Source organism: Methylobacterium hispanicum, assembly GCF_022179285.1.
GTDB classification, from domain to species: domain Bacteria; phylum Pseudomonadota; class Alphaproteobacteria; order Rhizobiales; family Beijerinckiaceae; genus Methylobacterium; species Methylobacterium hispanicum.
Map to the genome: position 1 here is coordinate 1 of NZ_BPQO01000010.1, position 53,695 is coordinate 53,695.

The following is a 53,695-nucleotide window of genomic DNA, read 5'->3' on the forward strand; positions in this document are numbered from 1 at the left end:
CGTCGAGCTGGGTGCGCGAGCGGATGCCCAGGATGTGCACGCCGCGCAGCGCCGCGTGCAGCGCCTCGCGGTCGAGCGCCTTCGGCAGACGCACCAGGTTCGTGTAGCCCGCACCCTCCATCAGCGCGACCGCGCTGTCGTTGATCCCCTCCAACAGCAGGACGCGGATGTCGGCACGGGAGCGGGGCGGGGAAGAGGTCATGTGCGGTGCGCCGGTTCGGATGCTGCGGCGCACAGATGCGATTTCACCGCCGCGGGTCAAGCGTCGCGGGCCGGCCCACGATCGGGGTGGCCTCGCACCGATCCGGGACTTGCGCGGAGGCCCGGGGTCGAACACTCTACGCGGGTCCGGGACCGGAGAACATCCGATGCGCACATCGCGCCGCGCGCGTTCGACACGCGATGACCGGCCCGGGAGCGCCCCGGCGAGCCGGGGCAGCGCGGGGCCGGAATCGGGGCAGCGCCCCCTGCCGGAATGCCTGACCCGCTTTCTCGACATGCCGACGCCCGGCCGGCCGATGCCGGCCGCGACGCCGCCGCGGGCCGTATCGCGCCGGCCGGCCAACCGGGCACTGCGCGGCGCGCTCGTCTGGGCGCTGCTCTACAACCTGATCGGGCTCACGTTCATCGCCCTGCTCTGGCAGGCGATGCCCTGAGCCCGGTCCCGCGGGTCAGCGCGCCTCGCTGACCCGCCGGGTCGCGCGCTGCTCCTGCTTGTAGGCCGTGATGGCCGAGGAGCAGGCGGGCGTGAGCTTCTTCATGTTGGCCTTGAAGCAGGCCTCCACCTCCGGGCCGCCGGGGGCGTGCTCGCTGCAATACTCCATGTAGTCGCCGGTGCAGGCGCGCTTGAGCGCGTCGCGGGCCGGGGATTGCTGCGCGAGCGCCGCGGCCGGGACGAGGCTGAGGCCGATGGCGAGGAACGCCGCCTTGCTCGGGGTCATGGGAAGTCCTGTCGTTTCCGGTGCCGCCGGACGGGCCGGGCGGCGAGGCGGCAGGGCGCATGATCCCGAAGGATGGCGTCAGCGTGACGAGGAGGCGGCGACCGGAAGATCCGCGGCGCGCGCCCGTCCTCAGCCCGCGCCGTAGCCGCCCTTCGCGTTGTCCGGCGCGCGGCTCGGGGAATGGTCGTCGTAGCCGCCCGTCTCGGGCCCCGGGTCGGGGGCGGGGGCCGGATGGCCGGGCGCGTGCGGGCCGGCCTCGCCGGCCTCCACGATGCGGCGCTCTCCGGGGGAGAGACGCTGGTTCAGGTCGGGCGCGGGGCGCGCGGTCCCGGGCGCGGTGCGGGGGTCGTCGGGCTGGGACATGTGGCGGATGCTCCCGTGGTCTGAAGGAGCAAGGCGGTCCGGTCCGCCCGGGTTCCGCGGTGGGACCGGGGCGCCCGGGCCGGCGGGGGCCGATCCTGAACCGAAGGGCGGGCGGCCCTTCAGCCACGGTTCAACCGGAACCGCCTAGCTTGAGCGGCCTTCGGAGCGGCCGGCGCGCAGCCCGGGCCCGGCGAAGGCGTGCAGAGGCTCGTCCGCATCGTGTGCGCCCCCGTCCGCAGCGGCCTCGACGCCGCGATCCAGATCCCGGGCCACCCGGTGGGCCGCTTGGAAGTCCACTTGGCGGACCATCCGGCCGGCCAAGTGGGCTACGCCCCGTCGAGCCCGTCGCGGCGGATCCCGCCGCTCTTCCTGCACAGCATCCGACCGGCCCTCGAAGGCGCCTTCGGGACCGAGGACGCGGTCCATGCCCCGGGCGCGATCGCCGCGCTGGTGGCCCGGCTCCACGCCGGCCCGCTCGGGCCGGCCCCGGCGGAATCCGGCCCGCTCGGGCCGGCCCCGGCGGAATCCGGCCCGCTCGGGCCGGCCCCGGCAGAACCTGGCCCGCTCGGGCCGGCACCGGCGGAATCCGGCCCGGCCCTCGCGGAGGCCTGAGCCGCGCTGCGACACGCGGACCCGCCGACGCGGGGGATCGGAGATCCGCACGGAGACAGGCGCGTCCGAACCCTGCCACATCGTCCCATCGCGCGGCGGGATGGACTGGGATACACCCGGCGCCCGATGCCTCGAAGGCCCGGCCCGCGCCGCTGGCCGGCATCGCCCGCACGATGGCACACTCGCCGTCCGCACCGGACCGCCCCAGGCCGGAAGGAGGTGGCGCCTCATGGACAAGCCGGACGCCGACACAGTGCAGACGATCGACCGCACTCGCCGCCTGATCGCCGAGATGCGTCAGGTCATCGAGGACGCCCGCCTCTCCGTGCTCGCCGCGCGGGACCTGCTGAAGCAGTTCCCCGGCCCGGACGGGCTCGGCCCAGCGGCCGCCCCGGCCGAGGAGCCCGCCGACGGCCCTCCGGACGATGTGACGGTGCGTCTCGTTGACATCCTTCTCGAAGCGCACAGTCTCGCCGCCCTGGACGAGGACGCGGACACGCGGGCCCTGCTCGAGACGGCGCTCCTGCGGGTCGGGCAGCGGCTCGCACGTCGGGCGGGTCCGCGGGCGGCGGGACTGGTTCTCCAGTAGGCGGCGGGCTAGAGCAGCATCTTCGGACGGGCCGTGTGTCCGGAAGCCATCGCAGCGGCGAGACGTCATGGCCAAGAACACACCGAAGGACAGAGCCGCGGCCGCAGCCGCCCTCACCCGGATCGCCAACTTCCTGGACGTTCCGATCGCGGCCTTCTACGAGGCCGCGCCGGAGGCGGACGGCGCCGCGCCGATCGATCCCGCCCGGCACGCCGAGATCCGCGAGCTGATCCGGCAGTTCCTGCGGGTGCACGACCCGAAGGCGCGGGGACGCTGCCTCGCCTACGTGCGGCGCGCCGCCGATGAGGCCGGTTGCGCGCCGGCTCCCGCGCCGGCCGCCGCGCGGGATTCCACCCCCGGCCTCGAAGGCTCGTGAAGCGTTAACCTTCGGGGTGGAGAACGGGGCGGATGCCCGAAGTCCGGCCCCGTTCGGAGACGATCGTTTGACCGCACGCCCGAGGCTGCTCGCCGCGGCCGCACTGCTCGCCGCGCTCGCACTCGTCTTCGGGCGCAGCCCCCCGGAGCCGCGGGACCCGTGCGAGGCCCATCGCCAGGCCTATCCGTGCGCCCTGTTCGCGCCGACCGCCGCGGCCCCCGTCCGGAACCCGGTGCCGGGCGCGATCGACCCGGCGGCGGACGGCACGTCCTAGAGCATTGCCCCGGATACGGGATCCGGGCCGAGGCTCCAGCCTCTTGATCCTGCATCCTCTTTTTCCGAAAGCCGGAAGCCACCGTTCGGGACGATGTTCGAGAGCAGGCCGGCAGGGCGCGCTACCGGCGCGGCGCGACGGCGGCGTGCCCGAGCGGCGCCGCCGGGAAGCCCTTCGCCCCGATCAGGCGATCAGGTCGCGGTGGGCGGGGCTGCGGTGCAGCCAGGCCCTGGCATAGCCGCAGAGGGGCACGATCCTCACCCCGTCCGCCCGCGCCTGCTCGGCCACCGCGCGCATCAGCCGCCCGGCCGTGCCGGTCCCCCGCAGGGCAGGGGGTGCGTAGACATGGGCGATGACGAGCTCCCGTGGCCCGCGGCGGTAGTCGGCGTAGGCGGTCAGCCCCTGCTCGGTCAGCTCGAAGCGGCTCAGCGCGCGGTTGTCGTGCATCGGATCCCTCCGGAGCGGGCTCGCGGCCCGCCCCGGCCAACGCCGTAGGCGGCCGGGACGGTCCCGCTCGCCGGGGCGGGCCCGACCGCTATCTGAGGACGCACCCGAACGCTCCATCCGGGACAATCCACGCGGGAGGATTCATGAGCGCGCCGCCGGACGACAATCTCGACCACTACGCGCTGGGCTTCTACGCCCTCGGCAAGGGCGTGGCCCGGGCCGATTGCCCCTACGCCGCCGGAACACGGGCGGAAGCCGACTGGCACGCCGGCTACGACGCCGCCGCGCGCGGCGATTCGGAGCCGGCACCCGAGGAACGGCCCAGCGCGCAATCGCCCATGTGATTGGCGGACCGGCCCGGCCCGTGCTTCTGACGCTTCCCGCGCCGGCAACGGCCGCGGGGGACGGTAAAGAGGGAGCCCGGATGCACTGGCCTGCCGCCTACGCCGCCTACAACGTGTTCCGCCGTCGCCAGTACCCGGCCCTGCGCTGCGCCGTGCGCCAGGACCGGCCGGTGCCGGGCTTCATCCACGGGGTGATCTGGGAGTACGGCGGCACGGTGATGGAGGAGCGCCCTCCGGAGGGCTTCCAGCCGGACGCCGCGCAGGCCGCGACCGAGAGCGCGGGCTACTATCTGTTCCGGGCTCCCGGCGGGCGGGCCTGAGCCGGATGCGCCCGGGTCGCGCGCCCGGGGCGCCCTCAGAAGGCCGCAGCGAGATGCGTGCGGACCGCCTCGCCCACGGAGGCGACGGTCTGGGCCACCGGGTAATCCGAGAGGTAGACGCGGCAGCCGACGAGGAGCAGCGCCAGCGCCCAGAACGCACCCGCGACCGCCCGGTGGCCGGCGCCGTCACGCGGCGCCGCGGCGGCGTGCGGGGAATCCAGCTTCTCCCCGAACGGGTCGAAGCTGACGTCGTCCGTCGGGCTCGCAGGGATCGACATGTCAGGGGTTCCGCGCATGACAGCTGATGTCGCGCGCGTGGCGGGCCGGATCAAGGAACGGGATTTTCGAAGATTCGCCGCCCCGGAGAACGCCCTGCTCCGCGCGCCCCGCGCCGGGGAAGATTCTGCCGCGGGCCCCGAGCCGGCCCCGTTCCCGGGATCCGAGGTCCGTCTGGCGGGCACCCCCGGGCCGTGCCAGAGGGCGCGGATGCCGACCTTCGCCGCCTACGCCGCCGCCGCGCTCGCCGAGATCGCGGGTTGCTTCGCCTTCTGGGCTTGGCTCCGGCTCGGCCGCTCGGTCCTCTGGCTCGGGCCGGGCATGCTCAGCCTCGCGCTGTTCGCCTGGCTGCTGACCCGGGTGGAGGCCGATGCGGCGGGGCGCGCCTACGCGGCCTATGGCGGCGTCTACATCGCGGCCTCGATCCTCTGGCTCTGGCTCGCCGAGGGACGCCGGCCGGACCGCTTCGATCTCGCGGGCGCAGCCCTGTGCCTCGTCGGCACCCTGGTGATCCTGCTGGGACCGCGGGAGCGCTGACGGCGGGGGATCGAAGGCCTGTGCGCCGGGCGGGCCTGCATCATATTGCAGATCCGTCACGCACGCGGAGCCGGCCATGTTCATCCTGCTGTCGATCTGTCTCCTCGCGCAGCCGAGCACCTGCAAGGAGGACAAGATCGACCTGTCCTTCGAGGCGCGCAGCCCCTTCGTCTGCCTGCGCAACGCCCAGAGCGCGCTGGCGACGTGGCAGGAGAGCCATCCCGAGTGGCACGTCGCGCGCTGGCGCTGCGTCGCCCGCGGGAGCCAGCCGAAGGACCTGTAGGCCCCGCCGCGACCGGGAGCCGCGGGGGCGTCGGCGCGTTCTCCGGGAACGACGTCGCGAGGGGCGTCGCAGCCGCCCGACCAGACCGCCGCGAGACCCGCCCATATGGACAAGGACCGCCTCGAGCCCGCCGCCTTCGCGGCGCCCGCCGTGCTGCTCTCCGGCACGGTGAACCAGGAGATGTACCGGTCCTTCCGGAGCCAGCTCGACGCGGCGAGGGAGCGCGACCTCGTCGTGGTGGAGCTCTCCACGCTCGGCGGCGACCCGGAGGTCGCCCGCATGATGGGCGAGGACATCCGCTTCCACAGCACGCTCGCGCCGAGCCGCCGCCACGTCTTCCTGGGCAAGGCGGCGATCTACTCGGCCGGCACCACCTTCATGAGCTTCTTCGCGCGGCCGAACCGCTACCTCACCCGCGGCACGCGGCTGATGGTGCACGAGCGCAAGCTCGACAAGCAGGTGAAGCTCAACGGCCCGCTCACCACCTGCGTCGCCGCCGTGAAGGCGGCGCTCCACGAGATCGAGACCTCGATCGCGATCCAGAACGAGGGCTTCGCCAACCTCGTCGAGGGCTCGCGGGTGAGCCTGGACGAGGTGCTGCGGCGCGCGCCGGAGAACTGGTACATCGAGGCCGCGGAGGCGCAGGAACTCGGGCTGATCGAGGCGGTGCTGTAGGCAGCTGGAGCATCGTCCTGGATACGGGATCCGGGCCGACGCTCCAGCCTCTCGATGCTGCATCCTCTTTCCCGAAAGCCGGAAGCCGGCTTTCGGGACGATGCTTCAGACAGCCGCCTCGCCGGGGGAGGGCTCGGCCGCGGCGGCCCCGGCCTCGGGCGGCGCGCCCGTCACCGGGACCGCCTCCACCAGGGTCGCCACGAGGTCAAGGAGGGCGCGCCGCTCCGGCGCGGCGGGGTCACCGTCGAGGAAGCGGGCGAGCCCGATCCGCTCAGGCGCCCCGCCGTCCTCGCGCAGGACGAAGACGTCCCGGTTCTCGCGGGCCAGCGACCAGCGCGCCCCCTCCGAACTCGTGTGCAGCAGGCGTCGTGCGCTCATGACTCGTCCCCCTCAGTAGCCCCGCCAGAGCCCCGGCGTCGCGATCTCCAGGAGATGCCCGTCGGGATCGCGGAAATACAGGCTCTGCCCGCCGCGCGGCCAGCGGGTGCGCCCCTCGACCGCGATGCCGGCCTCGGCGAGGTGGTCCTCCCATTCGGCCAGCGCCTCGGCGCCGACCGCGAAGGCGACGTGCTGCGGTCCCGAACCGTCGTGGGGCGGGATGGTGCCGCCCGGCGTCTCGATCGGCTCCAGCGAGCCGCCGCGCGGGAACAGCAGCAGCACGCCGCGGCCGGCGACGTCGTAGGCCCGCATCCGGTGATCCGCGTGGATGCAGGGCAGGCCCATGGCGCCGCGGTAGAAGGCGTCGGCGCGCGCGAGATCCTCGACGTACAGGACCGTCTCCAGAACACCGTCGAGCGCGGGCATGCGGGCACCTCCGCCGGGTCAACGCGGCAGGGGGCGAAGCGTCGCGCGCGGATGGTCCCGGATTCCAAAGGTCGAGACCTTTGGCGGGTGCAGGGCAGAGCCCTGCTGTCGATCCCTGGCCCCCGCCCAAGGGCCTGAAGGCCCTTGGGGATCCCGATACCCTCAGCCCGCGCGGCGGCGCGCCGCCACCACCCGGCTCAGCACGTGCGAGAGCTGCTCGACCGAGTAGGGCTTGTGCAGCAGCTCGAAGCCGTGCGTGCCCTCCTGGGCCAGCACGTGGCTGTAGCCGGAGGTCAGCACCACCGGCACCGCCGGCCAGCGCCGCCGGATCTCGCCCGCGAGATCGACCCCGTCTCGGCCCGGCATCACCACGTCGGAGAAGACCACGTCGAAGCGGCCGGAGGCCCGCTCCAGCTCGGCCACCGCCGCGTCGGCGTCGCGGACCCAGACCGTGCCGTAGCCGAGTTCGGCCAGCGTCTGCGTGGCGAAGCTGCCGACCTCGGCGTTGTCCTCCACCACCAGCACGCAGGTGCCGTGGCCGCGGCTCGGCCCAGGCTCCTGCGCGCCCGTCCGGGGCGCCGAGGCGGGTGCCTCGGCCCGCGGCAGGTAGAGCGTGAAGGTGGTGCCGCGCCCGAGCGCGCTGTCGACCGTGACCTCGCCGCCGGACTGCTTGGCGAAGCCGAAGACCTGGGAGAGGCCGAGCCCCGTGCCCTGGCCGACGCCCTTCGTGGTGAAGAAGGGCTCGAAGATGCGCGCCAGCACCTCCGGCGCGATGCCGGTGCCGGTGTCGCTCACCGAGACCGCCACGAAGCGGCCCCGCACCGGCATCTGGCCGCGCGAGGCCGGCACGGATTCGGTGGCCGCGACCTCGATCGTCAGCGTGCCCTCGCCCTCCATGGCGTCGCGGGCGTTGACCGCGATGTTGACGAGCGCGGTGTCGAACTGGCTCGGGTCGGCGTGGACGTAGCAGGGCAGGTCGGGCAGGCGCACGCCCACGCGGATGCGCGCGCCCGTCAGCGTGCCCACCATGTCGCCGATGGCCGCGACGCTCGCGCCCGCGTCGAAGGTCTCGGGCTGGAGCGCCTGCCGCCGCGCGAAGGCGAGGAGCTGGCCGGTGAGCTTGGCGGCCCGGTCCACGGTGTCGGAGATCGCCAGCACGTAGCGGGCGCGGCGCTCCTCGGGCAGCTCGCGCCGCTTCAGGAGGTCCGTGGACGACTTGATGACGGTGAGCAGGTTGTTGAAGTCGTGCGCCACGCCCCCCGTGAGCTGGCCCACCGCCTCCATCTTCTGCGACTGGCGCAGGGCGTCCTCGATCCGCTCGCGCTCCGCGATCTCGGCGGTGAGCCGGGCGTTGGCGGCGGCGAGCTCGTCGAGGCGCCCGCGCTGCTCGGTGAGGTCGGTCAGCACCCCGCAGAGGAGGGGCGCGCCGCCGTCGCGCTCCAGCCTGGCGAGCGAGAGGTGGACGGGGTGCTGGGCGCCCTCCGCGTCCCGAAAGCCGATCTCGGCCCGGGCCGGGGCCTCGGCCGCCCCGGCGAGGAGCGCGTCGAGGGCGCCTGCGTCCTGGGGCAGGACGAAGCGGCGCAGCGGCTGTCCGATCAGCCGCTCCTGGCGCAGGCCCAGCATCGCGGCGAGGCGGCGGTTGCCGTAGAGCAGCGTGCCCTCGGCCGAGAGCGTGAAGGCGCCCTCCTGGATCTGCTCGATCAGCACCCGGTAGGGCCGGTCGGCGTTCTCCAGGGTGTAGACGAGGCGCTCGCCGTCGGGCCCCTCGACCACGACCGCGTCGAAATCGCCCCGGCGGATCGCCGCGAGCGTGTCCTCGCTCTCCTCCAGCCGCGCCTCGAGCTCCGCGATGCGGGCGCGGGCGGCGGCGAGTTCAGCGCTCATCGGCACGTCCCCGGGCCTCCGCGGGCGCTCCCTCGGCCGCGTCGAGCCCGAGTCCGTGCAGGATGCGGCGCGCGTCCGTGAGGTCGCCGGCCACGCGGCGCGTCGGGCCGGGGCTCACCCGCACCAGGGTCGGGGCGGCGACCACCCGGTCGGCCTCGGCGAGCTGGGGCTGCTGGTAGAGATCGACGACCTCCAGCTCGTAGGCCGGCAGGTGCGCGTCGCGCAGGTGCCGGACCGCCTCGACGGTCCGGCTCGAGCGCGGCGAGGTGCCGGCGATGAACAGGCGCAGCAGGGGCCGGCCGTCCGCGGGCAGGGGGCCGAGGACGCGGCTCAAGGCGCGTCCTTCGGGCGGATGTCGAGCCCGACCAGCACCTTCTCGGTGTTCGAGAGGTCGCCGATGATGCGCTTGAGCGGGGAGGGCAGGCGACGCACCAGCGTCGGGATCGCCAGGATCTGGTCGCCGGCCGCGAGCTTCGGGTTCTTCATCAGGTCGATGACCTCGATGTCGTAGCGGCCGGCGAGGTGCTCCTCGCAGAAGCGCCGCAGGTTCGCCGTCGCGGCGAGCGACTTGGCGGTCTGCCCGGCCACGTAGAGGCGCAGGTGGTAGTGGTTGGGGTCGAGGTCAGCCTCGGCGCCCTCGTCGGGGGCCTGCCCCTTCTCCAAGCCCTTGTCGTCGCTCATCGGATCGGCTCCTCAGCTCGCCGCGCCGCGCCGGGCCGCGCGCTCGCGCCGCTCGGCCTCCAGCCGCCCCTCGCGCGCCTCGGTCTCGCCGAGGAGCACGCTCTCCTCCTCCTCGGCCGCCTCGAGCCCGGCGCGCAGCTCGGCGATCTGGCGCTCGATCGCGTCGCGGCGGCGGGCGATCTCGCGGCGGCGGCGCTCGGCCTCCTGCCGGAGCCGCAGCGCCTCGGCCCGCTCCTCGGCCTCCCGGACGAGGCGGGCGGTGCCGGTGAGCACGCCCGCCGGCCCGATATAGGCCTCGACGAGCTGGATGCCCGCCGACGACATCCGGAACTCGCGCACCTGATGCGAGTGGCTCATGCCCCGGGCCTTGATGACGTAGAGCGTGCGGGTGCGCTCGCCGTTGGCCTCGACGTTGAGGAGCTTGACCCAGGCGTCCATCAGCGAGGAGACGCCGAACTCGTCCTGGGCGTCGAACCCGCCCTCGGTGCGCAGGCTGGTGAAGACGGCCGTGATGCCGCGGCTCTTCAGGAGATCGACCATGCGCAGCAGCGTGGCCTGCAGCTCGCTCGCGGGGCCGCGCAGCGCCGAGAGCGGGTCGATCACCACGAGGCTCGGGGCGAACAGGTCGATGTCCCTGTGCATGCGGGCGAGGTGCGTCTCCAGCCCGTAGAGGCTCGGCCGTGCCGCCTCGAAGCGCAGCAGGCCCGAATCCACGTGGGCCTGCAGGTCGAGGCCGATCGAGCGGGCGTTGCGGGCGATCTGGTGCCCGCTCTCCTCGAACACGAAGGCCATGCAGCGCTCGCCCCGGGCGCAGGCCGCCGCGATCATGCTCGACGCGATCATGGTCTTGCCGGTGCCGGCCTCGCCCGAGATCAGGATGCCGGAGCCGCGGTGGAAGCCGCCGGGCGCCAGCATCGCGTCGAGGCCCGGGACGCCGGACGAGATCACGCCCTCGGTCACGCCGTAGTCGAGATCCGCCGAGGTGACGGGCAGGACGCTGATGCCCTCGGCGTCGATCAGGAACGGGTACTCGTTGGTGCCGTGGGCCGAGCCGCGGTACTTCACCACGCGCAGGCGCCGCGTGGTGATCTGGTCCTCGACCCGGTTGTCGAGCAGCACCACGCAGTCGGAGACGTACTCCTCCAGCCCCTGGCGGGTGAGCTGGCCGCCGCCGCGCTCGCCCGTGATGATCGCGGTCAAGCCCCGGTCCTTGATCCAGCCGAACAGGCGGCGGAGTTCCGCGCGCAGCACCGTCTCGTCCGTGAAGGCGGCGAACAGCGTCTCGATCGTGTCGAGCACCACGCGCTTGGCGCCGATCGAATCGACCGCGAAGCCGATGCGGATGAACAGCCCCTCCAGGTCGTAGGCGCCGGTCTCCTCGATCTCGCTGCGCTCGACGCGGACGTGATCGACCGCGAGCCGGCCCTCGGCCACGAGCCCGTCGATGTCGTAGCCGAGCGAGGCGACGTTGGCGGCGATGTCCTCGGCGCGCTCCTCGAAGCTCACGAAGACGCCGGGCTCGCCGTGGAGCATCGCGCCGTTGACCAGGAAGGTGGTGGCGAACAGCGTCTTGCCGCAGCCGGCCGCGCCGCAGACGAGCGTCGGTCGCCCGGCGGGAAGGCCCCCGAAGGTGATCTCGTCGAATCCTGTGATGCCGGTCCGGACCTTGTCCAGCTCCGGCCTGCGATCGCGCTCCACTGCTCGCCTATCCCCGGTTGCAACCGCCCGGTCCGGCCGTACTGCATGGGCGGAGCCGCAGCAATACAAGGTGGCGTCAGCGCCCGCGCAGGACCCCGGCGAGGAGTGCGGGGGTGGCCCGCGCCAGGAGGCGGGCCCCGCGCAAGGTCTCGGCGGCCTCGCCGGGCGCCCCCCGGATCGCGGCCAGCGCGAGCCGCATCGGCACCTGGGCCAGGAAGGCGGTGGCCAGCAGCGCCAGCGCCGTGGCCCGGCCGTGATGCTTGGCGGCGTACTGCACCCCGGCGCGCAGGATGTAGAACAGGCGGTGCGCCCGGGCCTGCCGGGTCGTGCCCTGGCCGGCGTGTCCGATCACCGCGCCGGCCACGTGCCGGACGGCGTATCCGGCCGCGCGGGCGCGCCGGCAGAGATCGACGTCCTCGTAGTAGACGAAGAAGCGCTCGTCGAAGCCGCCGAGGCCCGCGAACAGGGGGCGCCGGATCATCAGGAAGGCGCCCATCACCTGATCGACGGCGCGGTCCTCGGCGTGGTCCCACGCGGTCATGAAGTGGCTCGGCACGAGGCCGAGCCGGTCGAGGGCGAGCGCCTGTCCCAGCAGGCTCGCGGCGGTCGGCGCCCGGGCGCAGCTGCGCTCGACCGTGCCGTCGTCGGCGATCTGGCGGGCGCCGACGATGCCGGTGCCGGGTTCGGCCAGGAGGGCCGCGCGGGCCGTGAGCAGGGCCGGGCCCTCGACCCGGGTGTCGGGGTTGAGGAACAGGATCGCCTCGGCGTCCCCGGCCGCCGCGCCGATGTTGCAGGCCCGCGCGAAGCCGAGGTTTTCGGTGCTGCGGATGACCCGCAGCGCGAATCTCCCTCCCCCCTCTGCGGGGGAGGGTGGCCCCCGAAGGGGGTCGGGAGAGGGGAGCGACGCTGAAAGGAAGGGCTGCGAACCTCCCGACGGGCTCGCCTCTTCCGGAAGCCGGCTTCCCCTCTCCCGACCCTTGCTCACGCAAGGGCCATCCTCCCCCGCAGAGGGGGGAGGGAGAGCTTCGGGGCCGAACGCTTCCAGCGCCTCGGCCGACCCGTCCGTCGAGGCGTTGTCGACCACCACCACCCGCAGGTCGAGCGCCCCCGCGGCGCGCGCGAGGCTCGCGACGCAGGCCTCGACCAGCGCGCCGCCGTTCCAGTTGACGATCACGACGTCGAGGGCAGGGATCACGGCAGGTCCCGGGGCGGTCCGAGGCGGCCCATGAGGCCGTCGCGCAGGGCGGCGAGGAGGCGGGAGAGCACGCGGGGGCGATAGCCCGCGTCGCGCCAGTAAAGGAGCACCTGCACCGGCAGGTAGAGGCCCTGGCGCAGCTTCCAGCCCGCGGGCAGGTGGGGCAGGCGCAGGCCGTAGGCGCTGTTGCGCAGGTAGGTCGCCATGCGGAACAGGGGCTGGCGCGGCATGGCGAGGCCGAAGGGCCCCCGGATCGTGCCGCTGCCGACATGGTGGGCGAGCCCGGCCTCCGGGGCCATCCAGCAGCTGTACCCGCGCGCCCAGGCGCGGAAGCACCATTCGAGATCGACCGCATCGATGAAGTAGTCGGCCCGGAACGGGCCGATGCGGGCGAAGGCCGCCAGATCGACGAGGGAGCCGGAGGTCGCCAGGAAATCCACCGGCACCAGGCCGTCACGGGGGGCCTTGCCGGCGTGGACCGGGTAGGCCGGCGCCTTGTGGCCGGCGCCTGCGAGCGGGCGCGGCCCGATCACGGCGGGCGGCGGGCTCGCGCCGTCGAGCCGATCCGCCGCGGCCAGCAGCGCGCGCAGCATCTCGCCCTGCGGGCCGGCATCCTGGTCGAGCAGGAGGATGCGGCGCGCGCCGAGCCCGGTCGCGGTCTCCGCGAGGGCGTTCAGCGCCGCGGCGATGCCGAGGTTGCGGCCGGCCGAGAGCAGCCGGATGCCGGCGCGCTCCAGGGCCTCGGCCGCGCCGGCCGGCAGGCCGCCGTTGTCGAAGGCCAGGACCGGCCCGGGACTCGCCGCGGCGAGGCGGCAGACCGCCTCCACCTGCGCGGGACTCGGCCGGAACAGCGTGAGGCCGACGGCGACGCTCGCGGGATCGCTGCCGGACACCGTCTCCCTCCGCTCCCGCCCGAACCGAGGCGCGTCAGTGGCCCCCCGGGCGGTCGCGGTCAACCGGTCCGGCCGTTCTGACCGGTCACGCGATCAGACGGCCCGCGCCGAACAGGAAGCCGAACACCACCATGATGAACACGATCAGCCCCGCGATGATCGCGATGGTCTGGAAGGACTGGCGCTTGGCCCGCTCGGAATAGGCGAGGGCGCGGGGGGCGGCGGGATCCTGGGGCGTGTCGGGCATGGGCGGCGTCCGTTCGGGGAAGGGCACGGCACGTCAAAGCGGCAGGACGCGATCGGCTCCCACGTCGCGCGTGCCGGGGCGCACGATGCGGGACGCGGGCCTGCCCGGGCGAGCGCGTCCTCGGGGTGGCACGCGAAGCTCTCCCTCCTCCCTCTGCGGGGGAGGGAGAACGCGCGGGCCGGCTCCGAGAGGTGCGAACGTGGCAGCCCGCACGGGCAGAGAGCCCATCGCGGCTCGCCCCAACACCTCCGAAACGACCCATCACAAGATGTATCACGCGATCTCGTACTGGATCGGCTTGAAGGCGTAGTTGTTCGATTGCAGCGCCGAGCAGGCGGTGAGCCCGACGATCAGGTCCTCGCGCGCCTCGAAGGTCACGTGGTCGCCCGCCCGGCTCAGGGGGGGGCGGACCTCCAGCGCGCCGCTCGCGCCGTCCACCGCCACGTTCATGAAGACGTTGAAGGCCACGGGGATCCGGTCCGGCCCGATACCGTAGGGCGCCAGCGCGTGCGCGAGGTTGCCGAAGCAGCCCCGGTGGGGCTCGGTGTCGCCGTAGATGATCCGGAAGGTGTCGGCCGAGCAGGGGGTGAGCAGGAAGTCGTGCCGCCCGACCGTGTCGGCCACGATCTCCAGGAGCACGTTCGAGCGGTTCGAGTAGAGCTTGTCGCCGGTCGTCAGGAAGATGCGGCTGGCATAGTCCAGCGTGCGGCCCGACGAGATCACCTCGTCGATGTCGTCGCGCCGGAAGGCGAGGAGGTCGGCCACCTGCTCGCCCTGCGGGTCGATCACGGTGAGGCGCTGGCCCCGGTCGAGGGTGAAGGCGGTGCCGGAGCGCGGTGGGATCTCGTGGCGCATGGGGAGGGTTGGTCTCAGGGTTCGTCTGCGGACGGGGTCGGGCCGGGGCGGCCTCCCCGGCTTGGCAACGCGGCAGGCGGCCGAGCGTCACCGGCCCCATGCCGGCGGGGATGCGGGTCGGCGGAGGAGATCGGTGTCGCGCACCGGGCCCGCACGAAACGGATCCCGCGCGATGTCCCCGGGCGCGACAATGGGAGGCTTTGCGTCCTGCCGGGCACGGGGCTATCTGGCAATCGCAGAACAAGAGACAGCCGAATCAGCGCGGTCCCCGAGGGCGATCCTCGGGACGATCGGCGCGGTCGAGCATGTCAGGGTAACGCGCGGCGCGGGGCACGGAATCTTGCGTGTCCCCGGCGTTGCGCTAGGGAGGGGGCGCCCGCGCGGCCGAGGCCCGTTCGTGGCCAGAGCCCTTCTGTACGAGGCCGTCGCCTGACATGACACCGGATCACGCCATAGCCTCCTCGACACCGCTGGAGCGCGATGCGCGCCTCGCCATGAGCGACCACAAGGTCGCCCCCGGCGAGATCGCCATCGGCGTCGTGATCGGGCGGGCGGCCGAGTATTTCGACTTCTTCGTCTACGGCATCGCCTCGGTGCTGGTCTTCCCGAAGGTGTTCTTCCCCTTCGCGTCGCCGCTCCAGGGCACGCTGTACAGCTTCGTCGTCTTCGCCCTCGCCTTCATCGCCCGGCCGCTCGGCTCGGTGATCTTCATGGCGATCGACCGGCGCCACGGCCGCGGGGTCAAGCTGACCATCGCGCTGTTCCTGCTCGGCGGCTCGACCATGCTGATCAGCTTCCTGCCGGGCTACGACCACATCGGCGCCTCGGCGATCTGGCTGCTCGCGGCGCTCCGCATCGGCCAGGGGCTGGCGCTCGGCGGCGCCTGGGACGGGCTGGCCTCGCTGCTCGCCCTCAACGCGCCCGTGGAGCGGCGCGGCTGGTACGCGATGATGCCCCAGCTCGGCGCACCGATCGGCTTCATGCTGGCGAGCCTGCTCTTCGCCTTCTTCACGATGAACCTCAGCGAGGCGGACTTCATCGACTGGGGCTGGCGCTACCCGTTCTTCTGCGCCTTCACCATCAACGTGGTGGCGCTGTTCGCCCGGCTGCGGCTCGTGGCCACCGCCGAGTTCACCAGCCTGATCGAGCGGGGCCGGCTCGAACCCACCCGCTTCTTCCCCCTGCTCAAGGCCCACGGCGACGACGTGCTGATCGGCGCCCTGGTGCCGCTGGCGAGCTTCGCGCTCTTCCACCTCGTCACCATCTTCCCGATCTCGTGGATCACCCTGTTCACCCAGCGCTCGGCGGGCGAGTTCCTGCTCGTGCAGTTCGGCGGCGCGATCCTGTTCGCGGGCGCGATCGTGTTCTCGGGGCTGATGGCCGACCAGATCGGCCGGCGCATGCACCTCATCGTCTCGGCCGGGCTGATCGCCGCCTTCGCGGTCGCCAGCACCGTCGCGCCGCTGGTGATCGAGGAGAACGTCGTCGGCCAGACCGTCTACGTGCTGGCGGGGTTCTCGCTGCTCGGCCTCGCCTACGGGCAGGCGACCGGCGCGGTCAGCTCCCGGCTCGGCGCCCGCTACCGCTACACCGGCGCCGCGCTGATGGCCGATCTCGGCTGGCTGCTCGGAGCCGGGTTCGCGCCCCTCGTGGCGCTCGGCCTCTCGGCCAAGTTCGGGCTCGCCTGCGTCGGCCTCTACCTGCTCTCGGGCGCCGTCGCGACGCTCGTCGCGCTCAGCATCAACCGCTCCGAGATCCGGCAGATGTAGCCGGGCCGACGGGCCCGACCGCCACGGGGCGGCGCGGAGCGCGCCGCCGACACCGACATGCGGCGCTCTCCGCGCCGCCCAGACAATCGAGCGGCGCGTCGCGCGCCGCGCCTGACGCCTCCCGGGGCCATCTCGCCGCCCAGCGGCAAGGGGACACGATGTTGATCGCCGCGGCCAAATCCGCCCTCTCCACGCGCGCCGGAACCGGGCGCCTCAAGCGCCTCGCGCGCGCCGCCGCCCTGCTGCCGCTGCTGGCGGCGACCGCCGGTTGCAACATGGTGGTGATGCATCCCTCCGGCGACGTGGCGATGCAGCAGCGCAACCTCGTCCTGGCCTCCACGGGCCTGATGCTGCTGATCATCGTGCCGGTGATCCTGCTGACGCTGCTCTTCGCCTGGCGCTACCGGGCCAGCAACACGTCCGCCACCTACGACCCCGACTGGCACCACTCGACACAGCTCGAGGTGGTGATCTGGGCCGCGCCCCTGGTGATCATCATCGCGCTCGGCGCGCTCACCTGGATCAGCACCCACACGCTCGATCCCTACCGCCCGCTCTCGCGCATCGAGCCCGGCCGCCCGGTCGCGGCCGAGACGAAGCCGCTCGAGGTCCAGGTGGTGGCGCTCGACTGGAAGTGGCTGTTCTTCTACCCCGAATACGGGATCGCCACGGTGAACGAGCTGGCCGCGCCCGTCGACCGGCCGATCAACTTCCGGCTCACCGCGGCCTCGGTGATGAACACCTTCTACGTCCCCGCGCTGGCCGGCATGGTCTACGCGATGCCCGGGATGGAGATGAAGCTGCACGCGGTGATCAACAAGCCGGGCACCTATCACGGCCAGTCGGCCCACTACAGCGGCAGCGGCTTCTCGCGCATGACCTTCAACTTCCTCGGCCAGGAGCCGAAGGCGTTCGAGGCCTGGGTCGCCAAGGCGAAGGCCGAGGGCAAGGACCTCAGCCGCGACGCCTACCTCCAGCTGGAGAAGCCGAGCGAGCGCGAGCCGATCCAGTACTTCGCCTCGGTTTCCGACAACCTCTACAGCCAGATCCTCAACATGTGCGCCCTGCCCGGCAAGATGTGCATGAGCGAGATGATGAAGATCGACGCCCGCGGCGGCGCGGGCGTGCACAGCCGCGAGAACCGCGAGAAGCTGCGCTACGACAACCGCCACGTCGAGCAGGGCGACGAGGCGCCGGGCGCCACCGGGCCGGCCTCGGGCCGCCCGCCGCGCTCCGAGCCGGAGCCCGGCACCAAGCCCTCCTCGGGCCACGACGACCAGGGGACCCCGGCCCCCGCACAGCTCAACAACCGTTAAGGCCGGCGGTCAGCCGACGCATCGCCAGAGAGCCGATCACATGTTCTCCAACGTCGATCTCCAGAAGCTCGTCTTCGGACGCTTCACCCTCGCGGACATCCCGTACCACGAGCCGATCCTCATCGTGACCTTCGCGGGCGTCGCGCTCGGCGGCCTCGCCGTGCTCGGAACCATCACCTACTACCGCTTCTGGGGCGCCCTCTGGCGCGACTGGGTGACGAGCGTCGATCACAAGAAGATCGGCATCATGTACGTCATCCTGGCCTTCGTGATGCTGCTGCGGGGCTTCGCCGACGCGCTGCTGATGCGCGCCCAGCAATCGATCGCCTTCGGCTCGCAGGAAGGCTTCCTGCCGCCCCACCACTACGACCAGATCTTCACGGCGCACGGCGTGATCATGATCTTCTTCGTGGCGATGCCCTTCGTCACGGGCCTGATGAACTACGTCGTGCCCTTGCAGATCGGCGCCCGCGACGTGTCGTTCCCCTTCCTGAACAACTTCTCGTTCTGGATGACGACGGCCGGCGCGATCATCATCATGCTCTCGCTCTTCATCGGCGAGTTCTCGCGCGCCACCTGGCTCGGCTACCCGCCACTGTCGGGCGCCGACATGAGCCCCGGCGTCGGGGTCGATTACTGGATCTGGGGCCTGCAGATCGCGGGCATCGGCACGCTGCTCTCAGGCATCAACCTCGTCGCGACCATCGTGAAGATGCGCGCGCCCGGCATGACCATGATGAAGCTGCCGGTCTTCGTCTGGACCTCGCTCTGCACCAACGTGCTGATCGTGGCCGCCTTCCCGATCCTCACGGCCGTTCTCGCGCTGCTGTCGCTCGACCGCTACGTCGGCACGCACTTCTTCACGAACGACCTGGGCGGCAGCCCGATGATGTACTTCAACCTGATCTGGATCTGGGGCCACCCGGAGGTCTACATCCTGATCCTGCCGGCCTTCGGCATCTTCTCGGAGGTGACCTCGACCTTCTGCGGCAAGCGCCTCTTCGGCTACGCCTCGATGGTCTACGCCACGGTCGTGATCACGATCCTCTCCTACCTCGTCTGGCTGCACCACTTCTTCACCATGGGGTCGGGCGCCAACGTGAACTCGTTCTTCGGCATCACGACGATGATCATCTCGATCCCGACGGGTGCGAAGATCTTCAACTGGCTGTTCACCATGTACCGCGGGCGCATCCGCTTCGAGGTGCCGATGCTCTGGACGGTCGGCTTCATGGTGACCTTCGTCATCGGCGGCATGACCGGCGTGCTGCTCGCCGTGCCGCCGGCCGACTTCGTGCTGCACAACTCGCTGTTCCTGATCGCGCACTTCCACAACGTGATCATCGGCGGCGTGCTGTTCGGCATGATGGCCGGCGTGACCTACTGGTTCCCGAAGGCCTTCGGCTTCAAGCTCGACCCGTTCTGGGGCAAGATGAGCTTCTGGTTCTGGCTGGTCGGCTTCTACGTCGCCTTCATGCCGCTCTACGTGCTGGGGCTCATGGGCGTGACGCGCCGGATGCAGCACTTCGACGACCCGTCGCTGCAGATCTGGTTCGTCGTGGCGGCGGGCGGCGCGGCACTGATCGGCTGCGGTATCCTCTCGACGATCATCCAGTTCGTCGTCTCGATCCGCAACCGCGAGGCCCTGCGCGACACGACCGGCGACCCGTGGGGCGGCCGCACGCTCGAGTGGGCGACCTCCTCGCCGCCGCCGGACTACAACTTCGCCTTCACGCCGGTCGTGCACGACCTCGACGCCTGGTACGACATGAAGAACCGCGGCTACGCGCGCCCGCTCCACGGCTTCAAGCCGATCCACATGCCGAAGAACACCGGCACGGGCGCGATCATCGGCGGTCTCAGCGTCGTCTTCGGCTTCGCCATGATCTGGTACATCTGGTGGCTGGCGGCACTGTCGGCGCTGGCGATCTTCGTCGTCTCGGTCGCCCACACCTTCAACTACAACCGCGACTTCTACATCCCGGCCGACACGGTCGCCCGGACCGAGTCGCAGCGGACCGCCGCGCTGGCGGGGCAGGCCTGAGCCCATGATGCACACGGACACCGCCCCCCCCGGCACCGCGCCGGTCTTCCACCACGAGGAGGAGCACCACCCCGAGACCAGCACCCTCCTGGGGTTCTGGATCTACCTGATGAGCGACTGCCTCATCTTCGCGGTGCTGTTCGCCACCTACGGCGTCCTCGGCCGCAACTACGCGGCCGGGCCCTCGCCGAAGGATCTGTTCGACCTGCCGCTGGTGGCGTTGAACACCTCGATGCTGCTGTTCTCGTCCATCACCTACGGCTTCGCCATGCTGGCGATGGACAAGGGCCGCACGGCGGCGACGCAAGCTTGGCTCGCGGTCACGGGCCTGTTCGGCGCGGCCTTCCTCGCCATCGAGCTCTACGAGTTCGCGCACCTGATCCACGAGGGCGCGGGGCCCGGCCGCTCGGCCTTCCTGTCGTCCTTCTTCACGCTGGTCGGCACCCACGGCCTGCACGTCACCTTCGGGTTGATCTGGCTGGTCGTGCTCATGGTCCAGGTCGCCCAGCGCGGCCTGATCCCGGAGAACACCCGCCGGCTGATGTGCCTGTCGATGTTCTGGCACTTCCTCGACGTGATCTGGATCGGCGTCTTCACCTTCGTGTACCTGATGGGAGTCCTGCAATGAGCGCCGAGGCGGCCCACCACGATCACGGGCACGGTCACGAGGGCGGCGGCGCGAGCCACGGCTCGTTCGGCGGCTACGTCACCGGCTTCGTGCTCTCGGTGATCCTCACCGCGATCCCGTTCTGGCTGGTCATGGCGCGCCCGCTGGAGAGCGGGCTCTGGACCGGCATCATCATCATGGCCTTCGCGGCGATGCAGATCGTGGTCCACATGGTCTACTTCCTGCACATGAACACGAAGTCGGAGGGCGGCTGGACGGTGCTCGCGCTGATCTTCACCGTGACGCTCGTCGTGATCACCCTCACCGGCTCGCTCTGGGTGATGCACCACATGAACGCCAACATGATGCCGATGTCCGTCGAACAGCTGCGCCACCAGCCCTGAGCGGGCGGCCGTGATCTCGACCGGCGCGCGGGCCGCCGGCCCGGCGGTCCGCGCGCGCCCCCGGCTCGCCGGGCTGATCGTCATCAACATCCTGGCGATCCTGCTCTGCGGGGGGCTCCTGGCGCTCGGCACCTGGCAGGTCCACCGCCGCGCCTGGAAGCTCGACCTGATCGCGCGGGTCGAGGCCAACGCCCACGGCGATCCCGTCCCGGCCCCCGGGCCCGGCGCATGGGCGGCCCTGTCGGAGCGCGACGCCTACCGGCGCGTGCGGCTCGCCGGCACCTGGCTCGACGCGCCCGACACCCTGGTCCAGGCGGTCACCGACCTCGGCGGCGGCTTCTGGGTGCTCACGCCGCTGCGGACCGATGCGGGCTTCGTGGTTCTGGTGAACCGTGGCTTCGTGCCGGGCGACCGGCGCGCGGCCACGGCGCGCGCGGGCGTCGCCGGCACGCGCGCGGCGCTGACAGGCCTGCTGCGCCTCGACGAGCCGGGCGGCGCGTTCCTGCGCACGAACGATCCGGGGGCGGACACGTGGTACTCCCGCGACGTCGCGGCGATCGCGCGGGCGCGCGGCCTGACCGGAGCCGTCGCCCCCTATTTCGTCGATGCGGAGCGGCCGCCGGGCCGCGATCCGGACGGGGACCTGCCGGTCGCGGGCCTCACGGTGATCCGCTTCCACAACAACCACCTGATCTACGCGATCACGTGGTTCACCCTCGCCCTGATGGTCGCGGGCGGCGCGCTCTACCTCGACCGCGACGCGTGGCGCCGCGGCCGGGCGGGCTAGAGCCGTTCCCGATCGCGCTGCGATCGGGAAGGGCTCGAACTTTCTGTCTTGACGCGCTCTCTCGCGCCGAACCGGCTTCCACTTTCCCGCATCATGCTCCAGCGCCAAGTCCCGGATTCCAAAGGTCGAGACCTTTGGCGGGTGCAGGGCAGAGCCCTGCATCTGGCTCCGCCGTCCCGGGACCCCGCCGCACAGCGCCCTCGGGCGCCGAAAGGGCCTCGGCCCATGGGGATCCCATGACCTGACCTAGCGGGCCCCGGCCTCGTCGGTCAGCGCGGCGAGCAGGATGGGCCTGAGCCGGGCACCCGGATCCGCGTCGGCCCGGCGCTCCGCCCGGATCGCGGACCAGAGCAGGGCCGCCTGGTTCCGCGCCGCCTCGCGCGCGTGCCGCTCCGCGGCCCAGCGCGCCTCACGATCGTTCCGCCGCTCCATGACGGCACCTCCCGTTCGGGCCGGGCGGTTCGTGCCGCGGCGCCGTTGAGCGCCTCGGATAAGTCCTCGCGCCCGGAAGGTCCAGCCTGAAGGTTGGGCAGAACTGGACAGAGGCCGGCGAATGTCCGGCGACATCGACCTTTCCTGAGCCGATATCAGAAGACCCGCCGCCCGACCTTGCCGGGCGGCGGGTCTTCCCAGTCCGGATGCGCGCGACGCGCTCAGGCGGCGTCGCGGCGGGCGGCCTGCGGGGCGGGGCGGCCCAGCCCGATCTCCTTGGCGAGGGCCGAGCGCTGCGCTGCGTAGCCCGGCGCCACCATCGGGTAGTCGGCCGGCAGGCCGTAGCGCTGGCGGTAGGCCTGCGGCGTCAGCCCGTGCTTGGTCAGGTGGCGCTTCAGCGTCTTGTAGGAGCGCCCGTCGATGAAGCTGACGATGCCGCCCTCGGTGATCGACTTGCGGATCTGCGCCGCGCTCGGCTGCTCCACGGGCTCCTCGGGCGCGGCGGAGGCCGTCGCCCCCCCGCTGAGGTTGACCAGGGCCGCGTGGACGTTGCCGATCAGCGCGGGCAGCTCGGCAGCCGGCACGGGATTGTTCGAGACGTAGGCCGCGACGATGTCGCCGGCAAAGGTGATGATGTCGGGGCCTAGCTCAAGCGTTTCTTCTGTCATCTCTGATCCGTTCCGGTTCTCCGCAGCCATGAAGATTGCCCTCCCGATTCGGAGATCAAGGGTTTGGCCATGAAGTCTCGCGCAAGCCGCCTCGGCCATGCATGCATGTTCCGGGCGCGCACGCGCAGGAATGTCGCATACCGGGCGGGCGTGTCACGCGGAAATCCCGTAAAAACTGCTGCGGGTCCCACAAAACAACATAGATTAGTCTGGGCGTCGCCGAGCGCTCCGTGTCCGCCGGGAGCGCCGGCCCACGCCCGGCCGACGTTCCGCGGAGCCGCCCACGAGGCAGGCTGCCGCAGCGACCGTTCGCACGCTGGCCGCCCGCCCCCCCGGCGCCTTATCCGGCAGGCATGGATCTCAGCGTGCTCGTCCTCATGGCCTCGGCCCTCACCTTCTCGGGTTTCGTCGTGCTGCTCGGCTGGCGCTGAGGCGGGCCCGACCTCGGGCCGCCGCGGCCTTCAGTCCGCCACCAGGGCGAGGTAGGCCGCGACGGTCACGACGGAGAGCACCGTGGAGACCAGCACCGTGTCGGCTGTGAGCGCGGCCTCGCGGCGGTAGAACTCCGCCAGCATGAACGGGCCCGTGCCGGTGGGCAGCGCCGCCATCAGCACCGCGGTGTGGAGCGCGAGCGGCGGCAGATCGAACACGAAGCGTCCGAGCCCGTAGGCGAGGAGCGGGTGGGCGACGAGCTTCAGCCCGGCGAGCCACATGATCGTGTGCCGGCTCCGCGCGCCCCGCTCCGCTCCGCGCCGCTCGGCCAGGAACAGCCCGAGGGCCACCAGCGCGCAGGGGGAGGCCGCCCCGCCGAGCAGCTTCAGGAAGGCCTCGACGGGCGCCGGCACGCCGAGCCCGAGCAGCGGCACCAGCGCCCCGCAGAAGGGCGCGACCAGGAGCGGGTTGCGCAGCAGCGCCAGCGCCACCGTGCGGACGACCGGACCGCGGCGCCCGCCGCCCCGGTCCTCGCCCTGGAGCCCCGCCTCGATCAGCACGATCGCGCCCGCGAAGACGACGCAGACCGTGAGGATCACCGCGACGGTGGTGGGCCCGAGCGAGCCGGGACCGAGCGCGGCGAGCGCCAGCGGGAAGCCCATGTAGCCGGTGTTCGGGTAGCTGGCGTTGAGACCGTCGATCGCCGCATCGGCCAGCGGCCGCCCGCGGCGCCGGGCGCGCCACGCGGTCAGGCCGAGGAGGGCGCCGCTGCTCAGGCCGAAGGTGGCGAGGAAACCCGGCTGCCAGATCTCCGGGCCGACGCTGCGGGCCATCACGTCGAAGAGCAGGGCCGGCAGCGCGAGCCAGACCACGAAGCGGTTGAGCTCGGCCGTGGCGCCGGGACCGAGCAGGCCGGTCCGCCGCGCCAGCCAGCCGGCGAGGATCAGCGCGAAGATCGGCAGCACGACCGCGAGCGTCGTGAGCATGGCGGGCCTCTCGTCGGTTGAGGGGAGGGGGGAACGCGCGCGGCGCCCTCACGCGGGCGGGAGCCCGCGTCGCCCGCGGGCGGTTGCCCCGGGAGCGGCCGCGCGCGGCCTGGAACGAGGAGCGATGCGATGACCCGCCCCGACGACACCCGACCCGAGACCGATCCCGGCGAGGCCCCGGCGGGGGCGCGCGCCTACGGGGACCGGCCCGTCAGCGCGGAACCGCAGGGCGGGCGCGCGCCGGGCGCGACGGAGCCCGCCGACATGGGTCGCCCCGCGGGATCCGGGACGGCGGACCGCGACCCGGGCGGGCGCGCGCGCCCCGGCCCGGACGGCGGCGACCGCGGCGGCTGAGCGGGCCTGCGCGGCGTCCAGTCCGGCCGCGGATCGCGCGAGCCGGTGCGGGACAGGAAAAAGCCCGCCCGGCCGGAGCCGAGCGGGCTGAAGGCAGGGCCCGTGAGCCCCTGGGAGGAGCCCACACGATAGCCGGGCCGTGGGCCCGCACAATCGCGCGGCACGCGGGCCTGGTATACCAGCAGCGCGTGGTCAAGCTCGCGCCCCCGGGCGCTGCTCAGACGACGCCCGCGGTCAGCAGGTCGTGGACGTGGATGAGGCCGACCGGGCGGCCCGCCTCGACCACGAAGACCGCGGTGATGCGCTTGCGGTTCATCAGTTCCAGCGCCGAGCCCGCGAGGCTGTCGGGCTCGATGGTGACGGGGCGGGCCGTCATCACCTGCTCGACCGGCGTGGCCAGCAGCGCCGGGCCCATGTGGCGGCGCAGGTCGCCGTCCGTGACGATGCCGACGATCGCGCCCGCCTCGTCGAGGACGCCCGCGCAGCCGAAGCGGTGCTCGGCGATGCGCACCAGCACCTCCGACATCGGCGTGCCGCGCGGCACCACGGGCATCGCCGCGCCCGCGTGCATGAGCTGGCGCACGGTCTTGAGGCGGGCGGCCAGCGTCCCGCCCGGATGCAGGATCTTGAAGCGCGACGAGGTGAAGCCGCGCTGGCGCAGCAGCGCCACCGCGAGCGCGTCGCCGAGCGCGAGCTGGATCAGGCTGGAGGAGGTCGGCGCGAGGTCGTGCGGGCAGGATTCGCGCACCCGCGGCAGGGCCAGCACCACGTCGGCGGCCCGGCCGAGCGAGCTGTCGGCCCGCGAGGTGACGGCGATGAGCGGGATCGAGAAACGGCGCGAGAAGTTGGTGAGGTCGCCGAGTTCCGCCGTCTCGCCCGACCACGAGAGCGCCAGGATCGTGTCCTGGGGCGTGATCATGCCGAGGTCGCCGTGGCTCGCCTCGGTCGGGTGCACGAAGAAGGCCGGGGTGCCGGTGGACGCGAGCGTCGCGGCGATCTTGCGGCCGATATGCCCGCTCTTGCCGACGCCGCAGACGATCACCCGTCCCTCGGTCTCGAAGAGCCGCTCGACGGCCGCCGCGAAGGCCGGCCCGAGCGCGCCGCCGAGCGCGCCGCCGAGCGCCCGCATCGCGCCCATGCCGATCTCGATGCTCTGCAGGCCCGCCGCGCAGATCTCCGCCGCGGGGCCACCGACCACAGCCGGATCGAGCTCGACGACGGATCCTTGCGCGCGCGCCACCATGTCCGGATCTCGCTGCCGGGAAGGGATGCGGCGGCGCGGGCAGAGCGCGCGACCGGTGCCGCCCCCCCGTTAGCGTGGCCAAATACGGCTGTTTGATGGTTCGCCCGAGCCCCGGCCCCGGCCGCGCCGCGAGCGCGCGGCGAGCGGCGGACCCACGATTTGCATGCTGATTACTATGCAACCGATGATTGCATACTCCGGAGACACTCGGCCAATACGTTCCGTCCTCCCGCGACGGAGGGAAATAGCCGCCTTCTGCTAAACAATGGCGACGCTTTAACTATTCTTTATTGCAGCCCTGGGAAGGTGGATCCAACCACCAGACGGACCGGCAAAGGCCATGCGATCCGCAGCGCGCGCTCCTACCCGCCCCTGCCCCCCGGCCGCCGTCCCGACCGGTACGGGGCCTGAGGCGAACATGGCGGATTTCTCGCATGACGACGCGATGTACCGCCTGCTGGTGCAGGGGGTGACGGACTACGCGATCTACATGCTCGCGCCCGACGGCACCGTGGTGAACTGGAACGCGGGCGCGGCGCGCGCCAAGGGCTACACGGCCGAGGAGATCGTCGGGCGGAACTTCGCCTGCTTCTACGCGCCGGAGGACCGGACGAGCGGCCTGCCCGAGCGGGGCCTCGCCACCGCCCGCGAGACCGGTCGCTTCGAGGCGGAGGGCTGGCGCCTGCGCAAGGACGGCACCCGTTTCTGGGCCCACGTGGTGATCGACGCGATCCGCGACGGCGGCGCGCTGGTGGGCTTTGCCAAGATCACCCGCGACCGCACCGAGCAACGCGCCGCCGCGGTGATGCTGAAGGCAGCCTCGGACAACCTCGACCTCGCCCTCTCGAACATGATGGACGGGCTCTGCCTGATCGGGCCGGACGGGCGGCTCGTCCTCGCCAACGCGCGGCTCGGCGACATCCTGGGGCTGGAGGCCGGCGCGCTCGCGCCGGGCCGGCGCCTGGTGCCGGTGCTGCGCCGCGTGCTCGGCTCCACGGCGGCCGACCTGTTCGCCCGGACCCATCTGCGCCCGGCCTCCGGCGTGCGCGAGCCCGTGATCTCGGAATGCGTGCGCGGCAGCAACGCCCTGTCGATCCGTACGCGCGCGCTGGAGGCCGGCGGCTGGGTCTCGACCTTCGAGGACGTGAGCGAGCGGCGTCAGATCGAGGGCCGCCTGCGCCACCTCGCCCAGCACGATCCGCTGACGGGCCTGACGAACCGCGCCGCCCTGCGGGCCCATCTCGACGCGCGCCTGGACCGGGCGCGCGTCGCGGTGCTCCGCCTCGACCTCGACCGCTTCAAGGCGGTCAACGACAGCTTCGGGCACGCGCTCGGCGACGCGGTGCTGCGGGAGGCGGCGGGGCGGCTGCGGGCCTGCGTCCGCAGCGGGGACCTGGTGGCGCGGCTGGGCGGCGACGAGTTCGCGGTGGTCGTGGAGGCGCGCGCGCCCGCGGCCCTGGCGGGCCTCGCCGAGCGCGTCGTGCGGGCGCTCGGCGAGGTCTACGAGATCGACGGGATCCGGCTCACGCTCGGCGCCAGCGCCGGCCTCGCGGTGGCCGAGGAGGAGGCCCCCACCGCCGACGGGCTGCTGGGGGCCGCCGACCTCGCCCTGCGGCAGGCCAAGGCGGGCGGGCGGAACGGCTGGCGCCGCTACGAGCCCGGCATGGGCGACCGGGCCGCCGCGCGGCGGGTGATGGAGCGCGACCTGCGCCGGGCGCTCGGCGCGGGCGGCCTCGCGCTGCACTACCAGCCGATCTTCCGGGTCCGCGGAGGCGCGCTCGTGGGGTTCGAGGCGCTGCTGCGCTGGCGCCTGCCCGATGGCCGGACGGTCCCGCCCGCCGAGTTCATCCCGCTCGCCGAGGAGATCGGGCTGATGCCCGAGGTCGGCGCCTGGGTGCTGAAGGAAGCCTGCGCGACGGCCGCGGGCTGGCCGGCGCACCTCACGGTCGCGGTCAACGTCTCGCCGACGCAGCTGCGCAGCGCGGCCTTCCTGGCCGGCGTCGAGACGGCGCTGGCGGGCTCCGGGCTGCCCGCCTCACGGCTGGAGCTGGAGATCACCGAGACGGCGATCCTGGAGAACCGGGAGACGGCCCGCGACCTGCTCGGCCGCCTGCGGGCGCTTGGCACGATGCTGGCGCTCGACGATTTCGGCACCGGCTACTCGTCCCTGAGCTTCGTGCACAGCTTCCCGCTGACCCGGATCAAGATCGACCGCAGCTTCGTGCGCGAGCTGAGCGAGACCCCGCAATCGACCGCGATCGTGCGCGCGGTGGTCGGGCTCGCCCGGGGGCTGGGCATCGCGGTGACCGCGGAGGGCGTCGAGACCGAGGCGCAGCGCCGGCTGCTGGCCGAGGAGGCCGACCTCGACATCCAGGGCTTCCTCACCGGCCGGCCGATGGCGGCCGAGCATCTCGGGGCCTTCCTGGACGCGCCCGGGGGCCGGGCGGCCGCGGCCTGAAAGTTCTGGATTCCAAAGGTCGAGACCTTTGGCGGGTGCAGGGCAGAGCCCTGCTGTCGAACCCATAGGTCCGGCCTCGCCGGGCCTGTGGGTTCGAAACCCGGGGCTGCGCGCCCCGGGACCCCGCCAAAGGGTCAAGACCCTTTGGGATCCCGGATCCCTCTCAGCCCTCGGCGACCTGATGGTTCGCCATGATCTCGAGCGCGCGCACCAGGGCGGCGTGGTCGAGGCCGCCCGCGCCGTTGGCCGCGCAGGCGCCGAAGAGCTGCTGGGCGAGCGCGGTTCCCGGCAGGGCGAGGTTCAGGGCCTTGGCGCCCTCCAGCGCGAGGTTGAGGTCCTTGCGGTGCAGGTCGATGCGGAAGCCCGGCTGGAAGGTGCGCTCGATCATCCGGGCGCCGTGCAGTTCCAGGATGCGCGAGGTGGCCAGCCCCCCGGTGATCGCCTGCCGGACCTTGGCCGGGTCGGCCCCGGCCTTCGACGCGAACAGCAGACCCTCGGCCACCGCCTCGATGGTGAGCGCCACGATGATCTGGTTGGCGACCTTGGCGACCTGGCCGGCGCCGCTCCCGCCGACATGCGTCACGGTCTTGCCCATGAGCCGGAACAGGGGCTCGGCCCGGGCGAAGGCCGCCTCGGAACCGCCGACCATGATCGACAGGGCGGCGTTCTTCGCGCCGACCTCGCCGCCGGAGACCGGGGCGTCGAGGTAGTCGCAGCCGGCTTGCGCGACCCGGGCGGCGAAGGCCTTGGTGGCGATCGGCGAGATCGAGCTCATGTCGATCACGGTCTTGCCGGGCTCGAGCCCCTCGGCGACGCCGCCCGCGCCGAACAGCACCGTCTCGACGTCGGGCGTGTCGGGCAGCATCAGGATGACGACGTCGGCGCGCTCCGCCACCTCGGCGGCGCTGGCGCAGGCGGTGCCGCCCGCGCCCAGGAGGGCGTCCGGCACGGCGCGGCGGCTCTTCAGGAACAGGCTGTGCCCGCCCGCGATCAGGTGGCCGGCCATGGGCGCGCCCATGATGCCGAGGCCGATGAAGCCGATGTTCATGGTGGGGTCTCCCGGGAGAGGTAGCGCGCGGTTTCCCTCCCCCGCAGAGGGGGGGAGGGTTTGGGCGGGTCAGCCCTTGAAGCGGGCGGCGAGCGCCTCGGTCTGGCGGGCGAGCACGCCCATGTCCGAGCCGACCGCGGTGAAGCGGGTGCCGGCCGCGATGTAGCGGCGGGCCAGATCCTCGTTGGCCGTGAGGATGCCGGCGAGCTTGCCCGCGCGGGTGATGCGCGCCACCGTCTCCTCGATGATCGCCACCACCTCCGGATGGTTCTGCTGGCCGAGATAGCCGAGGCTGGTCGAGAGGTCGCCGGGCCCGATGAAGACGCCGTCCACGCCCTCGACGCCCGCGATCTCCTCGAGGTTGTCGAGCGCGCGCCGCGACTCGATCTGCACGGCCACGAAGATCTCGGCCTCGCAGCGGGCGTGGTAGTCCGGGATGCGGCCGAAGCGGGCGGCACGCGGCGCCTGCGAGAAGCCGCGCACGCCGCGCGGCGCGTAGCGGGTGGCGGCCACCGCCCGGCGGGCCTGCCCGGCGTCGTCGATGTTCGGGATCATCAGCGACTGCGCGCCCGTGTCGAGGATGCGCTTGATGGTGATGGGCTCGTCGCTCGGCACGCGGATCATGGCGTGGGCCTCGCCCTCCATGATCGCCTGGAGCTGGCCGTAGATGTCGCGCAGGTCGTTGGCCGAGTGCTCCATGTCGAGGAGCAGCCAGTCGAAACCCGAGCCGGCCACGATCTCGGTCGAGATCGGGCTGGCGAGGCTGCACCAGAGGCCGATCTGCTGGCGGCCCGCCTCGAGCGCGGCCTTGAAGCGGTTGGTCAGGACGTCCATCGGGTTCTCCTCATTCTCGGGTGCGGGCGCCCCGGTTCCCGGGGCCCCCGCGATCCGCCGCACGGGCGGCGGCGCGCGGTCGCGCTTGGCGGTCCGCCGGGGTGGGCGGCTCCGCCAGGGGGCGTGCGGCTCCGCCGTGGCGGAGCCGAAATCTCAGCGCACGAGGCAGGGCCTCTTGTTGTCGAAGGTCCAGTTCGGGATCAGGAACTGCATCGCGGCCGCGTCGTCGCGGGCGCCGAGCCCGTGGTCGCGGTAGAGGGCGTGCGCCCGCTCCACCTCGGCCCAGTCGAGCTCGATCCCGAGGCCCGGCCGTTCCGGCACCCGGACGAGGCCGCCGCGGATCTGCAGGGGCTCCCGGGTCAGGCGCTCGCCGTCCTGCCAGATCCAGTGCGTGTCGATCGCCGTGACGTTGCCCGGGGCGGCGGCCGCCACGTGGGTGAACATGGCGAGCGAGACGTCGAAATGGTTGTTCGAGTGCGAGCCCCAGGTCAGGCCGTGGTCGCGGCAGAGCTGGGCCACCCGCACCGAGCCGGCCAGCGTCCAGAAATGCGGGTCGGCCAGCGGGATGTCGACGGAGCCGAGCTGGATCGCGTGGTTCATCTGGCGCCAGTCGGTGGCGACCATGTTGGTGGCGGTGGGCAGCCCCGTGGCCCGGCGGAACTCCGCCATGATCTCGCGGCCGGAGAAGCCGGCTTCCGCCCCGCACGGGTCCTCGGCGTAGGCCAGCACGTCGCCGCGCCCCTTGCAGAGCCGGATCGCCTCGGCGAGCGACCACGCCCCGTTCGGGTCCAGCGTCACGCGGGCCTGCGGGAAGCGCGCGTGGATCGCGGTCACCGCGGCGATCTCGTCCTCGCCGGCCAGGACGCCGCCCTTCAGCTTGAAGTCGTTGAAGCCGTAACGGTCGTAGGCGGCTTCCGCGAGGCGCGCGACGGCCTCGGGGCTCAGCGCCTCCTCGTCGCGCAGCCGGAACCAGCCGTCGCGGGCCACGGGCTCGCGGTAGCCGAGATCCGTCCTGCGGCGGTCGCCGACGTAGAACAGGTAGCCCAGCATCTCGACCGCGTCGCGCTGCTGGCCCTCGCCGAGAAGGGCGGCCACCGGCACGCCGAGGAACTGGCCCAGCAGGTCCAGGAAGGCGGATTCGACCGCCGTGACCGCGTGGATGGTGATGCGCAGGTCGAAGGTCTGGAGGCCCCGCCCGCCGGAATCCCGATCGGCGAAGCGGGTGCGCATGGCGTTGAGCACCGCGTTCCAGGCGCCGAGCGGCTGGCCGAGCACGAGGTCGCGGGCGTCCTCCAGGGTCCGGCGGATGCCCTCGCCGCCGGGGACCTCGCCGAGCCCCGTGGCGCCGGTCGAGTCGGTGAGCACCACGAGGTTGCGGGTGAAGAAGGGCCCGTGCGCGCCCGAGAGGTTCAGCAGCATGCTGTCGCGGCCGGCGACGGGCACGACCCGCATCTCGGTCACGGTGGGCGCGCGCGAGAGCCCGCGTGCGGGGGCCTGGACTGCATCGGCCAGCATGAGCGTTCTCCCGGTCTCGACGGCATCTGACGTGCCGCTCCTGCCAGCCCTGTTCTAGAAACCCCGCCGATGCGGGTCCAAGCCAAAGGCTGGATCGATCGATGCGGTCCATGCATCGATCCGCGCGAACCAGAACCCAGGGCGCGTCGGCCGGATTGACCGGCAGAACCGCCGGAGCCGGAGCGCCCTTGACCGACGTCACCTACCCGCCCCTCGACGTGCCCAAGCCCGTGGCGCGCGACCTCTGGATCGTGGACAGCGGCCCCCTGCGCGCGGCCGGGGTGATGCCGCTGCCCGTGCGGATGAGCGTGGTGCGCCTCGCGGATGGCGGCCTCTGGCTGCACTCGCCGACGCGCTACGACCCGGACCTGCACCGGGCGCTCGCCGAGATCGGCCCGATCCGCCATCTCGTGGCGCCCAACATCGCGCACTGGACCCTGTTGCGGGACTGGCAGATCCACTGCCCCGAGGCGCTGACCTGGGCCGCGCCGAACCTGCGCCGCCGGGGCCAGGTGCGGGCCCGGATGCGCGCGGGCCTGCGCCTCGACCGCGACCTCGGCGACGCAGCCCCGCCCGACTGGGCCCGCGACCTGCGGCAGGTGGTGGTGCCGGGGGCCTTGGGCTTCCGCGAGGTGGCCTTCTTCCACGATGTCAGCCGCAGCCTGATCCTCACGGACCTCGTGCTGAACCTGGAGCCCGGGCGGCTGCCCGCCTGGATGCGCCCGTTGGCGCGCCTCGTCGGCATCACCGCGCCGGACGGGCGGGCGCCGGCCTACCTGCGCGGCGCGGTCCGCCTGGGGGGCGCCGAGGCGCGGCGGGCGGCAGCCGCCCTCGTCGCGCTCGCGCCCGAGCGGGTTCTGTTCGCCCACGGCGCGTGGTTCGCCCGCGACGGGACCGCGGCGCTGCGGCGCTCGCTGCGCTGGCTGCTGAAGACCTGAGGACGGTCGTGGGATCTCGAAGGCGTTCCAGGGGGGCCGGGGGTAGAACCCCGGGTGGGAAGCCCGCTGCCCGGCTTTGCCGGGCAGCGGGCTTCGCCGCAGGGCCCCGCCCTGCACCCGCGAGAGGTCTCGACCTCTCGACTCCATGATCCTCTGCGACGACCCGCCCCGGCCACCTGCCGGAACGGCCGGGTCGCGGCCGCCGTTGGCCGGACCGCGCCGCTCGCGCCCTCCGACAGCCCCCGTTCACCGAATGATGCAGATCCTTGTGGCCGACGGAAACGTGGCTGAGGCGCGCCGCGCGCATGTCCGCGCCACGGGCGGGACCTCGGCCGAGGCCTACGCCGCGCTGCTGGCCGAGATCGACGCCGACGTCGCCTGCACGATCCTCGAACCGGCCGATGCCGGGTCGGCGCTGCCCGCGGGCGCGGCTCTCGCCGCCTTCGACGGCGTGGTCTTCACCGGCTCGCAGCTCCACGTCGGCGAGGACAGCGAGCCCGTGCGGCGCCAGCGCGGCCTGATGCGGGCGGCCTTGGAGGCGGGGCTGCCGGTCTTCGGCTCGTGCTGGGGCGTGCAGCTCGCCGCCGCCGTGGCGGGCGGCTCGGCCGGGCCGAACCCGCGCGGCCCCGAATACGGCTTCGCCCGGCGCCTCGTGCCGACCGGGGCGGGGCGGGAGCACCCGCTGCTCGCCGGCCGCCCGGCGACCTGGGACGCGCCCGCACTCCATCTCGACGCGGTGCTGGAGCCGCCGCCGGGCGCCGAGGTGCTGGCCGGCAACGGCCTGCTCGCGGTACAGGCGCTCGCACTCCGGCTCGGGCCCGGCACCTTCTGGGGCACGCAGTACCATCCGGAACTCGACCTCGACGCGATCGCCGCGATGCTGCGCCTGTCCGAGCCCGACATCCTCGAATCCGGCCTGTGCCGGGACGCGGCGGCGCTCGCCGCCTACGCCGACGAGGTCGCGGCGCTGCACGGCGAGGACCGCCCCGACCTCGCCTGGCGCCACGGGCTCGGCCCCGAGGTGCTGGAGGCGCCCCGGCGGCGGCGCGAGATCGGCAACTTCCTGGCCCGTCTGGTCCGGCCCCGCGCCGCCCGGCGCTGAGAGAAGACCCCGCGCGACGCCGAGAGGGGCCGAGCATGCCGCAGCCGCCGCCCGGAACCGGGCGGGCGCGGGCGCGTCGTTCCTGATATCCTCGCCCGACCGTCAGCCCCGAGGTGGACCATGCGGACCCCGATCCTGTTCCTTCTCGCCGCCGTGGCGCTGCCCGGCGCGGCCGAGGCCCAGGTCACGCCCGACCTGAACAGCTGGAACCGCTCGCTCTCCTATCAGAGCGACATGCGCTCGCAGCAGCTCTCGCAGACGAGCGAGCTGAACACCCTGCGGATGCAGGTGCAGCGCAACGTGCAGTTCGCCCCGGCCCCCGTCGTCGCGCCCGGCGTGGTCCTGCGCCGCGGCGGCTTCTCGGCCCGGGGCCCGCGCCACTCGGGCGTGCGCGCCGGCCGCACCGGCCTCGACCGCTCGCTCGACACCGGCGTCTGCATCGGCTGCTGAGCCGCGCGCGGCCACCGGGGTGCGGGTTGCGGATGCGGGCCCGGGCCCCACGTCAGGGCCGGACAGAGCAGGGACACAGGGAGCCGTCCATGGCCACCGTCACGCCCGCCCGCGCATCGCTGCGCCTGGTCAACCCCGGCATGCCGCCCGGCATCCCGACGCCGCCCAATCCGGGCGAGATGCCCCCGCCCGACCTGCCTCCGCCCCCGGAGCGGGATCCCGATACCGGCCCGACCGGCCCGCGCGTGCCGGGCCCCGATCCGGACGTGGACGAGCCGCCGGACCCGGCCCAGGTGCCCGACCGTCTTCCGGGCATCCCGACCGGCCCCGGCACGCGCCACGACGCGGCGGCGCCCTGAGGGGGCGGCCGGTGGCCGCGCGGAGCGCGTGCCCGGACGGAGGATGGGGACGGGCTGGTTCGGGACCGCTCTCGAGCCCTTCCCGATCGCGTTGCGATCGGGAAGGGCTCCAAGCTCTTGTCCTGGTCTTGACGCGCTCTCTTGCGCCGAACCGGCGTCCACTTCGGCGGAGAGCGCTCAGTGGTCCGTGCCGGGCCGGTTGGGGCGCGGGGGGCCGCCATGGTGCTCGGTGAAGCTCGAACGCCGGGGATCGCCCTTGGCTTGCGCGACCCGGCGCCTGAGAAATCCGGCCACGACGATCACGATGGCCAGGGTGGCGACCGCCAGGATGATGATGAGATAGTCGTTGTCGGGCATGCCAGAGTTCTCCGCGGCGCCTCCACAAGCAAAGGCCCGGACAATCGAAAGTTCCTTCACTAGAGGCACACACCGCGCCTTCGTGGAAGACTTTCCTCACCGCACGGCCGAGAATTGCCGGACTGAATTGAAAATCATGCATTCCGGATAAGCAGTCGTCTCCGGCCGGCCCTTCCGAACAGGCGTTGCGGACGGCGCAGCTTAGGCTCAAGATCCCGCGGCGGCGATGCCGACCCGCCCGTCGCGAGGGGTCCACACCGATGCCCGAACGGAACAAGACCGAGACGGACGAGGAACCGGGCGCGCTGACGCGGGCCTCGACCTTCCTGTTCCTGCACACCGAGCACGCGATCTACGCGATCCTGGGCCTGCTGCTCGGCGCGACGGCGCTGCTCGCGCTGTTCGATGCCGGCCGCCTGACGCTGGAGGCGTTCCACGCCTACGGCCGGGCACAGCAGCTCCTGGAGGTGGTGGACCGGCTGCTGTTCCTCCTGATGCTGGTCGAGATCCTGCACACGGTGCGGGTCTCGATGCGCTCCGGGCGGCTGACCTGCGAGCCGTTCCTGATCGTCGGGCTGATCGCCTCGATCCGGCGGGTGCTGGTGGTCACGCTGCAATCGGCCGAGGTCATGCACGGCCAGGACTGGACGCCCGAGAAGCAGGCGCTGTTCCAGGCCTCGATGATCGAGCTCGGCGTGCTGGCGGGCCTGATCCTGGCGATCGTGCTCTCGATCTTCCTGCTCCACCGCGCCCGCGACGACAACCGGCCGGCCGGGGAGGAGAGCGCGGGGTAGCGAGGCGCGGGCCGATCGCCCCGCTTGGGCAGGACCGTGGCCGGCGGCCGTCACTCAACGACCGACTGGGGTGATGGGCGCGGCTTGATCCGAGCGGCCGCAGCGGGCCGCCGGATGTTCGGCCACGGAATCGCGCATCATCAAGTGCCTGTCGCAAATGTTAATGCAAGTCCGAGGCATAGTCTGGACAAATACCATCCCTAACAAGCACAGGCCGCACTCTCTGCGCGACGAGGATTGACGTTCCGATCCCCGTCGCCGCGGGGCGATGCGCCCCGCGGCCGGGCCGGACATCGCCGCGCGGTCGATCGCAGGGGAGGTCTCGATGTCGATCGTGATGTCCGTCGTTCCGCGCCGCCGGGATATCCGCAGGGCCCGCCTCCCGATCGCCCTGATCGCGTTCCAGGCCTGCGCGTGGGGCGCCCCCGGGCCGCGCGCCGAAACGCCCGCCCGGGTGGACGAGGCGGGGCCGGGCGCTGCCGCCCCGGCCGAGCCGCGCGTCTCCGCGCGGGACGTGGTCGGCGAGCAGGGGGCGGCCATTCCCCTTCTGATCGAGGTACGGAACCGCCCCAGCCGGGCCGGCGGGAGCACCTACATCCTGGGCCTGCCGAAGGGCGCGCGGCTCAGCGATCCGGACCATGCGGTCACCGCCGCCGAGGACCGGTCCATGATCGAGGTGACGGACTGGAAGCTCGCCGACCTCGCCGTCACGCTGCAGCCGGAGCAGACCGGCGCCTTCACGCTGGCGGTCGCGGCCCTGTCGCTCACGGAGAGCGGGCGCCCGCTGCCGATCGCGCGGTCGGTCTTCACGCTGCGGGTGCAGCCGCGGCAGGCGCACGCCGCGCCCGCAACAACGCCCGCCGTCGCGAACGCCGAGGCGCCGGAGCCGGCGCCGGCCGCGCGCCGCCACGAGGCCGCGCTCGCCCTGCCGGAGGCCCAGCCCCTCCGGCCGCCCCCGCGGCAGGCGCCCGAGGCCGGGTCTCCCGCGCCGGCGCAGGAGGCCGTCCCCGGCAGTCCCGCGCCCGCGGCGGGGCGAAGCGGACCGCCCCCGGCGGCCCCGCCGGCCGCGGCCCCGTCGCCGTCGCCGCCGCCGCCGCAGAACGCGGCCCTGCTGGCGCGGGCCGAGCGGCTCATCCGATCGGGCGACATCAGCGGCGCCCGGCTCGTGCTCGAACATCTGGTCGAGCGGGGCGACGCGCGCGCCACCTTCCTGCTCGCCCAGACCTGCGATCCGCGGATGCTGCGCGCCTGGCGGGTCCACGGATTGCGGCCCGATCCGGAGCGCGCGCGCGCGCTCTACGCCCGGGCGGAAGAGGCTCGGGCGGAAGAGGCCCGGGCGGAAGAGGCGAGCCTGCGCGATCCGACGAGCGTCGCGGCCGCGGCGCGCTGAGCCGCCAACCCGAGGGAGCAGGGCGATGGGAACGAGGGGCATGGGGGCGGTCCGATCCTGCGCGACGGCCCGGACGATCACCTGGACGACGGCCTGGACGACGGCCTGCGCGGCGGCCTTCGGGCTGCTGCTCGCCGCGGGCCAGGCCGGGCAGGCGCGGGACGCCGCGGCGCAGAGGCGGACTGCCGCCCAGGACTCGGCGACCGAGACGGCGCTCAGCGAGACGCTGAACGCCAACACCGTCTCGGTCGTCACCGGCACGCCCGGCGGAACCTATTTCCGCACCGGTGCCGACCTCGCCTTCGTCCTCGACGACGGCGACAGGCTGCGCATCCTCCCGATCCTCGGCCGGGGCGCGGGGGCCAACGCCTACGACCTCCGCTTCCTGAAAGGGGTCGATCTCGGCTTCGTGCGCACCGACACCCTCGATCAGCTGCGCCAGGACAAGCGCCTCAAGGACATCGAGAAGCGGATCCACTACGTCGCCAAGCTCTTCAACGACGAGCTCCACGTGATCGCCCCGACGGCGATCGGCGCGGTCGGCGATCTCGCGGGCAAGCGCGTCAGCTTCGACGTGAAGGGCAGCGGCACGGATTACAGCGGCCGCGCCATGTTCCGCGATCTCGGCATCGCGGTCGAGGCGGTCAACGTGGACCAGCCGACGGCCCTCGAGATGCTGCGCCGGGGCGAGCTCGATGCGGTCGTCTCGGTGGCCGCCAGGCCCGTCGCGATCATCGCCGGCTTCGAGCCGGCCGGCCGCTTCCACCTCGTCACGGTGCCCTACGGCGACCGGATCGGCGAGGCCTACGTGCCCGCCACGCTGACCCGCGCCGACTACCCGAAGCTCGTCGACGGCGCCCGGCCCATCGAGACGCTCGCGGTCGGCACGATCCTCGGGGTCTACAACCACCCGAAGGGCACGGAGCGCTACAGGAAGCTAGAGCGCTTCACGACCGCGTTCTTCGACCGGTTCGAGCAGTTCCTGGCGCCCCAGCACCACCCGAAATGGCGGGAGGTGAACCTCGCGGCCTCCGTTCCGGGCTGGACCCGGTTCCAGCCGGCGCAGGACTGGCTCGACAGCCACCGCGGGGAGGCGCCGTCCCAGGGCGAGGTCGAGCGCTTCCTCGGCGAGCAGCCGCAGGGTGCGGCCGCCGACAAGGAGGAGGTCTATCAGGCCTACCTGCGCTGGCGCCGCGCCCAGCGGCCCGAATACGGGATCGTGCGCCGCTAGCGCCGGCCCGCCGTCCGCGCGTCCTCAGTACGGCCGCGGCGGGTTCAGGTAGGTCGAGGTCTCCGGCCGCACCACGGTGACGAGCCCCTCCGCCTCCAGGGCGTTGCGCCGCCGGAAGGCCAGCACCTCCAGTACGACGAAGACCAGCCAGGCGCCGATGATGACGACGAAGAGGCCCATCCGCAGATCTCCCGTTTCGGTGCGTGCGTGGCGGCGCGGTCAGTTCCGGGTGGGGGGCGCGGGCGGCGCGTCGGCGCTTGCCCGCTTCTCCGGGTTGCGGGCCTGGCTGTAGGCGATGTTGGCGAAGTTGCCGATCACGCTCGCCCAGGGCCGCGTCGCCTCGGGAGCACCCGCCCGCTGCCGCTCCAGGTAGGGCTCCCGGCCGACCTGGCAGTAGAGGGTGGTGAGGCCGTTCACCAGCTCGTCGTCGATGCCCTGGCCCCCGGTCTCGGCCGGCTTGTCGCCGTAGGCGGCCTTCACCTGCGGCAGGAGCCGGGCGAGCACGGGCACGAACTGCTCCTGGGTCAGGCCCTTGAGCGCGTCCGCGGCACCGGCAGCCTCGAAGGCCTTGCGCACCGTCCCCTGCGCGATCTCGGCGCAGGGCGCGGTGCCCGCGAGCATGGTCTGGGTGGCGGCGCGCGCCTCCGAGGCGGCGCTGTCGGAGCCGATCACCGGGGCGCTGTTGCCCCAGGCGTTGCGGACGTAGTCCGTGACGTTGCGGACCTCGACATCGCTCATCTCCTGGCCGATCGCCGGCATCGGCGCGTAGCCGCTCTGGGCGGCGAGCCCGCCGTAGATCACCCGCAGCACGGTCTCGGGTCCCCCCGACTGCACGGAGGTGTTGCCGGCGAGCGCGGGCACCGCGCCCTCGATCCCCCGGCCGTCGGGCTGGTGGCAGGAGGAGCAGTAGGTCAGGTAGGTGTCGGCGCCCGGGGCACCCGGTTTGTTGAAGGCCTGCAGGTCCTTCGTCTTGTAGGTCTGCTTGGCGGGGATCGTGCGCAGGTAGGCGACCATCGCCTTCAGGTCGGCGTCGGTCATCTGGGAGAGGGATTCCTCGATGGTCTGGCGCATCGGCCCCGCCGCGACGCCCGGCCGGTCGCCCGGGGCGGTGCCGGTCTTGAGGTAGGTCGCCACCTGCTCGTCGGTCCAGCCGCCGATGCCCTGGTGGTCGTCGGGCGTGATGTTGGGGGCGTACCAGCCGTCGATCACGCCGCCGCCGAAGCGGCCCGCGAGGCTCGAATTGCCCACGAGCTTGCGCTCGTTGTGGCACATGCCGCAATGGCCGAGCCCCTCCACGAGGTAGCCGCCGCGGTTGACCTCGGCGCTCGCCTGCGGGTCCGGCTTGAAGCGGTCGTTCGTGAAGAAGGCGGTGCGCCAAGTGATCAGCGCCGTGCGCACGTTGAACGGGAAGGGGATCTCGTTGTCCTTGCGCGCCTCGTTCACCGGCGGCAGGGACTTCAGGTAGGCGAAGATCGCCCGCGTGTCCTCGTCCGTGACCTTGGTGTACCAGCCGAACGGGAAGGCCGGGTAGAGGTACTCGCCCCCGTCGCCGATGCCCTGCCGGAAGGCGCGCTCGAAGGTGGCGTAGTCCCACTTGCCGAGGCCGGTCTCGGGGTCCGGCGTCAGGTTCGGCGTGAAGATCGCGCCGATCGGGGTGTTGAGCCGGTAGTTGCCGGCGAACGGCTTGCCGCCGGGGGCCGTGTGGCAGGCCACGCAATCGCCCGCGGTGACGAGGTACTTGCCCCGCGCGATCAGCTCGGGATCGGCGAGGTTCGGGTCCTGCGCCGCGGCGGGCGCCGCCAGCAGGGTGCTCCAGACGGCGCCCGCGAGGGCGAGGGCGGCGATGCGGTCCATGGGCCTCTCCTGCAGGGTCGTCGGAACTGTGCTGTCGTGACGCGTGCGTCGGGACTCTTTCGTGTTCGGCGGATCCGCGCCGTCACGCGCGGCGCGCTCCCGCCCCCGCGGGGGGAGGGAGGGGCGGACGGCCGGGCCGCGTCATGTGTTCGTGTCGGCGCGAGACCGAACCCAACGCCCTCGCCTCAGCCGATGTTGCGGATGGTTCCCTGCGGCGAAGCGTCTTCGCGCGGCGCAGGACCAGCTCCGCGAGGTGGGCGCCGCCGGCGAGCGCCAGCGGCCCGGCGATCCAGGGCCAGGACGCGCCGGAGAGCCCTGCGCGCAGCGCCAGCAGCAGGCCCGCCCCGGCGGCGAGCCCCGCGAGCAGCGGCGCGCGGGGACCGAACCGGTCGGGCGCCAAGACCACGAAGGCGACCTCGGCCACCACGAGAAGAAGGATCGGGTCGACGATCCGGCCCGAGGCGACGAGGGCGGCGAGAAGGGAGCCGGGCGCGTCCACCTCACGCCCTCCCGATGCCGGGGCGGGCGGGGTTGAGCCGCACGATCTTGAGGTTCAGCGCCGCCGCGATCCCGACCCAGGCGAGGTAGGGCAGGACGAGCGCGGCCGCGAGGCCGCTCACCCGGGCGAGCACGGAAGCGAGCAGCAGGACCGAGAGCCAGAGCAGCACGACCTCGGCCAGCGCCCAGTCCGGCCGGCGAAGCCGGAAGAAGATCACGCTCCAGGCGACGTTGAGCACCGCGTTGAGGCCGAAGGCCCAGATGAGCAGCAGGCGGTCGGCCGTGCCCGGGCTCGCGGCCCAGCCGAGCGCCGCGGCGGCTGCGGCGAGCGCCAGGATCGCTGCCCAGATCGGCCCGAAGGCCCAGTCCGGCGGCTTCCAGGCCGGCTGGCGCAGGGCGCGGTACCACGCGTCGGTGCGCGTCGCGAGGCCGTTGGCGAACCCGACGAGCAGCGCCCCCGCGCCCGCCACGAGGAAGGGGAGCAGCGTCACGGCGAGACCCAGCGGAACAGGTGGGCGAGGTCCTTCAGGAAGATCCGCACATGCGCGACCGGCCGCTTCCGGACCAGCTCCTTGTTCATGTAGGCGTCCCAGGTGAGCTGCTGCACGTCCGGATCGCGGCAGATCGAGACGAAGCGCTCCCGCAGGGGGTCGTTGCGGTACCAGACCGCCTGCATCAGCCGCAGGATCCAGAAGACGCGCCCGTGCAGGCGCATGAAGCGGGCGCGCGCGGTTCTCAGCGCCCGCACGTCGCCGGTCGCCAGGAAGGCCTGCGCGGCCTCCGCCGCGAGCCGGCCGCCGAGCATGGCGTAGTAGATGCCCTCGCCGGAGGCCGGGGCGACGATGCCGGCCGCGTCCCCGGTCAGCAGGACGTCGCGGCCGTTGTCCCAGCGCCGCAGGGGCTTGAGCGGCAGGGGCGCGCCCTCGCGGCGCACGGTGGCGCCCCGATCCAGGCCGGATTCGGCGAGCAGGGTGCGCACCGCGCCGCGGAGCGAGAAACCCTTGCGGGCGCTGCCCGTGCCGACGCTGATCGTGTCGCCGTGCGGGAAGATCCAGGCGTAGAAATCCGGCGAGAGCCGGCCCTGGTAGTAGACGTCGCAGCGCGTCGGCTCGGTGTCGCCACCCTCCACCCGGCGCACGATCTCGTGGTAGGCGAAGACCTGCCGCATCGCGGCGTGGCCCGGCACCTCGGCCCGGCCGACCGGGGAACTCGCCCCGTCGGCACCCACCACGAGGCGGGCCCGCACCGCGGTCTCGGCTCCCGCGCAATCGCGAAAATGCACCGTGGCGAGGCCCGGCGCCTCGCGGGTGATGCGGGTGAACACGCCGTCGCGGCGCTCCGCCCCCGCGGCCCGGGCGCGCTCCCGGAGCCAGGGGTCGAAATGCTCGCGGTCGACCATGCCGACGAAGCCCTCGCCGACCGGCATGTCGACCGCCTTCCCCGAGGGCGCCACCATCCGGGCCGAGCGGATGCGGGCCACGAGGAGGTGATCGGGAATCGCGAAGTCGCGGATCAGCCGGGGCGGGATCGCGCCGCCGCAGGGCTTGATCCGGCCGGCCCGGTCGAGGAGCAGCACGCGCCGGCCCGCGCGCGCCAGATCGGTCGCGGCGGTCGCGCCCGCCGGCCCACCGCCCACCACCACCACGTCGAAGGTCCCGGGGTCGGCGTGCGGGGCGGGGACGGGCGCGGGCATGGCTATCTCGCTTCGAATCCGGTGCCGAGGGAGAGGCGGGCCGCGCCCGCCAGCGCGCTCTCGCGCGCCGGGGAGGCCGGGGCGGCGAGCCGCAGGGCGATCGCGGCCGAGATCCCGAACAGGACGGCCTCGGCGGTGAAGACGGCGGCGTAGGCGCGCAGGGGCTCGGCGACGGCGAGCCGCAGGAGATCGACGCAGAGCGTGCCGAGGACGCCGCCCGCGCCGAAGGCCACGCCCTGCGCGGCGCCCCAGACGCCCATGCGGGTGCCGCGCTCGGCCGGGTCGCCCGTCCCTGCGAGCCCCATCATCGTGCCGATGGCCGCGACCGCGTAGACGCCGTTGGCCAAGCCCAGCGCGAAGACCGCGGCGCGCAGGGGGAAACCCGGCCCGGCCGAGGCCGCCGCGGCGATCGCCAGGAGCGCCAGCCCCGAGCCGAGGCAGCCCGCCACGGTCCAGAGCCGGAGCGAGCCGAAGACCGGTCCGCCGATCCCGGCGGTGACCGCGGCCACGCCGAGCATCCCGGCGAGCACGCCGCCGTGCTGGAGCCCGGAGAGCTTGGTGGTGGCCCCCGGCGTCATCGCGAAGGCGAGGCCGGCATAGGGTTCCAGGATCAGTTCCTGGGCGCTGTAGGCCAGCATCGAGACGAAGATGAACAGCGTGAAGCGGCGCGCGTCCGGCTCGGCCAGCACCCGGGCGAGCACGGCGCCGAAGGGCGCCTTCTGGACGGCGGCGGCCGGCGCCGCGCCCCGCCCCTCGACGCCCGCGACCGCGAGGCAGGCGACCGCGAAGGCCAGGACCGAGACCGTGCCGGAGACCGCCATCAGCCGGGCGCCCGAGAACGGGTCGAGGAAGTGCCCGGCGAGGGGGGCGGTCACCGCGAAGCCCGCAATCATCATCACCCAGACGATCGTGGCAGCCGCCCCGCGCCGCCCCTCGGCGACGCCGCCCGACAGGAGCACGAGGAGCGAGGTGCCGGCGGCCCCCGCCCCCATGCCGACCGTGAGGAAGGCGAGGACGGCGAGCGCGAGCCCCGCCGCGAGGTGGTGCGCGGCGAGCGCGGTGGCGCAGGCGGTGCCGAAGCCGCCCAGACACAAAGCGGCCATGCCGCCGACGATCCAGGGCGTGCGCCGCCCGTGCCGGTCGGAGCCGTAGCCCCAGCGCGGGCGCAAGGTCTGCACCGCGTAGTGCAGGCCCAGCAGCCCCCCCGGCACCAGGGCGGGCAGCGCCAGCTCCACCACCATCACCCGGTTGATCGTCGAGGTGATCAGCACCACGACGGCGCCGAGCGCGGTCTGGACGAGGCCGAGGCGGGCGATCTGGGCCCAGCTGAACCCGGAGGCCATCACGCGGCCCCCTGCAGGAGGGGGCGCAGCGCGAGCGCCGCGGCCAGCATGCCGAGCACGTAGAGGGTGGTGCCGGTGCCGTTGTACCACGCGGCCCGCCCGCGCGGATCGGCGAGGAAGCGTGCCATCAGGGCGGCCTGGCCCGCCAGCAGGGCCGCCACCAGGGCGGCGTGCCAGGGCCGGTCCCAGGCGGCCAGCAGCGCGATCACCGCCCCTTGCGGCAGCGCCATCACCCAGCAGGCGAGGCGGGCGGCACGCGCCGGCCCGAGTTGCACGGGCAGCGAGGCGATGCCGGTGCGCCGGTCGCCCTCGACCGACTTGAAGTCGTTGAGCGTCATGATGCCGTGGGCGCCCACCGAGTAGAGGAGCGCCAGCGCCAGCACGCGCCGGTCGGGCAGCGCAGCGGCCATCACGGCGGCGCCGGTGAACCAGGGCAGGCCCTCGTAGCAGAGCGCCACGGCGGCGTTGCCCCACCAGCCGTTGCGCTTCAGCCGCACGGGGGGCGCCGAGTAGATCCAGGCCAGGATCAGCCCGAACACGGCCGCCGCCAGGATCCAGGGGCCGAGCGCGGCCGCGACCGCCAGCGAGAGCGCCGTCCAGGCGGCGGCGAGCCCGAGGCCCCAGCGGCCCGGGATGCGCCCCGAGGGGATCGGCCGGCCGGGCTCGTTGATGGCGTCGACCTCGCGGTCGAACCAGTCGTTGGCGGCCTGGCTGGTGGCGCAGACGAGGGGCCCTGCGAGCAGCACGCCCGCGGCGATCACCGGCCACTGCCCGGAGGCGGGGATGCCCGACGAGACCACGCCGCAGGCGAACGCCCACATCGGGGCGAACCACGTGAGCGGCTTGAGAAGCTCGACGACTGCGCTCGGGGCTGGCGTGGCCATGGGAGGAGGCTAGGTTCGGGGGCGCGGATGTGTCAAGTCAAATTTACACCTCGGGGCGAGTACGCGCCGCGGCTCGTCGTGCTGCACCGCACGAATACTTCAGGATTAGAGCGGCCGCCGGAGGATGTATTCCGTATTCAGGGCGCTGCGGGGGCCGAGGCGGGCGACCGGTCCGCAAGACCCTCCTGTCCCCCTGTGCGGGGCAGGGAAGGTGCGATCAGGGAGATTCAAGCCGCCCCGAAGCCGCCCCGAAGCCGCTCCTAAGCCTCGTCCGGCCCGTCGAGATCGCCGATGCCGTAGCGGCGCATCTTGGCGTAGAGACCCTGGCGGCTGAGGCCGAGCATCTCGGCGGCCGAGGCGCGGTTGTCGCGGGTGATGCGGAGCGCCGCCTCGATGCAGAGCTTCTCGATCAGGTCGGTGGTCTCGCGCACCAGGGTCTTCATCGAGACGCGGCCGACGAGCTCGGTCATCTGCTCGACGGAGCGGGGCAGGGTGGTGCCGGCGGGCGGCGCCGACCGGCGCGGCCCCGACCGGAACGAGAAGCCGAGGCAGCCCTGGCCCGGCACCGCGACGGCGGCCACCTCGACATCCTCCACCGAGCCGTACTGGCCGCGCAGCACCGTGCTGAAGCGGCGCACCGAGCCGTGGTCGCGCAGGGTCGCGAAGAGCGCCTGCGCCTCGGTCTCGTCGTGGCCGAGCCAGGCGTCCAGGGGCTGGCCCCGGGCCTGCTCCTCGGTGGCGAGCTGGGAGAGTTCGAGGAAGGCGGTGTTGGCGGCGAGCACCCGCCGCCCGGCATCGGTGACGACGAAGCCCTCCGGCATGGCCCGCAGCACCTCGGCCGCGTGGGCGGCGAGCCCGTGGGCCGCCTCGCCGTCGGCCGGCAGGCTCAGGCGCACGAGCACGCTGGTGGCGCTCTCGCCGCGGAACAGCGAGGCCGAGACCGTGGCGGCCCCGCGCCCGTGGGCGAGCCGGGCCGAGACCTCGGGGGCCTCGCCGGAGACCCGCAGGGTGGCGAACAGGGTCTCGACCGCCCGCGCGCTGCCGGCCTCGAACAGGTCGACCGCGTCGAGCCCGGCCAGGCGCTTCGGCGCGCGGCCGAACAGGCGCGCGGCGGCCGGGTTCGCCTCGGTGATCCGGCGCGTGCCCGCATCGACGACGAGCACCGGCTCGCCCGAGAGCTGGAACAGCAGTCGGTAGCGGGTCTCGGCGGCGCGCAGGCGGTCGTAGTCGCGCTCCAGCGCCTGCTGGGCGTCCGCCAGCCGGTGCTGCAGGGCCGACACCGCCCGCAGGTTGCGCCCGACCAGGATGACCGGGCCGCCCGCCTTCGGCCGCAGGGCGGCGTAGCGCACCGGCAGGTCCGGCCCCTCGGGGCTCGGATGGTTGACCTGCCGCCAGCGGGTCACCGCGTCGGCCCGGGCCTCGCGCAGCAGGGCCTCGACCTTCGGGCGGCTCTCGACCGTGACGGTGTCGCTGAAGGGCCGCCCGCGCCAGGCCGCCACGGTGCCGGGCCCCGGATCCTCGCCCGCGGAGGCCGCCTCGCGGATCACCCCGTCCGCGTCCACCACCAGGGAGAGGTCGCTCCCCGCCGCGACGATCAACCCCGCCGCCTCGCCGTCGAGGAGGCCGGCCGGGAGCGACAGCGCCGTGGCGGGCGCGCGCGGGGCAGGGCGGGCAGGTGCGCTCACGGTCACCACGTCTGATGGGCACCACGTCTGAGGGGCCGGATGGGTCCTTTCAACAGGCTCGCGCCCGCATTTCAAGCAAGGATTCAGCAAGGGCCGGCGCGGTCGCGGCCTCGCACAGCCCGGCATCGGCCCCGGCGGCGACGGCACATTCGGGGTGGCGCGCCACGTAGGCGCCCCCGACCAGGACCCTCAACTCGCGGTTGCAGGAGGCGGCCCGCAGGGTGGCGACCGCCGGCGCCAGCGCCGGCGCGTTCACGTCGCAGGCCAGCGTCAGGCCGACGACGTCGTGGAAATCGCGCGCCAGCACCGCCGCGCCCCGGTCCGCCTCCGCCGTATCGACCGTCCAGCCGGCCTCGCGGAAGGCGCTCGCCACGAGCGCGAGGCCGAAGACGTGCGTCTCACCGGGACAGGGCAGGAGCAGCACGCTGCGCCCCCGCGCCGGCGGCTCGGTCTCGAGGCGGGCGCAGAGCGTCCGGGCGACGGCCTGGAGCCGCCCGAGCCCGACCGTGACCGCCAGGAAGTCGCAGGCATCCTCCTCCCAGAGCGCGCCGAGATGGCGCGCGGCCGGGGCGAGCAGGTCGCCGAGCAGGCTCTCCAGGGGCAGCCCGCGGGCGAGCAGCGCGTCCACGGCGGGCCGGGGGTCGTCGCCCTCCGCCCGCGGCGGAGCGAGCAGCAGGTCGGCGAAGCGGGCCACCTCGTCCTGGCTCGGACGCCGCGCCGCCCGCGGGGGCGGGGGCTCGGCGTGGACCAGCATCAGGCGGGGCAGGATCTCGCCCTCGATGAGGCGGGCGAGCGCGCCCGGGCGGTCGAAGCGCGCGCGGTGTTCGGAGAACCCGGCATCGTCCGGCGCGGCGTCCTCCAGCAGGGCGCAGCCGAACGGGTCGCCGAGGGCTTGATGCCGGCGGAAACACCGTGCCTCGCTCATCGGCGGCCTCCCTGCTCGCGCGTCGAACGGACCTCTCGGGCGACCGGCCGGGGCATCTCGTCGGGCAACCCGCGGCTCGATCGTCATGAGCCGCGGGATCCGCCCGGCGGACGGGCGTTCCGGAACAAGGCGTCGGGGGCCGGTCTGGCGGCGGACGGTGCCCGGGGGCCGGGCCTCCGTATGGCGTGCTCCCTGGGGGAGTCTGTACTGGCGACCGAACGAAGCGGCCGAAGCCTGACGATACGCCGATCCGGCCGTCTGGCAATGGTCTAGACTGAAAAAAGTCGCCGCCTGTAGGCCGCATCACTGTCACGATGTGATTACGTAAAGCCAACTTGACACTTGCGGAAGCGCGGGCCTAGGCTCCCTCTCGTTCGGGCCTTTCCGGAGGCCTGGTGCGGACAGGGGTGGACGCGATGGGTCCAGGCCGGCCGACGAGACCGCTCTACACGCGGGAAGAGCGCCTGCGCCGGGACGCCACGCCCTGGACGCTGGTGCAGGGGGTGTTGGCCCCGCTGCAATTCGCGGTCTTCCTGGTGAGCCTCGCCCTGGTGCTGCGCACGCTCGCGACGGGGGAGGGCCTCTGGGCCGCCAACCTCTCGGTCGTGGTCAAGACGGGCGTACTCTACGCCATCATGGTCACCGGCTCGATCTGGGAGAAGGCGGTGTTCGGGCGCTACCTGTTCGCCCCGGCCTTCTTCTGGGAGGACGCGGTGAGCATGCTGGTGCTGGCGCTGCACACGGCCTACCTCGCCGCGCTCGTCGGCGGAGTGCTCGCCCCCGAACCGCTGCTGCTCCTCGCGCTCGCGGCCTACGGCGCCTACGTGGTCAACGCGGGCCAGTTCCTGCTGAAGCTGCGCGCGGCGCGGCTCCAGATCGCGGGAGGCCGGCCGTGAACGCGCCCGTCCGCCCCGAGAGCTGCGGCATCGATCTCGCGCGCGAGCGCGGCCAGCGCGCGGTGTTCTGCGGGCTCACCGGCATCGTCTGGCTGCACCGCAAGATCCAGGACGCCTTCTTCCTCGTGGTCGGCTCGCGCACCTGCGCGCACCTGATCCAGTCGGCGGCCGGCGTGATGATCTTCGCCGAGCCCCGCTTCGCCACCGCGATCCTCGACGAGCGGGATCTGGCCGGCCTCGCCGACGCCGAGGACGAGCTCGACCGGGTGGTCGAGCGACTGGTCGCCCGGCGGCCCGACATCCGGCTCCTCTTCCTCGTGGGCTCCTGCCCGTCGGAAGTGATCAAGCTCGACCTCTCACGGGCGAGCTTGCGGCTCTCGCGCCGCCTCGCGCCCGTGCGGGTGCTCTCCTACTCGGGCTCGGGGATCGAGACCACCTTCACGGAGGGCGAGGACGCCTGCCTCGCCGCCCTGGTGCCGGAGTTGGCCGAGGCGCTTCCGGAGCCGGAGGCGCCGGCGGGCGAGGCCGGCCTGCTGGTCGCGGGCGCGCTCGGCGACGTGGTCGAGGACCAGTTCGCGCGCCTCTTCGCCGATCTCGGCATCCCGGTCCGCTTCCTGCCGGGGCGCAGCGCCGGGACGATGCCCGCGATCGCGCCCGGCCAGCCCTTCCTGCTGGCCCAGCCCTTCCTCGCGGGCACCGCCCGGGCGCTCGAAGCGCGCGGCCTGCACCACCTGCCGGCCCCGTTCCCGCTCGGCGCGGAGGGCACCACCGGCTGGCTGCGCGCGGCGGCCGACGCCTTCGGGGTCGATCCCGCCCGCTTCGAGGCCGCGACCGCGCCGGGCCGGCGCCGGGCCGCGACCGCGCTCGCCCCCCACCGGGCGCGGCTCTCCGGCAAGCGCGTGTTCTTCTTCCCCGATTCCCAGCTCGAAGTGCCGCTCGCCCGCTTCCTCGCGGCCGAGCTCGACGCCGAGATCGTCGAGGTCGGCACGCCCTACCTGCACCGCGGGCACCTCGCCCACGAGATCGCCGGCCTGCCCCCCGGCACCCGCGTGGTCGAGGGCCAGAGCCTCGACGACCAGATGGACCGGGCGCGTGCGGCCCGGCCCGACCTCACGGTGTGCGGGCTGGGGCTCGCCAACCCGCTCGAGGCGGAGGGGCTCGCCACCAAGTGGTCGATCGAGCTCCTGTTCACCCCCGTCCAGGGCTACGAGCAGGCGGGCGACCTCGCCGAACTCTTCGCCCGCCCCTTGAGGCGGCGCGGGCTGTTGGAGGTCTAGATGCAGCTCACGCTCTGGACCTACGAGGGACCGCCCCATATCGGCGCGATGCGGGTCGCCACCGCGATGCGCGGCCTGCACTACGTGCTGCACGCGCCCCAGGGCGACACCTACGCCGACCTCCTGTTCACGATGATCGAGCGGCGCGACGCCCGCCCGCCCGTGACCTACACCACCTTCCGGGCCGAGGATCTCGGGCGCGACACCGCCGCCCTGTTCAAGCAGTCGGTCTCGGACGCCTACGCGCGCTTCCGGCCGGAGGCGATCATCGTCGGCGCCTCCTGCACGGCGGAGCTGATCCAGGACGATCCGGGCGGGCTCGCCCGGGCGCTCGGCCTGCCGGTGCCGGTGATCGGCCTGGAACTGCCCGCCTACCAGAAGAAGGAGAACTGGGGCGCCTCCGAGACCCTCTACCGCCTGGTGCGGGCGCTCGCGGGGGCGCGGCGCGAGGCACCCGCGGATCGGCGCCTCTGCAACATCCTGGGCCCGACCGCGCTGGGCTTCCGCCACCGCGACGACCTCGTCGAGGTGCGCCGCCTTCTCGACACGCTGGGCATCGGTGTGAACGTGGTGGCGCCGCTGGGCGCGAGCCCCAGCGACCTCGGGCGCTTGGGCGACGCCGCCTTCAACGTGGTGCTCTACCCCGAGATCGGGCGGGCGGCGGCGCAGTACCTGGAGAAGGCGCTGGGCCAGCCCTTCTGCGAGATCCCGCCGATCGGCGTCGGCGCCACCCGGGACTTCATCGCGGCGGTGGCCGCGCTGGCGGATGTCGATCCGGCCCCGGCGCTCGACGCGCCGGAGTCCCGGTCGCCCTGGTACGCCCGCTCGGTCGATTCGACCTACCTCACCGACAAGCGCGTCTTCGTCTTCGGCGACGCCGCCCACGCGGTGGCGCTCGCCCGCGTCGCCGCCCGGGAGATCGGCTTCCGGGTCGTCGGGCTCGGCACCTACGAGCGCGGGTTCTCCCGCGAGGTGCGGGCCGCGGCCGCCCTCCACGGCATCGAGGCGCTCGTCGCCGACGACTACCTCGACGTCGAGGCGGCGATCCAGGCGGCGGCGCCCGACCTCGTGCTCGGCACCCAGATGGAGCGCCACGTCGCCAAGCGGCTGGGCATCCCCTGCGCGGTGATCTCGGCGCCCGCCCACGTGCAGGACTACCCGGCCCGGCACGCGCCGCTGATGGGCTTCGAGGGCGCCAACGTCCTGTTCGACACCCTGGTCCACCCGCTGATGATGGGGCTGGAGGAGCACCTGCTCGGGCTGTTCCGCGAGGACCGCGAGTTCCACGCCGACGCGGCGGCGTCGCATCTGGGCGCCGGGCACGCCGTCCGACACCAGGAAGAGTCGCGGGTCCCCTCTCCCGTGCGGGAGAGGTCTGCTTTCGCAGAAAGCCGGGTGAGGGACCCGGAGCCATCCGGAGAGATCTCGGTGGTTCCGCGGCAGCCGTGCGCCTCGTCCGTAGAGTTCTCATCCCTCACCCCAACCCTCTCCCGCACGGGAGAGGGGGCGCGTTCCGGTTCGGCCCCTCAGGCGGAGACCGTCCTCGCCTCCCCCGCAGAGGGGGGAGGAAGCGCAACGCGCGTGTCCTCCTGGGCTCCCGACGCCGAGCGCGAACTGAAAAAGATCCCCTTCTTCGTCCGCGGCCGGGCGCGGACCAACACGGAAACCTTCGCCCGGGAGCGGGCGATCCCGCTCATCACCGTCGAGACCCTGTACGATGCCAAGGCCCATTTCAGCCGATAGCGCGGCGGATGCCGGCCGGCGGCCGGGCATCCGCGTCGTGATCGTAACCCTCGACAACCATCTCGCGAGCGCGGTCGAGCGGGCGCGCCTGCGCCTCAGGGCCGAGCTGCCGGGGCTGGAGCTGGCCTTCCACGCGGCGGCCGAGTGGGAGACCGACCCGGCCGGAATCGCGCGCGCCGAGGCCGACATCGCGGCCGCCGACATCGTGCTCTGCGCGATGCTGTTCCTCGACGAGCACGTCCGGGCGATCCTGCCGGCCCTCACGGCCCGCCGCGCGGCCTGCGACGCGATGGTGGGCTGCCTCTCGGCCGCCGAGATCGTGCGCACGACGAAGCTCAACCGCTTCGACATGAGCGGCACCAAGCGAAGCGCGCTGGATTTCCTGAAGCGCCTGCGCGGCAAGCCGGGCGCCGGCAAAGCCGGTGCGGAGGGCAACGCCGCCCGCCAGATGGCGCTGGTGCGCAAGCTGCCGAAGATCCTGCGCTTCATCCCGGGCTCGGCCCAGGACGTGCGGGCCTATTTCCTCACCCTGCAATACTGGCTCGCCGGCTCCGAGGCGAACGTCGCCGCCCTCGTGCGCCTCCTGGTGCAGCGCTACGCCTCCGGGCCACGGGCGGCGTGGCGGGCGCTCGCCCCGGCGCCCGCGCCGCGCGACTACCCCGAGACCGGGCTCTACCACCCGGCGCTGGCGCAGCGGATCACCGAGGATCCGGCCGCGCTGCCGCGGCAGGCCGGTGCGCGCGGCCGGGTCGGCCTCCTGCTGATGCGCTCCTACGTGCTGGCCGGCAACACCGCCCATTACGACGGGGTAATCGCGGCGCTCGAAGCGCGCGGCCTCGACGTGGTGCCGGCCTTCGCGGCGGGCCTCGACAACCGCCCGGCGGTGGAGGCCTTCTTCACGCGGAACGGGGCCGCCTCGATCGACGCGCTGGTCTCGCTCACCGGGTTCTCGCTGGTCGGCGGCCCGGCCTACAACGACGCGGCGGCGGCGGAAGCCGCGCTCGCCCGCCTCGACGTGCCCTACCTCGCCGCCCAGGCGCTGGAGTTCCAGACGATCGAGCAGTGGGAGGCCGGGGCGCGCGGCCTCTCGCCGGTCGAGGCCACCATGATGGTGGCGATCCCCGAACTCGACGGCGCCACCGCGCCGATGGTGTTCGGCGGCCGCTCCTCGGCGTCGGGTGCCGACAACGCCCGCGACATGCGGGTGCACCCGGAGCGCGCCGCCCGTCTCGCCGAGCGGGTCGCGCGGCTCGTCGCCCTGCGGCGCACCCCGAAGGCGGAGCGCCGGCTCGGGGTCGTGCTGTTCAACTTCCCGCCGAATTCGGGCGCCACCGGCTCGGCCGCCTTCCTCTCGGTCTACGCCTCGCTCCTCAACACGCTGAAAGCTCTCAAGGCCGACGGCTACGACGTGGTGGTGCCCGAGAGCGCCGACGCGCTGCGCCAAAAAATCCTCGGCGGGAACGCGGAGCGCTACGGCACGCCGGCCAACGTCCACGCCCGCATCGCGGCCGACGACCACGTCGCCCGCGAGCCGCACCTCACCGAGATCGAGGCGCAGTGGGGCCCGGCGCCCGGCCGCCACCAGAGCGACGGCCGCGCGATCCTGGTGCTCGGGGCGCAGTTCGGCAACGTCTTCGTCGGGGTGCAGCCGGCCTTCGGCTACGAGGGCGACCCGATGCGGCTCCTGTTCGAGCAGGGTTTTTCGCCGACCCACGCTTTCTCGGCCTTCTACCGCTGGCTGCGCGAGGACTTTTGCGCCGACGCGCTCCTGCATTTCGGCACGCACGGGGCGCTCGAATTCATGCCCGGCAAGCAGACCGGGCTGTCCGCCGCCTGCTGGCCCGAGCGGCTGATCGGCGCGACGCCCAACGTCTACCTCTACGCCGCCAACAACCCCTCGGAGGGGACGCTGGCCAAGCGCCGCTCGGCAGCGACCCTGGTGAGCTACCTGACGCCGAGCCTCGCGGCGGCCGGGCTCTACCGCGGCCTCGTGGACCTGCGCGCCGGGCTGGAGCGCTGGCGCGCCCTGCCGCCGGAATCCGCCCACGAGCGGGCGGCGCTCGCCGGGGTGATCCAGGCCCAGGGCGCGGCCCTCGACCTCGTCGTGCCTGAGCCCGCCTGGACCGGCGACCCGGCCCCCGTCGAGGCGCTCCGCGTCGCGCTCGACGAGCTGGAACAGACCCTGATCCCGCACGGCCTGCACGTGCTGGGCGAGGGTCTTTCGGAACCTGAGCGCACCGACCTGCTCGCCGCGCTGGCCGAGGCCTCGCACGGCCTCAAGCCCGACCGCGCCGCGCTCGCCGCGCTCGCCGCCGGGGAGGGGGCGGAGGCCGTGCTCGCCCGCGCCGGCCTGCCCCCGAGCGAGACCCTGCGCGCCGCCTTCGCGGATCTCGCCGCGCTGAACCGGCAGCTCGCGACCTCCGAGGAGATGACCGGGCTGCTGCGCGCGCTGGACGGCCGCTTCGTCGCCCCCGTCCCGGGCGGCGACCTCCTGCGCAACCCGGCGATCCTGCCGACGGGCCGCAACCTCCACGGCTTCGATCCCTACCGCCTGCCCTCCGCCTTCGCGGTGGCCGACGGGGCCGCCCAGGTCGCCCGCGTGCTCGCCCGCCACCGGGCGGACGGGCAGCCCTACCCCGAGAGCGTCGCGCTGGTGCTCTGGGGCACCGACAACCTGAAGAGCGAGGGCGGTCCGATCGCGCAGGCGCTGGCGCTCGTCGGCGCGGCGCCCCGCTTCGACGGCTACGGGCGGCTCGCCGGCGCGACGCTGATCCCGCTGGAGACACTGGGCCGCCCGCGCATCGACGCGGTGGTCACGCTCTCCGGGATTTTTCGCGACCTCCTGCCCCTGCAGACGAAGCTGCTGGCGGAAGCAAGCTGGCTCGCGGCAACTGCCGACGAGCCCGTCGAAAAGAACTTCGTGCGCAAGCACGCGCTGGCGATCCAGGCCGAGCAGGGCTGCGACCTCGAGACGGCGGCGCTCCGGGTCTTCTCGAACGCGGAAGGGGCCTACGGCGCCAACGTCAACCAGCTGGTCGAGTCCGGCCGCTGGGACGACGAGGCCGAGCTGACCGAGGCGTTCTCG

60 protein-coding genes and 1 pseudogene (1 of these 61 cut by a window edge) are annotated in these 53,695 nt (G+C 73.4%); 29 read left to right on the forward strand and 32 right to left on the reverse strand.

The genetic code is table 11. The features are described 5' to 3' along the window. Positions 1–202 (reverse strand): annotated as a pseudogene (locus MFF56_RS13030) (phosphoglycerate dehydrogenase); the annotation flags it as partial. Positions 203–368: 166 nt separating this feature from the next. Here MFF56_RS13030 and MFF56_RS13035 point away from each other — a divergent pair. Next, positions 369–656 (forward strand): hypothetical protein, encoded by a 288-nt coding sequence (locus MFF56_RS13035; protein ID WP_066918926.1) that lies wholly within the window; start codon positions 369–371, stop codon positions 654–656. A 15-nt stretch (positions 657–671) separates the two neighbouring features. On the opposite strand, the gene MFF56_RS13040 is transcribed toward MFF56_RS13035, so the two are convergent. Then, a complete protein-coding gene (locus MFF56_RS13040) occupies positions 672–941 on the reverse strand; it encodes a hypothetical protein (RefSeq protein ID WP_066918924.1) in 270 nt (89 codons plus the stop codon). Positions 942–1,070: 129 nt separating this feature from the next. Continuing rightward, positions 1,071–1,304, reverse strand: coding sequence for a hypothetical protein (locus MFF56_RS13045; protein ID WP_066918922.1), 234 nt, complete (start codon positions 1,302–1,304; stop codon positions 1,071–1,073). Between the two features lie 198 nt (positions 1,305–1,502). On the opposite strand from MFF56_RS13045, the gene MFF56_RS13050 reads away from it, so the two are divergent. From MFF56_RS13050 to MFF56_RS13065, 4 genes are all read left to right on the forward strand, one after another. Next, a complete protein-coding gene (locus MFF56_RS13050) occupies positions 1,503–1,916 on the forward strand; it encodes a hypothetical protein (protein WP_238230098.1) in 414 nt (137 codons plus the stop codon). Positions 1,917–2,145: 229 nt separating this feature from the next. Continuing rightward, positions 2,146–2,505, forward strand: a complete 360-nt coding sequence (locus MFF56_RS13055) for a hypothetical protein (RefSeq protein ID WP_066924610.1) — start codon at positions 2,146–2,148, stop codon at positions 2,503–2,505. 67 nt (positions 2,506–2,572) lie between these two features. After that, the gene (locus MFF56_RS13060; RefSeq protein WP_066924611.1) at positions 2,573–2,881 is read left to right on the forward strand and encodes a hypothetical protein; all 309 of its coding nucleotides are present in this window, start codon (positions 2,573–2,575) and stop codon (positions 2,879–2,881) included. 67 nt (positions 2,882–2,948) lie between these two features. Beyond that, positions 2,949–3,155 (forward strand): hypothetical protein, encoded by a 207-nt coding sequence (locus tag MFF56_RS13065; RefSeq protein WP_066924613.1) that lies wholly within the window; start codon positions 2,949–2,951, stop codon positions 3,153–3,155. 183 nt (positions 3,156–3,338) lie between these two features. Here MFF56_RS13065 and MFF56_RS13070 read toward each other — a convergent pair whose 3' ends face one another. After that, positions 3,339–3,602 (reverse strand): GNAT family N-acetyltransferase, encoded by a 264-nt coding sequence (locus tag MFF56_RS13070; protein WP_066924615.1) that lies wholly within the window; start codon positions 3,600–3,602, stop codon positions 3,339–3,341. Positions 3,603–3,745: 143 nt separating this feature from the next. On the opposite strand from MFF56_RS13070, the gene MFF56_RS13075 reads away from it, so the two are divergent. Further along, a complete protein-coding gene (locus MFF56_RS13075) occupies positions 3,746–3,946 on the forward strand; it encodes a ribosome modulation factor (protein ID WP_066924618.1) in 201 nt (66 codons plus the stop codon). Between the two features lie 80 nt (positions 3,947–4,026). Continuing rightward, entirely contained in the window at positions 4,027–4,266 is a 240-nt protein-coding gene (locus MFF56_RS13080) for a hypothetical protein (protein WP_066924620.1), read from the forward strand. Positions 4,267–4,301: 35 nt separating this feature from the next. On the opposite strand, the gene MFF56_RS13085 is transcribed toward MFF56_RS13080, so the two are convergent. Beyond that, positions 4,302–4,544, reverse strand: coding sequence for a hypothetical protein (locus tag MFF56_RS13085; protein WP_066924622.1), 243 nt, complete (start codon positions 4,542–4,544; stop codon positions 4,302–4,304). Between the two features lie 208 nt (positions 4,545–4,752). On the opposite strand from MFF56_RS13085, the gene MFF56_RS13090 reads away from it, so the two are divergent. The 3 genes from MFF56_RS13090 (at position 4,753) to MFF56_RS13100 (ending at position 6,037) form a co-directional block, all read left to right on the forward strand. Beyond that, positions 4,753–5,079 carry a YnfA family protein gene (locus tag MFF56_RS13090; protein ID WP_066924623.1) on the forward strand — a complete coding sequence of 109 codons (327 nt, stop codon included), beginning with the start codon at positions 4,753–4,755 and terminating at the stop codon, positions 5,077–5,079. Between the two features lie 76 nt (positions 5,080–5,155). After that, a complete protein-coding gene (locus MFF56_RS13095; protein WP_066924625.1) occupies positions 5,156–5,362 on the forward strand; it encodes a hypothetical protein in 207 nt (68 codons plus the stop codon). 105 nt (positions 5,363–5,467) lie between these two features. After that, the gene (locus tag MFF56_RS13100) at positions 5,468–6,037 is read left to right on the forward strand and encodes a peptidase S14 (RefSeq protein ID WP_066924626.1); all 570 of its coding nucleotides are present in this window, start codon (positions 5,468–5,470) and stop codon (positions 6,035–6,037) included. A gap of 105 nt (positions 6,038–6,142) precedes the next feature. Here MFF56_RS13100 and MFF56_RS13105 read toward each other — a convergent pair whose 3' ends face one another. From MFF56_RS13105 to MFF56_RS13150, 10 genes are all read right to left on the reverse strand, one after another. Continuing rightward, positions 6,143–6,415 (reverse strand): hypothetical protein, encoded by a 273-nt coding sequence (locus MFF56_RS13105; RefSeq protein WP_238230099.1) that lies wholly within the window; start codon positions 6,413–6,415, stop codon positions 6,143–6,145. A 12-nt stretch (positions 6,416–6,427) separates the two neighbouring features. Then, positions 6,428–6,841 (reverse strand): VOC family protein, encoded by a 414-nt coding sequence (locus MFF56_RS13110; RefSeq protein ID WP_066920414.1) that lies wholly within the window; start codon positions 6,839–6,841, stop codon positions 6,428–6,430. A gap of 162 nt (positions 6,842–7,003) precedes the next feature. Beyond that, positions 7,004–8,725 (reverse strand): ATP-binding protein, encoded by a 1,722-nt coding sequence (locus MFF56_RS13115; protein ID WP_238230100.1) that lies wholly within the window; start codon positions 8,723–8,725, stop codon positions 7,004–7,006. Next, on the reverse strand, positions 8,715–9,059 hold the full coding sequence (locus MFF56_RS13120) for a circadian clock KaiB family protein (RefSeq protein ID WP_066919425.1): 345 nt from the start codon (positions 9,057–9,059) through the stop codon (positions 8,715–8,717). The genes MFF56_RS13115 and MFF56_RS13120 overlap by 11 nt, the downstream gene beginning before the upstream one ends. Beyond that, a complete protein-coding gene (locus tag MFF56_RS13125) occupies positions 9,056–9,406 on the reverse strand; it encodes a circadian clock KaiB family protein (protein ID WP_066919423.1) in 351 nt (116 codons plus the stop codon). The genes MFF56_RS13120 and MFF56_RS13125 overlap by 4 nt, the downstream gene beginning before the upstream one ends. A gap of 12 nt (positions 9,407–9,418) precedes the next feature. Further along, positions 9,419–11,104, reverse strand: coding sequence for a circadian clock protein KaiC (gene kaiC, locus MFF56_RS13130; RefSeq protein ID WP_238230101.1), 1,686 nt, complete (start codon positions 11,102–11,104; stop codon positions 9,419–9,421). Positions 11,105–11,180: 76 nt separating this feature from the next. Next, on the reverse strand, positions 11,181–12,299 hold the full coding sequence (locus MFF56_RS13135; protein WP_066927539.1) for a glycosyltransferase: 1,119 nt from the start codon (positions 12,297–12,299) through the stop codon (positions 11,181–11,183). Beyond that, positions 12,296–13,192, reverse strand: a complete 897-nt coding sequence (locus MFF56_RS13140) for a glycosyltransferase family protein (RefSeq protein ID WP_238230102.1) — start codon at positions 13,190–13,192, stop codon at positions 12,296–12,298. Before MFF56_RS13140 ends, MFF56_RS13135 begins: the two co-directional genes overlap by 4 nt. Positions 13,193–13,277: 85 nt before the next feature. Continuing rightward, the gene (locus MFF56_RS13145; protein WP_156453601.1) at positions 13,278–13,439 is read right to left on the reverse strand and encodes a hypothetical protein; all 162 of its coding nucleotides are present in this window, start codon (positions 13,437–13,439) and stop codon (positions 13,278–13,280) included. 273 nt (positions 13,440–13,712) lie between these two features. After that, positions 13,713–14,294, reverse strand: coding sequence for a DUF1989 domain-containing protein (locus MFF56_RS13150; protein WP_066920586.1), 582 nt, complete (start codon positions 14,292–14,294; stop codon positions 13,713–13,715). A 434-nt stretch (positions 14,295–14,728) separates the two neighbouring features. On the opposite strand from MFF56_RS13150, the gene MFF56_RS13155 reads away from it, so the two are divergent. From MFF56_RS13155 to MFF56_RS13180, 6 genes are all read left to right on the forward strand, one after another. Beyond that, entirely contained in the window at positions 14,729–16,063 is a 1,335-nt protein-coding gene (locus MFF56_RS13155) for an MFS transporter (RefSeq protein ID WP_066920584.1), read from the forward strand. Positions 16,064–16,221: 158 nt separating this feature from the next. Continuing rightward, positions 16,222–17,379 carry a ubiquinol oxidase subunit II gene (gene cyoA, locus MFF56_RS13160; RefSeq protein ID WP_066920582.1) on the forward strand — a complete coding sequence of 386 codons (1,158 nt, stop codon included), beginning with the start codon at positions 16,222–16,224 and terminating at the stop codon, positions 17,377–17,379. Positions 17,380–17,419: 40 nt separating this feature from the next. Continuing rightward, positions 17,420–19,423, forward strand: a complete 2,004-nt coding sequence (cyoB, locus tag MFF56_RS13165; RefSeq protein WP_066920580.1) for a cytochrome o ubiquinol oxidase subunit I — start codon at positions 17,420–17,422, stop codon at positions 19,421–19,423. 7 nt (positions 19,424–19,430) lie between these two features. Continuing rightward, positions 19,431–20,051 (forward strand): cytochrome o ubiquinol oxidase subunit III, encoded by a 621-nt coding sequence (gene cyoC, locus MFF56_RS13170; RefSeq protein WP_066920590.1) that lies wholly within the window; start codon positions 19,431–19,433, stop codon positions 20,049–20,051. Then, positions 20,048–20,434, forward strand: a complete 387-nt coding sequence (gene cyoD / locus MFF56_RS13175; protein ID WP_238230103.1) for a cytochrome o ubiquinol oxidase subunit IV — start codon at positions 20,048–20,050, stop codon at positions 20,432–20,434. The genes cyoC and cyoD overlap by 4 nt, the downstream gene beginning before the upstream one ends. A 73-nt stretch (positions 20,435–20,507) precedes the next feature. After that, a complete protein-coding gene (locus MFF56_RS13180) occupies positions 20,508–21,221 on the forward strand; it encodes an SURF1 family protein (RefSeq protein WP_066920588.1) in 714 nt (237 codons plus the stop codon). Positions 21,222–21,467: 246 nt separating this feature from the next. Here the strand turns inward: MFF56_RS13180 and MFF56_RS13185 are convergent, their stop codons facing one another. The 3 genes from MFF56_RS13185 to MFF56_RS13195 form a co-directional block, all read right to left on the reverse strand. Continuing rightward, a complete protein-coding gene (locus tag MFF56_RS13185; protein ID WP_066922419.1) occupies positions 21,468–21,653 on the reverse strand; it encodes a hypothetical protein in 186 nt (61 codons plus the stop codon). A gap of 221 nt (positions 21,654–21,874) precedes the next feature. Then, positions 21,875–22,321, reverse strand: coding sequence for a Ros/MucR family transcriptional regulator (locus MFF56_RS13190; protein WP_066922417.1), 447 nt, complete (start codon positions 22,319–22,321; stop codon positions 21,875–21,877). A 461-nt stretch (positions 22,322–22,782) separates the two neighbouring features. Then, on the reverse strand, positions 22,783–23,739 hold the full coding sequence (locus MFF56_RS13195; protein ID WP_066922415.1) for an AEC family transporter: 957 nt from the start codon (positions 23,737–23,739) through the stop codon (positions 22,783–22,785). A gap of 129 nt (positions 23,740–23,868) precedes the next feature. On the opposite strand from MFF56_RS13195, the gene MFF56_RS13200 reads away from it, so the two are divergent. Next, entirely contained in the window at positions 23,869–24,093 is a 225-nt protein-coding gene (locus MFF56_RS13200) for a hypothetical protein (protein WP_238230104.1), read from the forward strand. A gap of 217 nt (positions 24,094–24,310) precedes the next feature. On the opposite strand, the gene MFF56_RS13205 is transcribed toward MFF56_RS13200, so the two are convergent. Further along, positions 24,311–25,336 (reverse strand): KpsF/GutQ family sugar-phosphate isomerase, encoded by a 1,026-nt coding sequence (locus tag MFF56_RS13205; protein ID WP_066919006.1) that lies wholly within the window; start codon positions 25,334–25,336, stop codon positions 24,311–24,313. Between the two features lie 418 nt (positions 25,337–25,754). On the opposite strand from MFF56_RS13205, the gene MFF56_RS13210 reads away from it, so the two are divergent. After that, positions 25,755–27,794, forward strand: coding sequence for a putative bifunctional diguanylate cyclase/phosphodiesterase (locus MFF56_RS13210; protein ID WP_238230105.1), 2,040 nt, complete (start codon positions 25,755–25,757; stop codon positions 27,792–27,794). A gap of 163 nt (positions 27,795–27,957) precedes the next feature. On the opposite strand, the gene MFF56_RS13215 is transcribed toward MFF56_RS13210, so the two are convergent. The 3 genes from MFF56_RS13215 to gudD all read right to left on the reverse strand — a co-directional run bounded on the left by MFF56_RS13215 (position 27,958) and on the right by gudD (position 31,191). Continuing rightward, positions 27,958–28,842, reverse strand: a complete 885-nt coding sequence (locus MFF56_RS13215; RefSeq protein ID WP_066918638.1) for a 2-hydroxy-3-oxopropionate reductase — start codon at positions 28,840–28,842, stop codon at positions 27,958–27,960. A 69-nt stretch (positions 28,843–28,911) separates the two neighbouring features. Continuing rightward, a complete protein-coding gene (locus MFF56_RS13220; RefSeq protein ID WP_238230106.1) occupies positions 28,912–29,676 on the reverse strand; it encodes an HpcH/HpaI aldolase family protein in 765 nt (254 codons plus the stop codon). 153 nt (positions 29,677–29,829) lie between these two features. After that, positions 29,830–31,191 carry a glucarate dehydratase gene (gene gudD / locus MFF56_RS13225; protein ID WP_066918757.1) on the reverse strand — a complete coding sequence of 454 codons (1,362 nt, stop codon included), beginning with the start codon at positions 31,189–31,191 and terminating at the stop codon, positions 29,830–29,832. A 188-nt stretch (positions 31,192–31,379) separates the two neighbouring features. Here gudD and MFF56_RS13230 point away from each other — a divergent pair, with 188 nt between their 5' ends. The 4 genes from MFF56_RS13230 to MFF56_RS13245 all read left to right on the forward strand — a co-directional run bounded on the left by MFF56_RS13230 (position 31,380) and on the right by MFF56_RS13245 (position 34,040). Beyond that, positions 31,380–32,129 (forward strand): DUF4336 domain-containing protein, encoded by a 750-nt coding sequence (locus MFF56_RS13230; protein WP_066918760.1) that lies wholly within the window; start codon positions 31,380–31,382, stop codon positions 32,127–32,129. Positions 32,130–32,382: 253 nt separating this feature from the next. Beyond that, positions 32,383–33,231, forward strand: a complete 849-nt coding sequence (locus MFF56_RS13235; RefSeq protein WP_066918762.1) for a glutamine amidotransferase-related protein — start codon at positions 32,383–32,385, stop codon at positions 33,229–33,231. A gap of 120 nt (positions 33,232–33,351) precedes the next feature. Next, entirely contained in the window at positions 33,352–33,681 is a 330-nt protein-coding gene (locus tag MFF56_RS13240; RefSeq protein WP_066918764.1) for a hypothetical protein, read from the forward strand. 89 nt (positions 33,682–33,770) lie between these two features. Then, positions 33,771–34,040: a hypothetical protein gene (locus MFF56_RS13245; RefSeq protein ID WP_238230107.1), complete on the forward strand. Its 270-nt coding sequence runs from the start codon at positions 33,771–33,773 to the stop codon at positions 34,038–34,040. 177 nt (positions 34,041–34,217) lie between these two features. Here MFF56_RS13245 and MFF56_RS13250 read toward each other — a convergent pair whose 3' ends face one another. Then, the gene (locus MFF56_RS13250) at positions 34,218–34,397 is read right to left on the reverse strand and encodes a hypothetical protein (protein ID WP_066918766.1); all 180 of its coding nucleotides are present in this window, start codon (positions 34,395–34,397) and stop codon (positions 34,218–34,220) included. Between the two features lie 260 nt (positions 34,398–34,657). Here MFF56_RS13250 and MFF56_RS13255 point away from each other — a divergent pair, with 260 nt between their 5' ends. From MFF56_RS13255 to MFF56_RS13265, 3 genes are all read left to right on the forward strand, one after another. After that, positions 34,658–35,191: a phosphate-starvation-inducible PsiE family protein gene (locus MFF56_RS13255; protein ID WP_066918768.1), complete on the forward strand. Its 534-nt coding sequence runs from the start codon at positions 34,658–34,660 to the stop codon at positions 35,189–35,191. Between the two features lie 325 nt (positions 35,192–35,516). Further along, entirely contained in the window at positions 35,517–36,581 is a 1,065-nt protein-coding gene (locus tag MFF56_RS13260) for a hypothetical protein (RefSeq protein ID WP_238230108.1), read from the forward strand. Positions 36,582–36,621: 40 nt separating this feature from the next. Then, positions 36,622–37,812 carry a TAXI family TRAP transporter solute-binding subunit gene (locus MFF56_RS13265; protein WP_082773054.1) on the forward strand — a complete coding sequence of 397 codons (1,191 nt, stop codon included), beginning with the start codon at positions 36,622–36,624 and terminating at the stop codon, positions 37,810–37,812. Positions 37,813–37,836: 24 nt separating this feature from the next. Here MFF56_RS13265 and MFF56_RS13270 read toward each other — a convergent pair whose 3' ends face one another. The 9 genes from MFF56_RS13270 to MFF56_RS13310 all read right to left on the reverse strand — a co-directional run bounded on the left by MFF56_RS13270 (position 37,837) and on the right by MFF56_RS13310 (position 46,694). Further along, positions 37,837–37,992: a hypothetical protein gene (locus MFF56_RS13270; protein WP_156453726.1), complete on the reverse strand. Its 156-nt coding sequence runs from the start codon at positions 37,990–37,992 to the stop codon at positions 37,837–37,839. A gap of 39 nt (positions 37,993–38,031) precedes the next feature. After that, positions 38,032–39,666 (reverse strand): cytochrome c, encoded by a 1,635-nt coding sequence (locus tag MFF56_RS13275; RefSeq protein ID WP_066922470.1) that lies wholly within the window; start codon positions 39,664–39,666, stop codon positions 38,032–38,034. 82 nt (positions 39,667–39,748) lie between these two features. Further along, positions 39,749–40,165: a hypothetical protein gene (locus MFF56_RS13280; RefSeq protein WP_197430587.1), complete on the reverse strand. Its 417-nt coding sequence runs from the start codon at positions 40,163–40,165 to the stop codon at positions 39,749–39,751. Between the two features lies 1 nt (position 40,166). Further along, positions 40,167–40,655, reverse strand: a complete 489-nt coding sequence (locus MFF56_RS13285) for a TspO/MBR family protein (RefSeq protein WP_238230109.1) — start codon at positions 40,653–40,655, stop codon at positions 40,167–40,169. Continuing rightward, the gene (locus MFF56_RS13290; RefSeq protein WP_238230110.1) at positions 40,652–41,857 is read right to left on the reverse strand and encodes a geranylgeranyl diphosphate reductase; all 1,206 of its coding nucleotides are present in this window, start codon (positions 41,855–41,857) and stop codon (positions 40,652–40,654) included. The genes MFF56_RS13285 and MFF56_RS13290 overlap by 4 nt, the downstream gene beginning before the upstream one ends. A gap of 2 nt (positions 41,858–41,859) precedes the next feature. Further along, on the reverse strand, positions 41,860–43,200 hold the full coding sequence (locus MFF56_RS13295; RefSeq protein WP_238230111.1) for a BCD family MFS transporter: 1,341 nt from the start codon (positions 43,198–43,200) through the stop codon (positions 41,860–41,862). Further along, positions 43,200–44,084: a chlorophyll synthase ChlG gene (gene chlG / locus MFF56_RS13300; RefSeq protein ID WP_066922071.1), complete on the reverse strand. Its 885-nt coding sequence runs from the start codon at positions 44,082–44,084 to the stop codon at positions 43,200–43,202. The genes MFF56_RS13295 and chlG overlap by 1 nt, the downstream gene beginning before the upstream one ends. Before the next feature lie 260 nt (positions 44,085–44,344). Then, on the reverse strand, positions 44,345–45,778 hold the full coding sequence (ppsR, locus tag MFF56_RS13305; protein ID WP_066922069.1) for a transcriptional regulator PpsR: 1,434 nt from the start codon (positions 45,776–45,778) through the stop codon (positions 44,345–44,347). 40 nt (positions 45,779–45,818) lie between these two features. Next, positions 45,819–46,694, reverse strand: coding sequence for a cobalamin B12-binding domain-containing protein (locus MFF56_RS13310; protein WP_066922067.1), 876 nt, complete (start codon positions 46,692–46,694; stop codon positions 45,819–45,821). A 416-nt stretch (positions 46,695–47,110) separates the two neighbouring features. Here MFF56_RS13310 and bchF point away from each other — a divergent pair, with 416 nt between their 5' ends. The 4 genes in view from bchF to MFF56_RS13330 are tightly spaced (each overlapping or abutting the next) and all read left to right on the forward strand, a layout consistent with a single transcriptional unit that may run on beyond the window. Next, positions 47,111–47,590 carry a 2-vinyl bacteriochlorophyllide hydratase gene (gene bchF / locus MFF56_RS13315; RefSeq protein WP_066922065.1) on the forward strand — a complete coding sequence of 160 codons (480 nt, stop codon included), beginning with the start codon at positions 47,111–47,113 and terminating at the stop codon, positions 47,588–47,590. After that, positions 47,587–48,867 (forward strand): ferredoxin:protochlorophyllide reductase (ATP-dependent) subunit N, encoded by a 1,281-nt coding sequence (locus tag MFF56_RS13320; protein WP_066922064.1) that lies wholly within the window; start codon positions 47,587–47,589, stop codon positions 48,865–48,867. The genes bchF and MFF56_RS13320 overlap by 4 nt, the downstream gene beginning before the upstream one ends. Further along, positions 48,868–50,610 (forward strand): ferredoxin:protochlorophyllide reductase (ATP-dependent) subunit B, encoded by a 1,743-nt coding sequence (bchB, locus tag MFF56_RS13325; protein WP_238230112.1) that lies wholly within the window; start codon positions 48,868–48,870, stop codon positions 50,608–50,610. Next, positions 50,585–53,695 carry the 5' portion of a magnesium chelatase subunit H gene (locus MFF56_RS13330; RefSeq protein WP_066919417.1) on the forward strand. Its footprint extends 639 nt past the window's final position, so the window shows 3,111 of its 3,750 coding nt (coding positions 1–3,111); the start codon lies at positions 50,585–50,587; the stop codon falls past the right edge of the window. The genes bchB and MFF56_RS13330 overlap by 26 nt, the downstream gene beginning before the upstream one ends.

Coding starts and splice junctions, on each gene's coding strand:
- MFF56_RS13035 (WP_066918926.1), top strand. CDS start 369: ATGCGCACATCGCGCCGCGCGCGTTCGACACGCGATGACCGGCCCGGG.
- MFF56_RS13040 (WP_066918924.1), bottom strand. CDS start 941: ATGACCCCGAGCAAGGCGGCGTTCCTCGCCATCGGCCTCAGCCTCGTC.
- MFF56_RS13045 (WP_066918922.1), bottom strand. CDS start 1,304: ATGTCCCAGCCCGACGACCCCCGCACCGCGCCCGGGACCGCGCGCCCC.
- MFF56_RS13055 (WP_066924610.1), top strand. CDS start 2,146: ATGGACAAGCCGGACGCCGACACAGTGCAGACGATCGACCGCACTCGC.
- MFF56_RS13060 (WP_066924611.1), top strand. CDS start 2,573: ATGGCCAAGAACACACCGAAGGACAGAGCCGCGGCCGCAGCCGCCCTC.
- MFF56_RS13070 (WP_066924615.1), bottom strand. CDS start 3,602: ATGCACGACAACCGCGCGCTGAGCCGCTTCGAGCTGACCGAGCAGGGG.
- MFF56_RS13075 (WP_066924618.1), top strand. CDS start 3,746: ATGAGCGCGCCGCCGGACGACAATCTCGACCACTACGCGCTGGGCTTC.
- MFF56_RS13080 (WP_066924620.1), top strand. CDS start 4,027: ATGCACTGGCCTGCCGCCTACGCCGCCTACAACGTGTTCCGCCGTCGC.
- MFF56_RS13085 (WP_066924622.1), bottom strand. CDS start 4,544: ATGTCGATCCCTGCGAGCCCGACGGACGACGTCAGCTTCGACCCGTTC.
- MFF56_RS13090 (WP_066924623.1), top strand. CDS start 4,753: ATGCCGACCTTCGCCGCCTACGCCGCCGCCGCGCTCGCCGAGATCGCG.
- MFF56_RS13095 (WP_066924625.1), top strand. CDS start 5,156: ATGTTCATCCTGCTGTCGATCTGTCTCCTCGCGCAGCCGAGCACCTGC.
- MFF56_RS13100 (WP_066924626.1), top strand. CDS start 5,468: ATGGACAAGGACCGCCTCGAGCCCGCCGCCTTCGCGGCGCCCGCCGTG.
- MFF56_RS13105 (WP_238230099.1), bottom strand. CDS start 6,415: ATGAGCGCACGACGCCTGCTGCACACGAGTTCGGAGGGGGCGCGCTGG.
- MFF56_RS13110 (WP_066920414.1), bottom strand. CDS start 6,841: ATGCCCGCGCTCGACGGTGTTCTGGAGACGGTCCTGTACGTCGAGGAT.
- MFF56_RS13115 (WP_238230100.1), bottom strand. CDS start 8,725: ATGAGCGCTGAACTCGCCGCCGCCCGCGCCCGCATCGCGGAGCTCGAG.
- MFF56_RS13125 (WP_066919423.1), bottom strand. CDS start 9,406: ATGAGCGACGACAAGGGCTTGGAGAAGGGGCAGGCCCCCGACGAGGGC.
- MFF56_RS13145 (WP_156453601.1), bottom strand. CDS start 13,439: ATGCCCGACACGCCCCAGGATCCCGCCGCCCCCCGCGCCCTCGCCTAT.
- MFF56_RS13150 (WP_066920586.1), bottom strand. CDS start 14,294: ATGCGCCACGAGATCCCACCGCGCTCCGGCACCGCCTTCACCCTCGAC.
- MFF56_RS13155 (WP_066920584.1), top strand. CDS start 14,729: ATGACACCGGATCACGCCATAGCCTCCTCGACACCGCTGGAGCGCGAT.
- cyoA (WP_066920582.1), top strand. CDS start 16,222: ATGTTGATCGCCGCGGCCAAATCCGCCCTCTCCACGCGCGCCGGAACC.
- cyoB (WP_066920580.1), top strand. CDS start 17,420: ATGTTCTCCAACGTCGATCTCCAGAAGCTCGTCTTCGGACGCTTCACC.
- cyoC (WP_066920590.1), top strand. CDS start 19,431: ATGCACACGGACACCGCCCCCCCCGGCACCGCGCCGGTCTTCCACCAC.
- cyoD (WP_238230103.1), top strand. CDS start 20,048: ATGAGCGCCGAGGCGGCCCACCACGATCACGGGCACGGTCACGAGGGC.
- MFF56_RS13185 (WP_066922419.1), bottom strand. CDS start 21,653: ATGGAGCGGCGGAACGATCGTGAGGCGCGCTGGGCCGCGGAGCGGCAC.
- MFF56_RS13190 (WP_066922417.1), bottom strand. CDS start 22,321: ATGACAGAAGAAACGCTTGAGCTAGGCCCCGACATCATCACCTTTGCC.
- MFF56_RS13195 (WP_066922415.1), bottom strand. CDS start 23,739: ATGCTCACGACGCTCGCGGTCGTGCTGCCGATCTTCGCGCTGATCCTC.
- MFF56_RS13200 (WP_238230104.1), top strand. CDS start 23,869: ATGACCCGCCCCGACGACACCCGACCCGAGACCGATCCCGGCGAGGCC.
- MFF56_RS13205 (WP_066919006.1), bottom strand. CDS start 25,336: ATGGTGGCGCGCGCGCAAGGATCCGTCGTCGAGCTCGATCCGGCTGTG.
- MFF56_RS13210 (WP_238230105.1), top strand. CDS start 25,755: ATGGCGGATTTCTCGCATGACGACGCGATGTACCGCCTGCTGGTGCAG.
- MFF56_RS13215 (WP_066918638.1), bottom strand. CDS start 28,842: ATGAACATCGGCTTCATCGGCCTCGGCATCATGGGCGCGCCCATGGCC.
- MFF56_RS13220 (WP_238230106.1), bottom strand. CDS start 29,676: ATGGACGTCCTGACCAACCGCTTCAAGGCCGCGCTCGAGGCGGGCCGC.
- gudD (WP_066918757.1), bottom strand. CDS start 31,191: ATGCTGGCCGATGCAGTCCAGGCCCCCGCACGCGGGCTCTCGCGCGCG.
- MFF56_RS13235 (WP_066918762.1), top strand. CDS start 32,383: ATGATGCAGATCCTTGTGGCCGACGGAAACGTGGCTGAGGCGCGCCGC.
- MFF56_RS13240 (WP_066918764.1), top strand. CDS start 33,352: ATGCGGACCCCGATCCTGTTCCTTCTCGCCGCCGTGGCGCTGCCCGGC.
- MFF56_RS13245 (WP_238230107.1), top strand. CDS start 33,771: ATGGCCACCGTCACGCCCGCCCGCGCATCGCTGCGCCTGGTCAACCCC.
- MFF56_RS13250 (WP_066918766.1), bottom strand. CDS start 34,397: ATGCCCGACAACGACTATCTCATCATCATCCTGGCGGTCGCCACCCTG.
- MFF56_RS13255 (WP_066918768.1), top strand. CDS start 34,658: ATGCCCGAACGGAACAAGACCGAGACGGACGAGGAACCGGGCGCGCTG.
- MFF56_RS13260 (WP_238230108.1), top strand. CDS start 35,517: ATGTCGATCGTGATGTCCGTCGTTCCGCGCCGCCGGGATATCCGCAGG.
- MFF56_RS13265 (WP_082773054.1), top strand. CDS start 36,622: ATGGGGGCGGTCCGATCCTGCGCGACGGCCCGGACGATCACCTGGACG.
- MFF56_RS13270 (WP_156453726.1), bottom strand. CDS start 37,992: ATGGGCCTCTTCGTCGTCATCATCGGCGCCTGGCTGGTCTTCGTCGTA.
- MFF56_RS13275 (WP_066922470.1), bottom strand. CDS start 39,666: ATGGACCGCATCGCCGCCCTCGCCCTCGCGGGCGCCGTCTGGAGCACC.
- MFF56_RS13290 (WP_238230110.1), bottom strand. CDS start 41,857: ATGCCCGCGCCCGTCCCCGCCCCGCACGCCGACCCCGGGACCTTCGAC.
- MFF56_RS13295 (WP_238230111.1), bottom strand. CDS start 43,200: ATGGCCTCCGGGTTCAGCTGGGCCCAGATCGCCCGCCTCGGCCTCGTC.
- chlG (WP_066922071.1), bottom strand. CDS start 44,084: ATGGCCACGCCAGCCCCGAGCGCAGTCGTCGAGCTTCTCAAGCCGCTC.
- MFF56_RS13310 (WP_066922067.1), bottom strand. CDS start 46,694: ATGAGCGAGGCACGGTGTTTCCGCCGGCATCAAGCCCTCGGCGACCCG.
- bchF (WP_066922065.1), top strand. CDS start 47,111: ATGGGTCCAGGCCGGCCGACGAGACCGCTCTACACGCGGGAAGAGCGC.
- bchB (WP_238230112.1), top strand. CDS start 48,868: ATGCAGCTCACGCTCTGGACCTACGAGGGACCGCCCCATATCGGCGCG.